This window comes from Kocuria coralli, assembly GCF_008831305.1.
Lineage (GTDB): Bacteria > Actinomycetota > Actinomycetes > Actinomycetales > Micrococcaceae > Kocuria > Kocuria coralli.
The window spans coordinates 57672-115342 of sequence record NZ_ML708620.1; the positions used below are offsets into that span (position 1 = coordinate 57672).

Below are 57671 nucleotides of genomic sequence, written 5' to 3' on the forward strand. Positions count from 1 at the left end.
GAGTATCAGTTACCCTTGGAAAAAGTGATAGCCGTCACTGAAATGAGATATCGGGGACGACCCGGCGACACCGCACCGGAACCTCGATCGACAGAGACCTCGATCATCCGCATCCGCAGCAGATCCTGAGCCAGCAGACCGTGAAGGAGAACTCCCGCCATGAGCAGCGAGTCCCACCCCGCCACCACCTCCCAGCCGACCGGGCCGCAGGAGCGCAGCCAGCGGGCCGCGTGGGTGGTCGCCGGCAACCGAACCCCGTTCGCCCGCTCCGGGGGCCAGTACGCCTCCGCCTCCGTGCAGGAGCTCTTCACCGCAGCCCTGGAGGGCCTGATCGCCCGGGCCGGCCTCGCCGGGGAGCGGCTCGGGGCCGTGGCGGGGGGCGCGGTGCTCAAACAGCCCAGGTCCTTCAACCTGGTGCGGGAATCCGTCCTGGGCAGCGCGCTGGACCCTCAGACGCCGGGGATCGATGTCCAGCAGGCCTGCGCGACGGGCATGGAGACCACCTCGCTGATCGCCAACAAGATCCGCTGCGGTCAGATCGAAGCCGGCATCGCCGGCGGGGTGGACTCGGCGTCGGACGCCCCGATCGTGGTGGGCGAGGGCCTGCGCAGGGTACTGCTGCAGCTCAACCGCGCCAGGTCCACCGCGGACAAGCTCAAGGCCCTGTCCAAGCTGCGCCCCGGTGACCTGGCGCCCGTCGCGCCCGGGGTCAACGAGCCCCGGACCGGGCTGTCCATGGGCGAGCACCAGGCCATCACCACCGCGGCCTGGGGCCTCACCCGTCAGGCGCAGGACGAGATCGCCGAGTTCAGTCACCACCGTCTGGCCGAGGCCTGGGAGTCGGGGTTCTTCGACGACCTGGTCACCCCCTTCCGCGGGGTCACCCGGGACACCAACCTGCGCCCGGACACCTCGATGGAGAAGCTCGGCGGCCTCTCGCCGGTCTTCGGCACGTCGCTCGACACCGAGCCGACCATGACCGCGGGCAACTCCACCCCGCTGACGGACGGAGCCTCCGCGGTGCTGATCGCCACCCAGGAGTGGGCCGCCGAGCGCGGACTGCCGCTGCTGGCCGAGGTGCTCGACTTCGAGACCGCCGCCGTGGACTTCGTCGACGGCCATGAGGGGCTGCTGATGGCCCCCGCCTATGCCGCACCCCGTCTTCTCGCCCGCAACGGACTGACGCTGCAGGACATCGACCTGGTCGAGATCCATGAGGCCTTCGCCGCCACGGTCCTGGCCATCCTGGCCGCCTGGGAGGATGCGGAGTTCTGCCGCGACCGGCTCGGCCTCGAGCAGCCCGTGGGGGCCGTGGACCGCCGTCGCCTCAACGTCCATGGCTCCTCGCTGGCCGCCGGGCATCCCTTCGCCGCGACCGGGACGCGCATCGTGGCCACGCTGGCGAAGGAGCTCAAGGCCCGCGCCGTGGCCGAGGACCGCCCCGTGACCGGGCTGATCTCGGTCTGCGCGGCCGGTGGCCAGGGTGCGGTGGCCCTCCTGCGCGCCTACCCCGGAAACTGATCCGCCCGTCCATGCCCGCCCCATCGCATCCCGGCCCTCGCGCCAACCATCCGTGAAAGGACACCCGTGAGCCGCTCACGCCCCGACCCCACAGCGACTGCCCGGCCCGGAGCCGGCCCCGACGACGCCTACCTCGGCCTGGTCTCACGCGGTCCCGGCCGCAAACTGGCCACGAGTCTCGGCCTCCCCGCCCCCGTCGACCTGCGCCGTCACGACCCGACCCGTCCGCTCGTCCCCGGCCCCGTGCTGGTCCTGAGCCGGCGATCGTCGCCGGGCGCCGGTCCCGCCCCCGGGGAGCAGGACGAGGATGCCGCGGCGCTGGCCCGGCATCTGGTGGACAGGGGACTCGAAGTCCACCGTCACGAGGACGAGGTGCCCAGCATCGGCGCGGTGGTGCTGTGCCTCACGGATCTCGAGACCCCGTCCGACCTGACCGGCCCCGCCCTGGAACTGGGCTCCGTCCTGCGCAAGCTGGCGCCGGGGGGCCGGGTCGTCGCCGTGACGCGGCCGGCCCGCGGGGTGGCGCTGGGAGCTGCGGCGAACCTGACGGATGACACCCTGTCCGATACCGCCCCCGAGGCCGCCGGCGCGGACACAGGGGAGACGGCAAAGGAAGGGGAGGGGACGCAGTCGTCGCGGACCGGTGCCTTCTCCGGCGTCGTCCGCAATGCGGCGCGCCAGGGGGCGATCGCGTTCCTGCGCTCGACCGCGCAGGAGATGCGGGGCGGGGTGACCGCCAACGGGATCGTGGTCGCCGACGGAGTGCCCGTCACGGCCCCTTCCGTGCTGGGCGGGCTGGACTTCCTGCTCTCGGGGCGCAGCGCCTTCGTGGACGGGCAGTTCCTAGTGGTCGGCTCCGCCGAGGGCGAAGCTCCGGCGGCCGGCGGCGAGGAGGCGGCTCCGCTGGACGGCAAGGTCGTCGTCGTGACGGGTGCTGCGCGCGGCATCGGCGAGCAGATCGCCCGGCTGCTGGCGGCCCAGGGCGCACGGGTGGTCCCGGTCGACGTGCCCGCGGCCGGGCAGGCGCTGTCGGCCCTGGCCAACGACCTGACCACCGCATCCCTGAGCCTCGATGTCACCGCCCCCGACGCCGGCACCCGGATCCTGGAGCACTGCAGGTCGCGCTACGGCCGGATCGACGGGATCGTGCACAACGCGGGCATCACCCGGGACAAGATGCTGGCGAACATGGACGAGGCCAGGTTCGCCTCCGTCCTGTCCGTCAACGTCGAGGCGCCGCTGCGGATCACGGAGCAGCTGCTCGCCGATCCCGCCGCGGACGGACTGAGGGTGGTGGGGCTGGCCTCGACCTCCGGCATCGCGGGCAACCGGGGCCAGACCAACTACGCGGCCTCCAAGGCCGGGATCATCGGCATGGTCGCCGCCATGGCGCCGCTCCTGGCCGCCCGAGGAGGCACCGCGAATGCGGTGGCGCCCGGCTTCATCGAGACCGAGATGACCGCCAGGATCCCACTGGCCCGCCGGCAGGTGGCCCGCCGGCTGAACTCGCTGCAGCAGGGCGGCCTCCCGCGGGACGTCGCGGAGGCCATCGCCTTCCTGCTCTCGGACGCCGCGGCGGGGATCAGCGGTCAGACCCTGCGCGTGTGCGGGCAGAACATGGTGGGTGCCTGAGATGACGGAGCATCACGACACGTCGCCGGAGACCGGAAGGCAGCGGATCGTCCTGGACACAGCACCCTCCCTGGGCGGCCTGTACGCCAAGGCTGCCGGGAGCACGCTCGTCCGGGGCGCCTCGACGGGCATCCGGCGGGCGCTCAAGGGGGCGCCCCTGCCGCGGCCGGGGAAACGCTCGCCAGGCGGCCCCGACCTCGGACTGCCTCCCGTGGAACTCGTCGCGTCCGGTCTCGCCGTCGATGCGGAAGGGCACGAGGCCTTCTGCCGCGTGGTCGGCGCTCGTCCGCGGTCCTCGCCCTCCGGGCGGACGGAGGCCTTCAGCGGATACCTCCATGCCATGGCGTTCCCCGTGGCGATGGCGCTGCTGACCCGGGACGACTTCCCCCTGCCGACGGTCGGCCTCGTGCATCTGGCCAACACGGTCGAACACGCCGCGCCGGTCTTCGTGGGGGAGACGCTGGAGGCGGTCGTCCGGGCGGAGGACCTGCGGCCGCACCGAGCCGGTGCGGCGTTCGACGTCGTCGTGGAACTGCGTCGCCCTCCGGCCGACGGCGATACCGCGCCGGGCGCCCCCGGCACGCCGTGGAACCGCCCGGTGTGGACCGGCCGTTCCGTCTACCTGGCCCGCGGGGTGGACGTGGGGACGGCGGCCGAGAGCGAGCGCCCCGCCTTCGTCCCGCCCGTGCCGACGGCACGCTGGCAGCTGGGGTCCGGGACCGGTCGCGAGTACGCGGCCGTCTCCGGGGACGTGAACCCGATCCACCTCAGCGCCGCCAGTGCCAGGGCGCTCGGCATGAAGGGCGCCATCGCGCACGGGATGTACACGGCGAGCCGCGCCCTGGCGATGCTGGACGCGCCGGCGCCTCTGCGCTGGGAGGTGGAGTTCGGTGCTCCGCTGCTCCTTCCGGCCTCACCGGCCGTGGCCGTGGAGCGCGACGGACGGGGGAGCGATCTGCACGACGGCACCGTCACGGTCTGGGACGCCAAGAGGAAGCGGCCGTACGCCGTCCTGCGGCTGCACAGGTGAGGCGCGGCGGCCTCCGGAGGGGCGGCCGGGTCCTGTCGTGCCTGAGCGCGGGTGTCTGACGGGTAAGCGACAATGGTGCGGTGAGCACCGAGATCGAAACTCCCCAGGCGGACCGTCCCACGGACGAGTTGCGCGAAGAGTACGCACAACTCGTGGAGACCGTGCGTGCGGCCCGGATGGCCTACTACGTCCAGGACGCCCCGACGCTCTCGGACGCGGAGTACGACCAGCAGTACCGCCGCCTCGAGGAGCTGGAGGCGCTCCACCCGGAGCTCGTGGCCAATGACTCGCCCACGCAGGAGGTCGGGGGCGAGGTCTCGGCGGCCTTCGCCCCGGTCGAGCACCTGGAGAAGATGTACTCCCTGGAGGACGTGTTCTCCATCGAGGAGTTCACGGCATGGGTCACCCGGGCGGAGGCCTCCATCGCCACCTTGCACCAGGCGCCTGAGGCCCGGTGGCTGACCGAACTCAAGATCGACGGGCTGGCCGTCAACCTGCTCTACCGCAACGGCAAGCTGGTCCGGGCCGCCACGCGCGGTGACGGAACCACCGGCGAGGACGTCACGCACAACGTCCAGACCATCAAGACCATCCCCCGTCAGCTGCACGGCGACGACGTTCCGGAGGAGATCGAGATCCGGGGCGAGATCTTCATCTCCACGCAGGACTTCAAGAAGGTGAACGAGGAACGGGTGGCCGAGGGCAAGTCCCCGTTCGCCAATCCGCGCAACTCCGCCGCGGGTTCCCTGCGCCAGAAGGACCCGGCCGAGACCGCCAAGCGCCCCCTCTCGATGTACGTCCACGGGATCGGGGCCGTCACGGGCCTGGAGCTGACCCGGCAGTCCGAGGTCTACGACCACATGACCTCCTGGGGCCTGCCGGTCAGCCCCTACTCCGAGGTGCTCGACTCCGTGGACGAGATCCTGGGATTCATCGAGCGGTACGGCGAGCAGCGCCATTCCCTTACCCACGGGATCGACGGCATCGTGGTCAAGGTCGACGATCGCGCGACCCAGCGACAGCTGGGCCATACCTCTCGCACCCCGCGCTGGGCCGTGGCGTACAAGTACCCGCCCGAGGAGGTCAACACCAAGCTGGTGAACATCGCCGTGGGGGTCGGGCGGACCGGGCGGGTCACGCCCTTCGGGATCATGGAGCCGGTGACCGTGGCGGGGTCGACCGTGTCCATGGCCACCCTGCACAACCAGGACGTGGTCAAGGCCAAGGGCGTGCTCATCGGGGACACCGTGGTGCTGCGCAAGGCCGGGGACGTGATCCCGGAGATCGTGGGGCCCGTGGTGGCCCTGCGGGACGGTTCCGAACGGGAGTTCGTGATGCCCGCCAACTGCCCGTCCTGCGGTACCGGCCTGGCCCCCGCGAAGGAGGGCGACGTCGATATCCGCTGCCCGAACGCCAAGTCGTGCCCGGAGCAGCTGCGCCAGCGCATCTTCTACGCGGCCGGCCGCGGTGCCTTCGACATCGAGGCGCTGGGCTGGGAGGCGGCCAAGGCCCTGACCGATCCGGAAGAGCCCGGTCGGCCGCCGCTGACCTCCGAGGCGCAGCTGTTCGACCTGACGGTGGAGGACCTGGCCGAGGTCAGGATCCGCCGCCCCCGGCGCGGCAAGGACGCCGCCGAGGGAGAGACCGAGCTGGTGCCCTACTTCTGGACCAAGGGCAGCGCCAAGAAGCCGTCCGTGCCCAGTGCCAACACCCTGCGCCTGTTCGACCAGCTCGAGCAGGCCAAGTCTCAGCCCTTGTGGCGTGTTCTCGTGGCGTTGTCCATCCGCCACGTCGGTCCGACCGCTGCGCGGTCGCTGGCCACTGCGTTCGGCACCATGGAGAGGATCCGCCAGGCCACGGAGGAGGAGCTGGCGGCCACGGACGGCGTGGGCCCCACGATCGCCCGAGCCGTGATCGAGTGGTTCTCAGAGCCGTGGCACCGGGAGATCGTGGACTCCTGGGCCGCCGCGGGCGTGCGCATGGAGGACGAGGTGGACGAGTCGGTCCCCAAGGTCCTCGAGGGGCTCACCGTGGTGGTGACCGGGACTCTCGACAACTTCTCCCGGGACTCCGCCAAGGAAGCCATCCTCCTGCGCGGGGGCAAGGCCTCCGGGTCGGTGTCCAAGAAGACCGACTACCTCGTGGCGGGTGCGTCGGCGGGGTCCAAGCTGGACAAGGCGGAATCCCTGGGTGTCCCGGTGCTGGACGAGGCGGGTTTCGAGCGCCTGCTGTCCGGTGGGCCGGAGGCCATGGAAACCTGACCGAGGTCGTCAAGACGCGGGCCGTCAAGAACTCGACCCCACATTAGGGGACATGTCCATAAAGGTGCGTGGGATCAGTCACAAAAACCGTGACCGTTCCGTGATCCAGCTGTTATGGTCTTGTTACCTGATTCCGCGGGGCACGAGCGCCCGGTGATGCGGAACTGGGGCCCATCTGTGGGAGCGGAAGAGTGCCGCTGTATCAATGCATACGAATGCGCAACCTTCCAGGATGACTCGAATCACACGCCATCGGGGTGACAGTATCGAAATCGTTACTGTAATGTGATCTTCGAACTTCCCACGGGGGACTCCCCGTCCAGGGGATTCACCCCAGCGGTCCGGTTACGGCCGGTCGCCACAAACGAATCCCGGGTGTTGCGAAACCGTCGCAGCTGTCTGCACGCAACACCTGAACCTCGATCCACATCATCGGGAAGACAGCGACGCGAAGACGCCGGGGACGGCACGAGCGTAGACGGAACCACACAGGAGCTAGTTGTGAACAAGACCTTCCAGAAGACCATCATCGCCGGCACCGCCACCGTCATGGGCGGCATCGCCCTGGCCGGTGCTTCCGCTCCCGCCAACGCCGTTGACTGGGACGCCGTCGCCGAGTGCGAGTCCTCCGGCAACTGGGGCATCAACACCGGCAACGGTTACTCCGGTGGCCTTCAGTTCACCCCGTCCACCTGGGCCGCCAACGGTGGCACCGGCAACGCCGCTGACGCCTCCCGCGAGCAGCAGATCGCCGTCGCCGAGAACGTCCTGGCCACCCAGGGCATCGGCGCATGGCCCACCTGCGGCCAGCTGGGCCTGGGCGGCACCACCTCCAACGTCTCCACCCAGTCGGTCGAGACCCCCGCCCCCGCCGCTGAGACCTACGAGGCCCCGGCTGCTCCGGTCGCCCAGGAGGCCCCGGTTGCCGAGGCCGCTCCGGTCGAGGCTGCTCCGGTTGCTGAGGCCCCCGTCGCCGAGTACACCGCTCCGGCCGCCCCGGTCGAGGCTCAGACCGTCGAGGTCTCCGGCACCTACACCGTCGAAGAGGGCGACACCCTGTCCATCATCGCCGACAAGCTCGGCATCGAGGGCGGCTGGGAGGCCCTGTACGCGGCTAACACCGACGTCGTGGCCGACGCCAACCTGATCTTCGTGGGCCAGACCCTGAACATCCCCGCCTGATCTCTTTCTGATCACGCGATGGGCTGACATCGTCGCCCAGCATGCTCCAGGACCCCGTTGCCGCGATCGCGGCAGCGGGGTCCTGTCATTCCCACTTCCCTCCCCCCTCCGCCGAGTGTCCGATTGCATACCGGATATCACCGGAAATCGGTATGTAATCGGACACTCGGCGGAAGGGGTAGGGGAGGAGGGGGTGCTGGAAGGGTTAGCGGAGGAGGCTCGGGTCGCGGCTTTCGACGACGGCGTCCTCCAGATGCGTCTTCTTCGCCCCGTCGACCCCGCGGAGGCGGTAGGCCTGGATCACGGTCAGGCTGACGCCGTCGATGTGCTCCACCTCGACGATCAGAGCCGAGGCGCCCGAACGGTCGGGCAGCGTGGCGGGGAAGCCCAGTGCCGCTCCCAGGAGCTGCGGCGCGGCTGAACGCGCCGTCTCGCGCAACCCGTCCAGCACCTCGGCGGTATCCAGCGTCTCCAGGTCCTCGGGCGCGGGGCTGCTCAACTCGAACTCCCCGTCGCGCCGGGCAAGGACCACGAACGGGGGGAACGCCTGATGCTGCTCCAGCTGTTCGAGGGCGACGTTCTGCACATGGGCCGTCATCTCGTCCACGGTGGCCGCCGTGGCGGTGGAGATGCCCTGGCGCCAGGCGTTGGCGGCGTCCTGGGACGGCGTGCGGCGGGTCGTGGCCTGCCCCGAGGCGCCACGTACTGCGGCCTTGGCGCGGCGGGCCGCCCCGCGGTCCTTCTTACCCTTGCCGGCCTTCTTGGATGCTGTGGCCATTGCTTCTCCTGATCATGTCGATGTCGCTCGATGCCGCTACCGCCTCACAGCGGTGCGTGGACTTTTCCTGCCACCAGCGTATGTGTCCGACGCCGCGACATGCCGCGGCTAGACTGGCCGGGTCGCACAGCCGCCGACCTCATCGCGCCGCGCTCGTGACCCTGAGCCGCGCGCAACGCCGACGCACCGGCGGCGAAGACCCTCGAACCCGAGTACAAGGAGCGTGCATGTCCGAGATCACCCGTGACACCGTCGCCCATCTGGCGGCGTTGGCGCATATCGAGATGTCGGAGGAGCAACTGCAGGCCACGGCCGGTGAACTGCAGCAGATCGTCCAGGCAGTGGCCGAGGTCAGCGAGGTCGCCGGGGACGACGTTCCCGCCACCAGCCACCCCCTGCCGTTGCGCAACGTGATGCGCGAGGACGTGGTGGGCGAACCGCTGACGGCCGAGGAAGCCCTGTCGGGGGCCCCGGACGCCGAGGACGGGCAGTTCAAGGTGCCCGCCATTCTCGAGGAAGACTGAGGGGAGTCCCGGATGACGCAGAACATCGTTGAACTGACCGCGGCCGAGCTGGCGCAGAAGCTGGCCGACCGGGAGATCACGTCGGTCGAGGCGGTCCAGGCCCACCTGGACCGGATCTCGGCGACCGACGGCGAGCCGCTGGACGCCGGCTCCCGCTCCGCCGGCCGCTCGGGCCTGAACGCCTTCCTGCACGTGAACACCGAGGAGGCCCTGACCGTCGCGGCCGAGGTGGACGCCGCCCGTGACCGGGGCGAGGAGCTCCACGAGCTGGCCGGCGTGCCGATCGCCGTCAAGGACCTGATCGTGACCAAGGGGCAGCCCACGACGGCGGCCTCCAAGATGCTCGAGGGCTGGATGAGCCCCTACGACGGCACCGTGACCCAGCGCCTGCGCGCCGCCAGGATGCCCATGCTGGGCAAGACCAACCTGGACGAGTTCGCGATGGGCTCGACCACCGAGCACTCGGCCTTCGGTGTCACCCGCAACCCGTGGGACCTCTCCCGCATCCCCGGCGGCTCGGGTGGCGGTTCGGCCGCCGCGGTGGCGTCGTTCCAGGCGCCGCTGGCCCTCGGCACGGACACCGGCGGCTCGATCCGCCAGCCCGCCGCCGTAACCGGGTCGGTAGGGGTCAAGCCCACGTACGGATCGGTCTCCCGCTACGGCGTGATCGCCATGGCCTCGTCGCTGGACCAGGTGGGCCCGTGCTCGCGGACGGTCCTGGACTCGGCACTGCTGCACGAGGTGGTGGGCGGCCACGATCCGCAGGACTCGACGTCGCTGACCGACCCCGCGACGGGATACGCCGCGGCGGCCCGTGCCGGTGCCGCCGAGGGCGGGCTGAAGGGCCTGCGCGTGGGCGTCCTCAAGGACCTGACCGGTGAGGGCTTCCAGGCCGGCGTCGAGCAGCGCTTCCGCGAGGCCGTCGAGCTGCTGCGCGAGGCGGGCGCCGAGGTGGTCGAGGTCGAGACCCCCAACTTCCGCTACGCCCTGGGCGCCTACTACCTGATCATGTCCTCCGAGGTCTCGTCGAACCTGGCCAAGTACGACGGCGTGCGCTTCGGCCGTCGTACCCTGCCCGACGACGGGCATCTGACCATCGAGAGGGTCATGGCGGCCACCCGCGCCGCGGGCTTCGGCCCCGAGGTCAAGCGCCGGACGATCCTGGGCACCTACGCCCTGTCGGCCGGCTACTACGACGCCTACTACGGCTCCGCCCAGAAGGTCCGCACCCTCGTGCAGCGCGACTTCAAGGCCGCCTTCGAGACCTGCGACGTGCTGGTCTCACCGACCTCCCCGACCACGGCGTTCCCCCTGGGATCGGTGGATGAGCACGCCGACCCGATGGAGATGTACCTCAACGACATCGCCACGATCCCGACCAACCTGGCCGGTGTCCCGGCGATCTCCCTGCCGGCCGGACTGGCTCCCGAGGACGGCCTGCCCGTCGGCGTGCAGTTCATGGCCCCGGCCCGTCAGGACGCCCGCCTGTACCACGTGGGCGGCGGCCTCGAGGCGCTGCTGACCCAGGCCAACGGCGGTCCGATCTGGAAGGACCTTCCCGACGTCGTCCGCGCGGTCCAGGACCTCTCCGATGCCAACGTGCCCGGCGCAACTGAAGGAGCCGCCCGATGAGCGATGCAACTCTGTCCTTCGAGGAGGCCATGGAGAACTTCGACCCCGTTCTGGGGTTCGAGGTCCACGTCGAGCTGAACACCAAGACCAAGATGTTCGACGCCGCCCCCAACGAGTTCGGCGACGTGCCCAACTCGAACACGACCCCCGTGTCCCTGGGCCTGCCCGGCGTGCTGCCGGTGGTCAACAAGAAGGCCGTGGAGTCGGCGGTCCGCCTGGGCCTGGCGCTGAACTGCTCCATCGCGCCGGTGTCCCACTTCGCGCGGAAGAACTACTTCTACCCGGACACGCCCAAGAACTTCCAGACCTCCCAGTACGACGAGCCCATCGCCTTCGACGGGGAGATCACCATCGAGCTCGAGGACGGAACCCCGTTCACCATCGAGATCGAGCGCGCCCACATGGAGGAGGACGCCGGCAAGCTGACCCACAAGGGCGGCGCCACCGGGCGGATCCAGGGCGCGGAGTTCTCCCTGGTCGACTACAACCGCGCTGGCGTGCCGCTGATCGAGATCGTGACCAAGCCGATCGTCGGCGCCGGGGACCGGGCTCCCGAACTGGCCCGCGCCTACGTGACGGCGATCCGCGAGCTCGTGAAGAGCCTGGGGATCTCCGACGCCCGCATGGAGCGCGGCAACGTGCGCTGCGACGCCAACGTGTCCCTCATGCCCAAGGGCGCCGAGGTCTTCGGTACCCGCTCGGAGACCAAGAACGTCAACTCGCTGCGGGCCGTGGAGCGCGCGGTGCGCTACGAGATCCAGCGGCACGCGGCGGTGCTGTCCTCCGGCGGGTCGATCGTGCAGGAGACGCGTCACTGGCACGAGGACACCCGCTCGACCACCTCGGGCCGGCCGAAGTCCGACGCGGACGACTACCGCTACTTCCCGGAGCCCGACCTGGTGCCGGTCATGCCGGATCCGGCCTGGATCGAGCAACTGCGTGCCGAGCTGCCCGAACCGCCCGCCGAGCGCCGGAAGAAGCTGAAGGCGGAGTGGGGCTACTCCGACGAGGAGTTCCGCGACGTGGTCAACGCCGGTGTGCTCGACGAGATCGAGTCGACCGTCGCCGCGGGCGCCGGCGCGGGCGCCGCCCGCAAGTGGTGGATGGGGGAGATCGCCCGGCTGGCCAACGTCAAGGGCGTGGAGATCGCCGAACTGGGCGTGACCCCGGCGCACGTGGTGGAGATCGAGTCCCTGATCGGCGCCAAGACCATCAACGACAAGATCGCCAAGCAGGTCATCGGCCACATCGCCGACGGCGAGGGCGGACCCGCGCAGATCGTGGAGGCGCGCTCCCTGGCCGTGGTCTCCGACGACGGCGTGCTGATCACCGCGATCGACGACGCGATGGCCCAGATGCCGGACGTCGTCGCCAAGGTCCAGGGCGGCAAGGTCCAGGCCGTGGGCGCGTTGATCGGCCCGGTCATGAAGGCCACCCGCGGCCAGGCCGACGCCGGGCGGGTCCGCGAGCTGATCCTGGAGAAGCTCGGCGTGAGCTGACCCCGATGCGATCCTGGGCGATCGTTTGAGGCGAGCCCGGTCCCGATGACGAAAGAGGCCCATGCGAGGAGTGCAGCGACTGGTGCGCGACCGTCCCCTGGCGGCGGTCCTGGCGACACTGATCGCTGCGCTCTTCGTCTCCATGCGCATGGAGATCCGGGGATGGCCGTGGGAAGCCGTCTTCTTCGCCCAGCCCGTGGTGGTCCTGCTGATCTGGTTCCTGATGGCCCGGCGGAACGTGCCGGACCTGGGCTTCCCGCCCCGTGGCAGGCCGGTTACGGATCTGCGCTCCGGGGCTCAGCGGCCCCGTGCGTTCGTGGCCGCGCTGCTGGTCTCCGGTGCCCTGACGGCTGCGGCGGGGGCGCTGTTCCTGGTCACGGGGGCCACGACTCCCATGGGGGTGTGGCTGCCGCGGGCCGCGTTCTTCGGTGCGCTCGGCGCTCTGGTGATCGGCTGCCTCGCCACGGCGCTGCCCGAGGAGGTGGTCTACCGCGGGGTCCTCGTGCGGCTGAGCGAGCACCGGTGGCGGCCGACGGCGGTCATGCTGGCCAGCGGCGGCCTGTTCGCCGCCGCGCACGCCCCGAACCTCGCAGATCACGGGGGATCGGCCCTCTGGGTGGGGTTGCGCTTCGCGGAGCTGTCGCTCTTCGGCGTCGCCCTGGCCTGGGCCGCCCTGCGCACCGGTGCGCTGTGGATCCCCCTGGGCTGGCACATGGGGTCCAACTTCGCAGGGGTCTTCCTGGAGCTGGTGTGGGTGCCGCAGACCGTGGCGCTGTGGCCGGTCGCCCTGACCACCATGGCCATCAACCTGGCCGTGATCCCGCTGGTGCTAATCCTGGAGCGCCTGCCCCGGGCTGGGGCCATCGCCCGGGGCGCGACGCCCTCCGGCTAGCCGACCAGTCCCAGGCGCTCGAGGGCCCAGGCGTCCTCCCATGCCGTGTCCCGCCACTGGCGGTACCTGCCCGAGGCGCCACCGTGCCCGCCGGCCATCTCGATGCGCATGAGCACCCGGTCGGCGAGCCCGGGGTTGGCGTGCCGCAGGGCAGCCACCCACTTGGTGGGCTCCACGTAGAGCACCCGGGTGTCGTGCAAGGAGGTCACGGCCAGGATCGGCGGATAGTGCTCCCCGCCCTCCCCGTCCGCGGCGATGTTCTCGTAGGGGGAGTAGGCCTTCATATAGCGGTAGACCTCCGCGTCCTCGATGGGGTTGCCCCACTCCTCCCATTCCAGCGCCGTCAGCGGCAGCTCGGGCATGAGGATCGAGGTCAGGGGGTCGACGAACGGCACGGAGGCCACCGCCCCGCAGTAGAGCTGCGGCGCCAGGTTCAGGACCGCCCCGACGAGCAGGCCGCCGGCTGAGCCGCCCATCAGCACGATGCGACCGGCGTCGATGTCCTGCCTGGCTCCCAGATGCTCGGTTGCCGCGACCACGTCCGTGAACGTATTGGCCTTGTGCAGCTTCTTGCCGTTCTCGTACCAGGCACGGCCGAGTTCCCCGCCGCCGCGGACATGGGCGATCGCCCAGACGGCGCCCCGGTCCAGGATCGAGACCCGCGAGTAGGAGAACGCGGGGTCCATGCTGATCTCGTAGGACCCGTAGGCGTAGACCACCGCGGGCGCGGCCCCCGTGACATCCCGGCGACGGATCAGCGTGATGGGAATCTCGGTGCCGTCGCCTGCCCGCGCGAAATCGCGCTCCACGGTGTAGTCATCCGGGTCGTAGCCGCCCAGGACCGCCTTCTCCTGTCGCAGCACGGGGTCCGGCAGGCGCAGAGCGTCGTCGGAGGCCAAGCCGTCCGCACCGGCGGGCAGCAGTACGTCGTAGATGCGGGCGGGGCGGATGAACGATTCCGCGCAGAACCGCACCACTGGGGAGTCGAAGTCGGCCATGACCAGTTCGACGCTCACGAGCTCCTCGTCCACCGGCAACGGCGCCGGCCCGGACTGAGCCTCCGTGCCCAATCCGGCCAGCGGCAGGACCAGAACGGTGGGCAGGGTGGCGGTACGCGCGGAGAGCAGGAGATGGCCACGGATCACGCCGAAGCCCATGATGCGCAGCCCCTCACGCGGGGCGATCACCTCCGTGGGCGAGAAGTCCGTGAGGGACCGGCCGAGCTGGTCGAACTCCAGCAGCGATACCCGCCCGTCGGGGGCGTCGTGGTCGTGAGAGACGACGACGGCGTCCCGGCCGTCCACCTCGACGGGCTCCGCCTGGTAGAGCACCCGGTCGCTGCGGGGGATCACCACCTGCGCAGCGGTGCCGGCGGTGGCGTCCAGGGGCAGCAGCGAGACCTCAGAGTAGTCGGAGCATCCGGCGTCGAAGATCAACCACTTCCGGTCGGCGGAGAGCCCCGCCGACAGCCAGAGGCCGGGGTTGTCCTCCTGGGCGATCACCGGATCCCGCTCCACCGCCGTGCCTATGGCGTGCCGCCGGACCCGCCAGGGCCGCCAGGCGTCGTCCACCTCGGTGTAGAAGACGGCCGAGCCGTCGGGGGAGAGGAACGCGCCGTACGAGGTCCCGGGGATCTGATCGGCCAGCACCTCCCCGGTCGCCAGGTCCTTGACGCGGACGGTGAACCGCTCGTCGCCGGTGGTGTCCGTGGCCCACAGCATCCACCGCCCGTCGGGGGTGACGTCGAAGCTGCCCAGGGCCCAGAAGTCGTGCCCCTCGGCATCGGCGTTGCCGTCGAGCAGGATCTGCTCCCCGGCGAGCGCGACACCCGGTTCCACGACGGGCGGTTCCCACGCGCCGTCGTCGGAGGCCTCAGGCGATGCGACGCCGGCGGCGGGGACCCGGCAGCGGATCCCGTGCTCGCCGCCTTCCACGGTCCGGCCGAAGTACCACCAGGCGCCCCGCCGGTAGGGCACGGAGAGATCCGTCTCCTGCACCCGCCCCTTGATCTCCTGGAAGATCTGCTCGCGGGTTCCGCTCAGGTGACCGGTCGCCGCCTCGGCATAGGCGGTCTCGGCCCTCAAGTGCTCCAGGACCTCGGGCGAGTCCTTGTCCCGGAGCCATTCGTAGGGATCCGCGAAGCGGTCCCCGTGGAACTCGCGGACGGTCTCCTTGCGCTCGGGTACGGGGGCGTGGGCGGGTGAGGCGGCATCGGTCATGAGCCCAAACCTATCGCGCTGACGCACAATAGAACCCATGACTCCAGCCCACCCGGACGACCCCCACCGCTCCGAGGCCGGTCTCCCCGGCGACCGCGAGGCCGATGCTCCGCGGGCGGGCGCCGCTGCGGAGGGCGACGGCGACGGCGTGGCTCACGACGGCGCTCGCCCTGCCCCCGGCTTCGGCAGCCGGCGGGCGGACCTGTGGGTGCAGATCGTCCTGGTGCTGGGCGTCTCCCTGGGAGCGAGCGCACTGTGGTCGATCCTGAACCTGGCCGAGGTCATGAGCACGTTGTCCATCGCCGAGTCCCAGGCGACCATGAACCAGTCCATGAGCGCGCTGCCGGTGTTCGATGTCCTCCGCCAGGTGCTCAGCATCGTCCTGGCGCTGGTGCCGGTGCTGCTGGCCCTGTACTTCCTGGCGGGCTCGGCGGGAAGCCTGCGCGCGGTCTGCCGGCAGATCGGCCTGGACCTCAAGGCACCCATACCCGATGTCGCCCTGGGGGCGCTGCTGTTCCTGGTCATGGGCCTGGGCACCCTGGCGCTGTACCAGGCGGGCCGGGCGCTGGGCCTGACCGCCGAGCTGACCACCAACGCCGGGGGCACCGAGTGGTGGAACGTCGTGCTGCTGATCGCCCAGGCACTGCGGCATTCGCTGGTCGAGGAGATCATCGTCGTCGCGTTCCTGGCGGACCGGCTCCTGCGGGTGCGGTGGAGCTGGCCGGCCATCATCGTCGGCACCGCGCTCCTGAGGGGCAGCTACCACCTCTACCAGGGCATCGGGCCGGCGCTGGGCAACGTGGTGATGGGCGTGGTGTTCCTCTGGATCTATCGCCGCACCGGACGCGTGATGCCGCTGATCGTGGCGCACTTCCTCCTGGACGCCACGGGATTCCTGGCGGGCGCCTACTTCTTCGGCTGAGAACGGGCGGGCCACGGTGATCCGCCGTCGGCGTCGGCTTGCGGCGGCCGGGCCGCACACCCGAGAATAAGAGTGGTCACGAGAGCCAGCGCCAAGCCCCAGCTTGCTGGCCGGCAACCCTCCTACCGCGGTGGGGTGCCCTGGGTGAGGACCGGGCCGGACGTGATCGCGTTCCGGCAAGCGCGGGTCGCGGACCCGGGGCCGGCGACGGGTACGCGCCGGGCTCCGGCTGGGACCCCTGATCACAGGAGCCACCGTTGAGCGAAACCCCCACCCCGTCGAACCCCGCCGGCTGGAATTTCGAGACCCGCCAGATCCACGCGGGCCAGGAACCCGACCCCGTCACCGGGGCGCGGGCACTGCCGATCCAGCAGACCACCTCCTTCGTCTTCCCCAGCGCCGCGACCGCCGCCGGGAGATTCGCGCTGCAGGAGCTCGGCCCCATCTACACCCGGCTGACGAACCCCACCACCGAGGCCGTGGAGAACCGGATCGCCTCCCTCGAGGGCGGCGTCGCGGCCGTCATGCTGGCGTCGGGCCAGGCGGCGAGCACCTACGCGATCCTCAATATCGCGGGCAGCGGCGACCACATCGTGGCCAGCGCCTCGCTGTACGGCGGCACGTTCAACCTGTTCAAGTACTCCCTGGCCAAGCTGGGGATCGAGGTCACCTTCGTGACCGACCCGGATGACCCGCAGGCATGGGACGTGGCCGTGCGCCCCAACACCAAGGCGTTCTACGCGGAGTCCATCCCGAACCCGCGCAACGACGTGCTGGACATCGAGACCGTCTCGGGGATCGCCCATCAGCACGAGGTCCCTTTGATCGTGGACAACACCGTGGCCACCCCGTACCTCGTACGCCCCTTCGAGTGGGGGGCCGACGTGGTGGTGCACTCGGCCACCAAATTCCTGGGCGGGCACGGCACCTCCATCGGCGGGTTCGTCGTGGACTCGGGCAACTTCGACTACACCCGCTACCCCGAGCGCTTCCCGGAGTTCGTGACCCCCGACCCCTCCTACAACGGCCTGGTGTTCGGCGAGGTCTTCGGCGCGGACGGCCCGTTCGGGGCGAACCTCTCCTACGCCCTGAAGATCCGCACGCAGCTGCTGCGCGACCTGGGCGCCTCGATCGCCCCGTTCAACGCGTTCCTGATCGAGCAGGGGATCGAGACGCTCTCCCTGCGCATGGAACGGCACGTGGCCAACGCCGCCAAGGTGGCGCAATGGCTGGAGGCCCACGACGGCGTCGAGTCGGTCTCCTACGCGGGCCTGACGTCCTCGCCATGGCACGACCGGGCCGCGAAGTACGCGCCGGGCGGCGCGGGGTCCGTGCTGGGGTTCGTGCTCGACGGCGGAGCGGCGGCCGGCCAGGCCTTCGCCGACGCTCTCGTGCTGCATTCCAACGTGGCGAACATCGGGGACGTGCGGTCCCTCGTGATCCATCCCGCTTCGACCACCCACGCCCAGCTCTCGGCCGAGGAGCAGCACGACGCCGGCGTGGAGCCCGGTTTCGTGCGCCTGTCCGTGGGGCTCGAGCACATCGACGACATCCTGGCGGATCTCGAGCTGGGCTTCGCCGCCGTCGCGGACCTGGCCGCTTCGCCCGGGAGGACGGAACACGGTGCCGCCTGAGATGACACTGGTGGGAGGCGGGCCGTCCGGCGCGCCGGACTTCGTGCGCGAGGACGGCGTGCTGGCCTTCGTCGACATAGCGCAGGTGAAGCTGGACTCGGGCGTGGTGCTGCCCCGAGTCCGGATGGCCTACGAGACGTGGGGCGAGCTGAACGCGGACGGGTCCAACGCGGTCCTGATCGAGCACGCCCTGACCGGCGACACCCACCTCACCCGCGGTCGCGCGAGGGAGCACGCCCCCGAGATCGAGAGGACCCGGGCTGAAGCCCCCGGCTGGTGCGAGAACCTGGTCGGCCCCGGCAAGGTCATCGACACCGAGAAGTACTTCGTGGTCGCCATCAACATGCTCGGAGGCTGCTACGGGTCGACAGGTCCGGCGACCCCGGCGCCGCCGTCGGTGGATCCGGCCGGCAAGCCGTGGGGGCCGCGTTTCCCGTTCGTCACCGTGCGCGATGGCGTGCGTGCCGAGGCCGCCGTGGCCGATGCGCTGGGGATCCGCCAGTGGCGCCTGGTCATGGGCGGGTCCATGGGCGGCGCGCGTGCCCTGGAATGGGCCGCGACCTTCCCCGACCGGGTCAGGGCCTGCGGCGTCATCGCCTCCTGCGCCGCGTCCAGCGCCGAGCAGATCGCCTGGGGACAGGCCCAGAGCCTCGCGCTGCGACAGGACCCCGCCTTCGCCTCCGGCTACTACTACGACGGCGAGTTCCCCATGGCCGGCCTGGGACTGGCCCGGCGGATCGCCCACATCACCTACCGCTCGGCAGCCGAACTGCAGACCCGATTCAGCCGGGACCCCCAGCCGGGGGAGTCCGTGCTGGGCACCGCCGTCGGCGACCGCGGCCGGTACAAGGTCGAGAGCTACCTGGACTACCAGGCCTCCAAGCTGGCCGACCGGTTCGACGCGAACTCCTACCTGACCCTCAACGAGGCGCTGATGAGCCATGACGTGGCCAGGGGGCGCGGGACCCTGCGGGAGGCGCTCGCCGGGACCACCTGCGACTGGCTCGTGGCCGCCGTGGACAGCGACCGGCTCTACTACCCGTACGAGTCCGACGCTCTCTGCGAGGCCCTGCCGGGAGACGTCGTCCGGCACACCATCCATTCCGACTCCGGCCACGACGGGTTCCTGATCGAGGACGGGCAGCTGGGGGAGCTGGTGCGCCAGACGGTCCTGCGCGACTGAGCGACCGGTCGTTTCGGGGCGAACCCTCGCGGATGTCCCGGATCAGACCCTGATGGGGGACAACCGCGAGGGTTCGGCGCTCTCTCCTATCGGTCCGAGTCCCGGCATGTTCCACCCCCAAGCGTGCCCGGCTCCACATGGAACTGGGCTGTCCCGGGCGCGGGGATCCGTCCATCCCGCGGCGGAGCGCCCGGCATGAGAAGGCCGATCTGGACTGGGATGGTCTCCATGCCCACTCCCATGCACCGACCGCCCGCCTCCTTGAGAGGCCGGTGGTTCACCACAGAACAAGCCCTTGCCGCGGGTGTCCATAGGAAACAGCTCTCCGGACCGCGGTACGTCTCGATCCTTCCCCGCGTATGGTGCTGTCCCGGCACCGTCCCCGAGGCCGGGACACCCGAGGGGATCGTGGCGCGGTTGCCTGCGCTGCACGCGGTGTACCCGAACAGCATCGGAAGCCATCTCACGGCGGCCATCGTCTTGGAGCTGCGTCTACCGCGACGCGCGAACCGGAACGTGCAGCTTCATCTCACCCGCGACGGGGCCGCGAACCCGCCGAGAGGCAGGGGGATCGTGGGGCATGAGGCCGTCCTTGAGCCCGCTGACGTGTGGAGTCGCCACGGCGTCCATGTCACCGGCCCCGCCCGGACCCTCCTGGACCTTGCCGCGATGCGGACCGCGACCGGGTACCCCCTGCTGTCGGATGATCAGCTCGTGGGGGTCATCGACGGCGTCGTCAACCAGCACAGCACGGGCTACCGCAAAGGTCGGCCGGCTTTGCGGGAGATGTCCGAGCTGGTCGAGGATCTGCGGCGATGCTCGGGCAGGCGAGGAATAGGACGTCTTCGGCCGGCGCTGGCCCGGGCCGTCGTCGGCGTGGACTCGGTGCTGGAGACCAGGGCCAGGCTCCTGCTATGGCGGTACGGCCTGGGCGGCTGGGTCACCGATCTGGAACTGTCCGTACCCGGGCACCGCCTGGTCTGGCCGGATCTTGCGGATCCGGTCCACCGGATCTCGCTGCAGCTCGAGGGACCCCATCACGACGAACGCCGGCAGCGGATCCGGGACATCGAGCGTCAGCGTGCCACCGAAGCCGCTGGCTGGACCGAGATCCGGGTCGTCGCCGCCGACCTGGAGACCGGGCCGATGGATCGACCAGGCAGCGTGCCCCGACTTGTGGGCCTGGTGAGGGCGGCGCGTGCACGGACAGCACCTCGGTGAACCCTCGCGGATGTCCCGGATCAGACCCTGACGGGGGACAACCGCGAGGGTTCGGCGGAACGGGCGACCGGTCCGGCCATGGAAGGATGGACGCATGTCTGAAACGCCCGTCGTCGAATGGAACCGCGACCCCGCCGCATCGCCCGAGGCGCCCCTGCTGGTGCTCTTCCACGGGTTCGGCGCCGACGAGAAGGACCTGATGGGACTGGTGCCGGGCCTGCCCTCCGAGTTCCTGGTCGCCTCGGTCCGCGCGCCGCAGAGGGAGGGCTACGGATATCGGTGGTACCCGCTCCACGGCGACGACGCCTTCGACCCCGTCCAGGTGACCGCGGCCCTGGAGCCGCTGATCGAGTGGCTGCGCGAGCTGGCCGCCGGACGGGAGTCGGTGTCCCTGCTGGGCTTCTCCCAGGGCATGTCCGTGGCCACCTCACTGGTGCGTGCCATGCCCGGGGCGATCGACGCGGTGATCGGGCTCTCGGGGTTCACGCTGCCCGAGCCCCTGCCGTTCTTCCGGGACGAGGAGCTGGAGAAGGAGCCGTTCAAGCTGTTCTGGGGCCGCGACCCGCAGGATCCGGTCGTGAACGACCTGATCGTGAACCTCTCGGCGGAATGGCTGCTCACCCACGCGGACACCACCAAGGTGCAGTACCAGGGGATGGGCCACGGCGTGTCCCCGCAGGAACTGCGCCATGTGAACGAGTACCTGACCCACTACGTGCTGAAGGCCGAGAAGTCCTCCCCGCGCGGGTGACCCGCCGGGTCCTCGTTCCCCAGCGCGAGACGCCGGGCGCCTACCGGGCCGGAGAGCCCGGGGCGGTCCACAGCCCCTCGGCCTCGAGCAGCGGCAGGACGCCTTCGCCGAACCAGTAGGACTCCTCCAGGCACGGATAGCCGGAGAGCACGAACTCCTCGAACCCGACGGCGGCGTACTGCTTGATCAGCTCGGCCACCTCCCGATGGGACCCCACCAGGGCGGTTCCGGCCCCGCCGCGCACCAGACCGACGCCGGCCCACAGGTTGGGGTGGATCTCCAGGCCGGTCCGGTCCCCGGAGTTGAGGTCCAGCATGCGGCGCTGGCCCTCGGACTCGGACTCGCGCAGCTTGGCCTGCTGCTGGGCCACCAGCTCCTCGGGGATCGCCTCGAGCAGCCGGGCGGCCTCTGTCCAGGCCTCCTCGGAGGTGTCGCGGGAGATGGTGTGCAGCCGGATCCCGAACCGCACCTCACGGCCCTCGGCGGCCGCGAGCCGCTTGATCCACTCGATCTTCTCGGCCGCCTGCGCCGGAGGCTCGCCCCAGGTGAGGTAGACGTCCGAATGCCTGGCCGCGACGGTTCCCGCCGCCGGTGAAGAACCCCCGAAGTAGATCTCCGGCAACGGGTCGGGCAGCTGCTGCAGTTGCGCGTCCTCCACCCGCAGGTAGTCGCCGTCGAGGTTCACCTTCTCCCCGCCCCACAGACGGCGCACGATCTCCAGGAACTCGCCGGCCCGCCCGTAGCGGGCGTCCTTGTCCAGGAAGTCCCCGTAACCGCGCTGTTCCGGGGACTCACCGCCGATGACGACATTGAGCAGCAGCCGCCCCTGCGCGTGCTCCTGGAAGGTCGCCGCCATCTGGGCCAAGAGGGTCGGCGAGATCAGGCCGGGGCGGAAGGCAACCAGGAACCGCAGCCGCTCGGTCACGGGGATGAGGGCCGCGGTGGTGAGCCAGGCATCGCGGCACCAGGTCCCGGTGGGGGTCAGCACGGCGTCGAAACGGTTGTACTCGGCGGCCTGGGCCACCTGTTTCAGGTAGTCCAGGCTCGGCTCGCGCAGGGCCCCCGTACTGCGCACCGAGGCACCATGGCCGCCGGAGACGATATTGCGCGAATCCCCGGCGGTGGGCAGGAACCAATGGAACTTCAACTCGGTCATGGGGCACCTTCCGGGGCTGTGGGCGGGCCGGGCGAGAACTGCGGTCCGTGGAGCTATAGACGAACGCTAGGTCATCGCCGAACCCCGCGGCCAGGAGACGAAAGACGGGGTCATACTCGTCGTTCGTCCATCACGGACGGCGGTAGCATCCGTGCGCCGCAGACCAGCGCCGGGCGGGCCTTGGGCCTACAGGGGCAGCAGCACGAACAGCCAGGCCAGCGCGGGCCCCACCGCCACGATCACCCCGGAGTAGATCAGCATCTGCTTGAAGTACCGGTCCCGCTCCGAAGCGTCCACGTTGGCCAGAACCATGGCGCCGTTGGTGGAGAACGGGCTGACGTCGACGACCGTCGAGGCGATCGCGATGGCCGCTGCGAAGCCGATCGCGGGCAGCTCCCCGGTCTGCAGCAACGGTGCCGCGATCGACAGCCCGACGCCGATGGTCGCGATGGACGAAGCCAGGGCCGAGACGATCCCCGCCATGTAGCACAACAGCAGGGCACCCACCAGCACCGAGCCCATGGAGACCAGCCCCCCGGAGACGAAGTCCACGGTCCCGGCGGTCTGCAGGACGCTGATGTAGGTCACGACGCCGCCCACCAGGACGATGGTCCCCCAGGAGACGTTCGTCAGGGACTTCTTGGCCTCGGACGGGTTGGCTACGGCCAGGACGGTGCCGATGACGATTGAGAGCACGCCGATGTCCACGCCGAAGCCGCCCGCGCCGACCACGAGCACGGCGAGCCCCGCTAGCGTCAGCTGCTGGTAGGGGGTGACACGCACCGCGGTGCGCACCGACGTGGTAACCGATGACGACTCGCCGTGCGCGCCCGGCACCGCGCCACCGGGTGCAGGGGTTCCCGCCGGGCCGCTCTCCTCACCCACCCGCTTGCCGATCAGCGATCGGCCCCCCATCACCAGGTAGACCACTGCCCCGATCGCGGTATTGAAGACCAAGGCGCACAGGAACAGCGACCACGGGCTCCCACCGAGCCCCTGCCCCAGCAGGAAGTTGTTGACGTAGATGCCGTATACGCTCAGCGGCGACAGCATGCCGGCCATCCCGCCGTGGACCACCATCATGCCCATCATCAGCTGATTGATCCGATACCTCCGTGCGAAGGGCACGGCCAGGGGCGCGACGACGCCGATGGCGAAGATCGCCCCGATGCCCATCAGCACTCCGGTCAGGGCGAAGAAGATCCACGGCGCCAGGGCGACGGTGCCCCGCACGGCGCGCAGACTCCACGAGAGCACGAGGTCGATAGTGCCGTTCTGCTGGGCGAAGCCGAACAGGAACGTCAGCCCCATCAGGGCGAACATGAGATCCAGGGGGAACCCGGCGAGGATCCCGTCCAGGTCCATCCCCACCGCGAAGAGACCCACGAGAAAAGCCGCGACCAGACCGAGCAGGCCCATGTTGACGTTGCGGATCGTCCCGACGAGAAACATCGCCGCCAGGACGACGATCGTCATGACTTCAAGACTCATAGATCCCCTCAGATCATCGAAAACGGTCCGGAGTGACGCTCATCAGACCGGAAGTCATCACTTCACGGTCGAAGCGAATACCTAGACCGTCAAGATACGTCCTCACGGTCGGTCGTACCGCCTGACGGATATCGCGCCCATGGCCTCCACTGGACCGGGCCGACGCCGAATATTTCGGTGCCCTGAACTCCTACCCGCATATATGTCGCGCCGTGACGGAAGCGCGCACTGTGATCCGCCTCGCCCTAGAGTGGCAGCCCAAAGAGGGCCGGATGGCGACGGCCCGCTTTCAGGCAGGAACCGATACCCATGACCGGGGGAGTGGAAATGGCCGAGAACGTGGCGGAAAGAGCACAGCCCGCGCCCCCAGCCGGCCCCGGCGGGACCTCTGGTTCCGATGCGTCCCGCGACGTGGCGGCCGGGGCGCGAAGCGCCCTCCGCCGCACCCGCCGGTTCCGGTTCGGCCTCCAGGCCGGGGTGCTGGTCGCGGTCCTGCTGCTGTGGTGGCTGATCACCGCAGTGCACCTGGTGCCCGCGTTGTACCTGCCCTCGCCCGGGGCCGTGCTCAACGCCTTCATCCAGGCCAACTCGTGCCGTCCCGTCGCGGAGGGACTGACCCGCACCGTCTGCGGCGAGCAGAACTACTACCTGTGGGAGCACCTGGTGGCCTCCCTGCAGCGGATCGGCGTCGGCGTCGGCGCCGCCGTCGTCGTGGGGCTCGCCGCGGGATTCCTGATGGGCTCCTCCAAGTGGCTGCAGATCGCTTTCGAGCCGTACCTGAACTTCCTGCGCGCCCTGCCCCCGCTGGGCTACATCGGCCTGCTGATCGTGTGGCTGGGCATCGGGGACACCTCCAAGTTCGTGCTGCTCTTCCTCGCCGCGTTCCCTCCGATCGTCATCGCCACCATCCAAGGGGTCGCCGGAGTCTCCGGTGACCGGATCAACGCCGCCCTGGCCCTGGGAGCGTCCCGCGCCCAGACCATCCGCTATGTGGTCCTGCCGTCCTCGCTGCCCAGCATCTTCTCGGGCATCCGCATCGCGGCGGGATTCGCCTGGACCACCGTGGTGGCAGCCGAGCTGAACAATGGCATCCCTGGCATCGGGGCGCTCGCATACCTCTCGGGCACCCAGCTGAACACTCCGCTCACCATCGCCTGCATCATCACGATCGGACTCGTGGCGGTGGCCCTCGACGCACTCATCGTGCGGGCCGGTCATCTGCTGGTCCCCTGGCAAGGAAAGGCCTGACCCATGCCTCTGCCCTGGAAACGCGCTCTCGCCGCCGTGGCGGTCATCGGTGTCACGGCCATGGCCACCGGATGCGTCGAGTCGGGCCGGACGGTCCATCCCGACGCCGTCCAGGCCGTCCCGGAGTGCCCGGTCGAGCCCGACCCCTCGATCGACACCACGGCCCGCATCGCGTGGCAGGCCATCCCTAACGGCGACCTGGTGGTCAAGGACCTCCAGATGCTCGAGACGTGCATGCCCAATGCCGAGATCTCCTGGTCCAAGTTCGACTCCGGCGGGGACGTGGTCCAGGCGTTCGGAGCCGGCTCGGTGGACATCGGACTGGTCGGCTCCAGCCCGGCGGTGCGGGCCGTCTCGCCTCCCCTCGATATCGACCTGCGCATCGTGTGGCTCCAGGACGTCATCGGAGCCGCGGAGTCCCTGATCGTGCGCGATGACTCGATCACCTCGATCGACGGGCTCGAAGGGAAGAAGGTCGCCGTGCCCTTCGGCTCGACCGCGCACTACTCGCTGCTGAGCGCGTTACGCGAGGCGGGGATCGACGACACCGTGGAGCTCATCAACCTCTCCCCGGACAAGATGCTCGCCGCATGGCAGCGCGGTGAGATCGACGCGGCCTGGGTCTGGGATCCCACCCTCTCCGAGCTGCAATCCACCGGTTCGGTGATCCTCACCAGCGCCGACACCGCGCAGAACGGCTACCCGACCTTCGACATGTCCGCGGCCACCACCGGTTTCGTCGACCAGAATCCCGAGTTCATGGCCATGTGGACCACCGTCCAGGACGCCGCGGCCCGCCGGCTCGCCGACGGCGAGGACGCCGCCATCGAGTCCGTATCCGTGCAGCTCGGGCTGGCCCCCGACGTCGTGCGCAAGCAGACCGAAGGGCTGGAGTACCTGGACGCCCGGGAGCAAGCCGCCCCCGACTACTTCGGTGGCGCTCTGGGCGAGGTCCTCGAGGACACCTCGGGTTTCCTCGTGGACGCGGGGGAGACCGACGGCGCCGCGCCCCCGGAGACCTACCTGCAGATGCCCTACCCGGACGCGATCGAGGAGGTGGCGGCACGATGAGCCGTCCCGCAGAACACATCGACGACGCGACGACGGCGCAGCGAGGGCCGGGGAGCACCGCCTCCACGCAGGAGCTGCTCCTCGACGGGGTCAGCCACCACTACGTGGCGGGCTCCGGGAACATCGTGCACGCCGTGGCCGAGGCCACCCTCCGCATCCCCGCCGGGCAGTTCGTGTGCGTGGTGGGCCCTTCCGGCTGCGGGAAGACGACCCTGCTCAAGGTGCTCGCCGGTTTCCTCTCCCCGTCCAGCGGCGAGGCGCGATACGGCGACGACGTCATCAGCGGCCCCTCGTACCAGCGCGGAGTCGTGTTCCAGCAGGCCAACCTCTATCCGTGGCTGAGCATCCGCGGCAATGTCGAGCTGGGCCCCAGATTCCGCGGGGTGCCCCGCAAGGAGCGGGCCGAGAGGGCGGAACGCCTGCTCGAGATGGTCGGTCTGCCCCAGTTCGCGGATGCCAAGCCGTACGAGCTCTCCGGCGGCATGCAGCAGCGGGCGCAGATCGCCAGGGTCCTCGCCAACCAGCCCGAGGTGGTGCTGATGGACGAGCCCTTCGGCGCCCTGGACGCCCTGACCCGGGAACGTCTGCAGGCGGATCTGCTGCGGATCCAGAGGCAGCGGCGCCAGACGGTCTTCTTCATCACCCACAGCGTCGAGGAGGCCGTCTTCCTGGGGGACCGCGTCCTCGTGATGAGCCCGCGCCCCGGACGGATCGTGCTCGACGAACCGGTGGACCTCGCCGCCACGTACGGACCGGAGGTCGGGGTCGAGATGAAGTCCACCCCGGAGTTCATCGAGATCAGAGACCGGGTGGCGGGGGCCATCCAGATCGTCTGAGCACCGTGCGGCCGCCGGGGATCCCCCGGTGAGCCCGCTGCCGGAGCGCCCGGACCAGAACGGTCAGGACTCCGGGCGGATCACGATCGAGATCCCGTTCAGGGTGACCACGTCGCCGTCGTGCAGCTGCCGGCCGCGGCGCTCCTCGATATCGCCGTTGACCTTGACCAGGCCGTCTTCGATCACGGTCCGGGCCTGCGCGCCGTCCTCGACCAGGTTGCCGAGCTTGAGCGCTTGCCCCAGGCGGATCATGTCGTCGCGGATGGGCAGTTCTTCGGCAGCGGTTGAGTCAGCCATGCCCCCATTGTGACCCCGAGCCGGGGCCCCGGCGCCGCCCGGGTCTCCGCGGGTCTAGCCTGGAGTGATGCCCGCCTCACACCACGATCGCCTGCAACCGTCTCCCGCGCAGGCCGGACGAGGGAACGGCCGGCCGACGGTCCTCCGCCGGGCGCCGCTTCCCGCGGCCCGCTTCACCGAGATCGCCGCGCAGGTCACGGCCGTGCTCAGCGGGACGTGCATGGCGGTGCAGTCCCGCATCAACGGCGAGCTCGGCGCCCGGACGGGCGACCCGGCGGCCGCAGCCCTGGTCAGCTTTTCCGTGGGGCTGGTCATCGTTGCGGTCCTCGCACTCGTCCTGCCGGCCGGCCGCCGCGGGACCCGGCGCCTGGTCGCGGGGCTGCGGCAGCGCTCCCTGTCCGCCGTGTTCCTGGCCTCGGGCGTCCTGGGGGCATTCCTGGTCCTGGTCCAGACCTTCACCACCCCGCTGGTGGGGGTGTCCGTGTTCATCCTCGGCGTCGTGCTCGGTCAGGCCGTGGGCGGCCTCGGGGTGGACCGCATCGGCTTCGGCCCGGGCGGGGTCAAACCGCTGACCTCATGGCGGATCGCCGGGACGGCGGTCATCGTGGGCGCGGTGGTGCTGGCCGAATCCCCGCGGTTCGTCCACGAGACGGGGCGTGCGGCGACGGCGGGTGTGGGAGTGTTCGTCGTGATGCTCGCCTTCCAGGTGCTGGCCGGGGCCGGTACGGCGGCGCAGACCGCCATGAACGGCCGGATGGCCCAGCAGGCGCAGACCCCGATCACCTCGACCCTGGTGAACTTCGCCGGGGGCACCGTGGCCCTCGCGGTCACGACCGTCGTCTTCCGGAGCCTCGCCGACGTTCCCGTCTGGCGCCTGCCCGGCGAGTGGTGGCTCTACCTGGGAGGCGTGGCGGGGCTTCTCTTCGTGGCCGCCGGGGCGGTCCTGGTGCGGATCATCGGCGTGCTGCGCACGAGTCTCTCCCTGACCGCGGGCATGCTCACGGGAGCCCTGGTCCTCGATCTGGTCGTGCCGACCGACGGCACGGTGGTCGCACCGCTCACGGTGGCGGGGACCGCGCTGACCTTCGCGGGGCTCGTGATCGTCACCCTGCCCTGGCGCTGGAGCACGACGACGGCCGGCTGACCTCGCGCTCCCGGAGGCCCGCCGAGCCGGGCGGTCGCAGCCATAAACCGCAACGTGATCATTTTCCGGTGCATATAAGTCACCATGAGGCCATGGAACTGCGCTACGGCCTGAACGACCTCAAGCGGAACAAGGCCGTCAACATCGCCCTGGCCACGGTGCTGCTGCTGAGCGCGTTCCTCATGGCCACCGGGGCGATGGTCATCGAACGCGCCGTGAGCTCCGTGGACCAGCTCCTGTCGCAGGCCAGGCCGCCGCACTTCCTGCAGATGCACGCGGGCGACTACGACGTGGCAGCGCTGGAGCGGTTCGCGGCCGCCCAGCCGGACGTCGAGGCCTGGCAGGTGCACGAGATGGTGGGCTTCGCCGGTGCGGAGATCTCGTGGCAGCGCCCGGGCACGGATCAGGGCGGGGACCTCTCCGCCAGCCTGATCGACAACCTGTTCGTCACCCAGAACCGCGACTTCGACCTCCTGCTCGCGGAGGACGGCACCGCAGCGTCACCGGAGACCGGCGAGGTGGACGTCCCCGTGGCCTATCAGCGGCAGTTCGGTCTGGAGGAGGGCGACCAGCTCACCGTCCGCACGGACGACGGCGCACGTACCCTGACCGTCCGCGGGTTCGTACGGGACTCCCAGATGGCCTCGTCCATGTCCTCGGCCACCCGCTTCGTGGTCTCCGACCAGGACTTCGCCCGGCTGACCGCCGGCGGGGGCGGCGATCCCGAGGTCATCGTCGAGTACCGGCTCACCGACGAGTCCATGGCGGCCGGCTTCCAGCGCGCCTATGAAGCGGAGGAGGCCCTGCCCAAGAACGGCCAGGCGGTCACCTACACCATGATCCGCGTCATCAACACCTTCAGCCACGGCCTGGTCGCGGTGGCGCTGGCCATGGTCAGCGGGGTGCTGATCCTGATCGCCCTCCTGAACCTGCGGTTCGTGATCCGCGGGGCCATCGAGGACGACGTCCGCCAGATCGGCGCGATGAAGGCGATGGGCATCGCGAGCAAGGACATCGCCGGGCTCTATCTCGGCAAGTACAGGGTGATGGCACTGGCCGCATGCCTGGCCGGTGGTGCCGTCGCGGTCGGCGCCACGGCCGTCCTGACCCGCGGACTGGCGGCGGACTTCGCCCGCGCGGAGATCACCCCGCTCACCGTGATCGCGCCCGTGGCCGCCCTGGCGGCCGTCTACCTCGTGGTGATGACGACCATCCGGGGCATCCTGCGCAGGATCAACCGCATCGACGTGGTCACCGCGCTGGTCCACGGCAGTACCCTGACTGCCCGACAGGCCGCTCGCCGGGCCCGCCGCCAGCGCCGGGCAGCGCACCGGACCGACCTCGCGAACTTCCGCCGCGGGAGCCTCAACACCAGACTCACCTGGCTGGGTCTCAGGGCCGAGGGCAGACAGTGGAGCCTGATCCCCCTGGTGTTCTTCCTGAGCACCATCGTGATCACGGTGCCCACGAACATGCTCAGCACCTTCGAGAGCCCACGGTTCGTGACCTACATGGGAGCCCCGGAAGCCGATCTGCGGGCTGACCTGCAATTCGGCGACGACCTCGACCAGTCCCGCACGGAGCTCCTCTCCGCCATGCGGGAGGATCCTCGCCTGACCGATGTGCGGAGCTACGCCAACGTCGTCTACGAGACCCCCGGGGAAGACGCCCGTGGCGACGCCGGCTGGGACTCGCTGCGCGTGGAGGTCGGGGACTACTCGGGCGGCACCGTCGAGTTCTCCAAGGGCGGTGCGCCGGAAGAGGGCCAGATCGCGCTGTCTGCCCTGAACGCCGGCGCACTCGGCGTCGGACCGGGGGACTCCATCCGGGTCCGGCAGGGGACAGAGGACGCGGCGGCCACGGAGGTCGAGGTCAGCGGGATCTACCAGGACGTCACGAGCGGCGGGTACACGGCCAAGATGCAGGGAAACATCGAATCGGGGGCGAACAGCTACGTCGTCTACGGCAGCACCGGCGCCGATGCTGGCGACGCCGCCGCCGTGGCGGCCGAGTACAACGCCCGGTACGACGGCGTGGAGATGAAACCCATGCGGGACTACGTGCAGCAGACTCTGGCCTACGTGACGGACGCCTTCCGCACGGCCGCGATCGTGGCCCTGGTCTTCGGCGTGGGGCTGGCCGCCTTGATCACCGTGCTGTTCCTGCAGCTGCGGTTGTCCCGGGACCGGCAGAAGATGGGAATCCTGTTCGCCCTGGGGTTCTCCCTCCGCGAGGTCGGGACGCAGGTGCTGCTCAAGACGGTCCTGGCCGTGGGCCTGGGCACGCTGGCGGGCGTCGCCGTCGCCAACGCGGCCGGAGAGGCCGGCGTGGGAGCGGTCCTGTCCCTGAGCGGCATGGGGCTCACCGAGCTGACCTTCCTGACCAACCCCGCGGTCGTCTACGTGCTCTATCCCCTCGGGATGGTGGCCGCAGGCTGTGCGGGCGCCGCCGTGCTGCTCGCCGGACTGCGGCGCCAAGACAAGAGCACCTGGCTGAAAGAAGCGTGAAACCAGTGACAACGCCAACCTCCCGAGCCGTCCTGAGCGCTCGCGGAATCCGCAAGACCTTCCATGCCACGGAACCCCCGGCGCAGGTCCTCGACGGCATCGACCTGACGATCGGGCACGGCGAGTTCGTGGCGGTCATGGGCGCATCGGGGTCGGGGAAGTCGACGCTGCTCTACACGATCAGCGGGATGGACCGCCCCACCGCAGGACAGGTCTCGGTCGACGGCCATGAGCTGGCCGGGCTCGACGACACCCGCATGAGCGCACTGCGGCTGACCACCATGGGCTTCGTGTTCCAGCATCCCTACTTCCTGGCGAACCTGGACATCCACGACAACGTGCTGCTGCCCGCCCTGAAGGCGGCGAAGACCCGGGAGCAGAAGGAGGAGGCCAAGGCCCGCGCCGCCCGGTTGCTGGAGCGGTTCGAGATCGGGCACATCGGCTCCCACGGCATCACCGAGGTCTCCGGGGGCCAGCTCCAGCGCGCCTCCCTGTGCCGGGCGCTGACCACCGAGCCGGTCATCCTCTTCGCCGACGAGCCCACGGGCGCCCTGAACTCCTCGATGACGGCCGAGGTGATGGACGCCCTGACCCAGGCCCACCGCGGCGGCACGACCCTGGTGATGGTGACCCACGACCCCGCCTGCGCCGCCCGGGCGGATCGGGTGCTCTACCTGAAGGACGGCAGCATCGTGGATGAGTGGAAGGCCGGGCCGTGGGAGGCGGACACGACAGGGGATCGCGAGGCGGAACTCCTCTCATGGCTGCGTGACCTGGGCTTCTAGCGAATCTGTCCCCAATTCGGGTGACATGTTTGTTAGGCTCCCGCCTGTGATTGCATCCCAGCAGGACAAGACCCCTGCACCGCTGGTCAGCCTGATCGTCCCGCGTTCCGAGGTCGGTGAACGGCTGGAGCAGACCGTCGACGAGCTGGGGGCGCAGACCTATCCCGCCACGGAGATCGTCATGGTCGACGACGACGCGCGCCAGCCCCTGCCGGCCCAGGTCCTCGACCGGTACGCGGCCTCGGGGATCGCGGTGATCCACGAGGAGGGGCGAGGGCTGGCCGCCGCGCTCAACGCGGGGATCCGGCGTTGCACGGGGGAGCTCTTCATGCCGATCGCCGGCGACGTGCTCGAGCCGCCCTACGTGGCCCGGGCGGTCATCCGGATGCTCGCGGATCCGCAGGCGGGTGTCGTCTACGGCGGGTCCGACACGGAGGGCTCGCCCGCCGAACCGGGCTTCTCCCTCAAACAGCAGTTGCTGCAGAACTCCGTGTGCCTCTCGGCGCTCTTCCGTACGGACCACTGGCGGAGGGTGGGCGGGTTCGACGAGAGGATGCGCGACGAGGCGGCCGGCCACGACTACATCATGCGGCTGCTCGACATCGGACGCTCGGTGTACCGGCTCGAGGGCTCCTATCTGCACCACCGCACCGGCCGCCCGGCGGTCGAGGGCCGGGCGGGAATCGCCGACCGGATCCCGGGGACCCGAGAGCAACGGCGGGACTGGGTCTCCGACCACGCGCGGATCATGCGCAACAACGCGGACTTCTACGTCGATCACGCGGACCTCCTCTGGGAGCAGATCTTCGACCTGATGGACGAACGGGACGAGCTGCGCCATCGCGTGGCAGCACTCGGGCGGAGTCGCTGACCGTCGTCGTCGTTGGTTACCCTTGAGCGGATGCCGGTTCGGCACCCTGAATTGTCAGATTTCACATCGCCGGCGGCGCCCTCCAGGGCGCGCCGGAGTCCGCAACCCACGCCAGGCCGCAGCCAGCGGTCGCGGCAGAAATCGGAGCGAGCAACCCATGGCCCCTAAGTCCACGCTGGATAACGTCATCTCGCTGTGCAAGCGACGCGGCTTCGTATTCCAGGCGGGTGAGATCTACGGCGGTTCGCGGTCGGCGTGGGACTACGGGCCCCTGGGGGCGGAGCTCAAGGAGAACATCAAGCGCGAGTGGTGGCAGTCGTTCGTGCGCGGACGCGAGGACATGGTCGGACTCGACTCCTCGATCATCCTGCCCACGGCCGTCTGGGAGGCCTCGGGGCACGTCGCGACCTTCACCGACCCCCTGGTCGAGTCCCTGCATACGCACAAGCGGTACCGCGCAGATCACCTGCTAGAGGCCTATGAGGCCAAGCACGGGCACCCGCCGGTCAACGGCCTCGCGGACGTCCGCGATCCGGAGACGGGGCAGCCCGGCGACTGGACCGAACCCCAGCAGTTCTCGGGGCTGATGAAGACCTTCCTGGGCCCGGTCGACGACGAGAAGGGCAAGCACTACCTGCGCCCCGAGACCGCCCAGGGCATCTTCGTGAACTTCCTGAACGTGCTCACCGCGGCACGCAAGAAGCCGCCGTTCGGCATCGGCCAGGTCGGCAAGGCGTTCCGCAACGAGATCACCCCGGGCAACTTCATCTTCCGCACCCGTGAGTTCGAGCAGATGGAGATCGAGTACTTCGTCCATCCCGGTGATGCGCAGCGCTGGTTCGACGACTGGGTCGAGGCCTGCTGGGCCTGGTTCGTGGACCTCGGTATCGACCCCGACAACATGCGCCGTTTCGACGTCCCCGACGGCGAGCGCGCCCACTACTCGGACGCCACGATCGACATCGAGTACAAGTTCGGCTTCCAGGGCTCCGAGTGGGGCGAGCTGATGGGCATCGCCAACCGCACGGACTTCGACCTGAGCAACCACACCGAGAACTCGGGCACCAAGATGCAGTACTTCGACCAGGGCACCGAGGAGCGCTACACGCCGTACGTGATCGAGCCCTCCTTCGGCCTGACCCGCTCGATGATGGCCTTCCTGGTGGACGCCTACGTCGAGGACGAGGCGCCCAACACCAAGGGCGGTGTGGACACCCGCACCGTGCTCAAGCTCGATCCGCGCCTGGCGCCGGTCAAGGCCGCGGTGCTGCCGCTGTCGAAGAAGGACGACCTCAAGCCCGTCGCCCAGGACCTGGCCGCGCAGCTGCGGCGCCGCTGGAACATCGACTACGACGACGCCGGAGCCATCGGCCGTCGCTACCGCCGCCAGGACGAGATCGGCACCCCGTTCTGCGTGACCGTGGACTTCGACTCGCTCGAGGACCAGGCGGTGACCATCCGCTCCCGCGACGAGATGACCCAGGAGCGCGTCTCCCTGGACAAGGTCACGGGCTACCTGGCCGAGAAGCTGGGCTGCTGATCCGCCATGGCTGTTGACTACCGTTCGTGGAACGAGGGCGACGACCTCCGCCTCCTGGAGGTCCTGCCCGCTCCCGAGGCCGACCCGGTGATCGCGCTGCGCGCCCTCATGGGGCCGGACACCGAGGAGCCCGCGTGGTCGCGGACCGTGGTGGCCGCCGATGCCGGCGCTGCGGGTTCCGCCTCCGCCTCCGACGACGGCGTGGTGGTCGGTGCCGGCGCGGTGCAGCTCAACCCGCTGCACCCGACCCGGTTGTGGGCCTTCGCCGAGGTGGCGACGGCCAACCGGGGCGAAGGTGTGGCCCGCGAGCTGGCCGCCCGGCTGCGGTCGGTCGCCGCCCAGGCCCACCCCGGGATGCCGTTGCGCACCAAGGTCGGGCCGGGCAGCACGGGGGAGAAGTTCGCCGAGGCCCAGGGAATGCTGCCGGTGATGACCCACCGGCATGTCATCGTGGCTCCCGGCGCACTGCCTCCGCAGCCCATCGGCGAGGGCGACTCGGCCACGGAGGCCATCGAGGACCTCGCCACCGGGTCGGTGGAGCTGACCCGCGCGGTGGGGGAGTTCTACCGGGCGGTCAACGCCTGGGACCCGCCCGCGGAGCTCACGATCGGGCAGGTCAACAAGCAGTTCCTGTCGGAGACCTCGCAGGCCTACGGTGCGATCGTGCTGCGCCGCGGCGTGGACCGCGGGGCCGGGGTGCGCGGCACCATCGGCGCCTTCGCGATCAGCTACCGCTCCCTGGAGCTGGACGCCGAGCGCGCCGAGGCGGACGCGGATCACCTGGCCGAGCTGGACGACCTGCCCACCGACGTGCTGATCGGCTGGGACCCGTCGCTCCCCGACGAGGAGGCAGCGATCGCCGTCGCCAAGCTCATGGGGCTGCTGGTGGCCCGGTATCCGATCCGGGTGGAGGTCACCGATGCCATGCGCCCGCTCGCCGTCGTCTGCGCCCAGCTGGTCTCCGAGGGCGTGGCCAAGGTGGTCGACGAGGCGATCACCTACGCCGACCCGTCCTGAGCCGCCTTTCCGGCGGGTTATCCCGCCGAGATGCGAGTTGAGCCGCCCATCGGCCTTGATGGGCGGCTCAACTCGCTTCTCAGCGAAGAGATGTCCGGAGGAACCGGGTCGCAGCTCAGAAGGACCAGGCGTCGATTCCCTGCTCGGCAGCGATCTGCTGCCGGATCCGGTCGTTCTTGGACTCGATCCGCCGGGTCATGGTGACGCCGTCGTAGATCCACCATGCCGCCAGGATGAGGAAGCACAGGAGCAGCAAGCCCATGCCGATCAGGATGCCGGCCGGCATCCCCATCGCGTTGTCGGTGCCGGCCGTGGACATGGCTCCCACGATGAAGCTGATGACCATGCCGACGAACCCCAGGACGATCAGTCCGAGCTTGGCCAGGCCGCGGCCGATGTCACCGAAGTAGAAGTCGTGCACGGGCAGGCCGATCAGGAACGGCCCGCCGATCCACAGCAGCCAGGCCGTGGTGTCGTTCTTGCGGCGGGCGGAGTATCTCCAGGCGGCCTGAAGCGCCGCCGGGTTCTGCGGCGCGACGCCGTACGGCTGGGGGCCCGCGGGATTCTGCGGGTAGGGGCCGGACCCCTGGGGAGCGTAGGACACTGTGGCCTCCGTGGATCTGTGAGCGCGACCAGCGCTGTGTGCACTTGCGAATATTCTATGTCATCGCACAAGGAGAGGGCGCACCGGTGACAGGCCGTACCGGCTCCCGGCGATTGGGTGGGGGACAAGAGGGAAGCGGTAAAGCTCACGTCCCGCGGGGACGCGGATATGGGAAAATGATCTGATGACCACCATGCACTTGCCGGTGACCTCTCCGGAGGCAGCCGTATCGCCTTCCGGAGAACGCCCGACCCCGACGACGACGCCGCTCGGAGCGGGAACGGTCGAGACCGTGGCGGCGGACGAGGCCGTGGTGCTGGATCTGCCTCCCCTCCGGCTGGGCAACCTCACGATCGATGTCCCGGTGGTCCTCGCGCCCATGGCGGGGGTGACCAACAAGGCCTTCCGCAGGCTGTGCCGGGAGCACGGCGGAGGGCTCTACGTGACGGAGATGGTCACGGCCCGCGCGCTGGTCGAGCGCCGGGAGAAGTCCCTGCAGATCGTGCACCACGATGCCGATGAGACCCCGCGCTCCGTCCAGATCTACGGCGTGGATGCGGTCAACGTGGGCAAGGCCGTGCGGATGGTGGTCGAGGAGGCCATCGCCGATCACATCGACCTGAACTTCGGCTGCCCCGTTCCCAAGGTGACCAAACGCGGCGGCGGATCGGCCCTGCCCTGGAAGACCGACCTGTTCCAGGCGATCGTCTCCACCGCCGTGCGGGAGGCCGACCGGGGCGACGTGCCGGTGACGATCAAGACCCGCATGGGCATCGACGACGATCACCTGACCTATCTGGAGGCCGGCCGCATCGCCCGGGACGCCGGCGTCGCCGCGATGACCCTGCACGGCAGGACGCTGGAGCAGCACTACTCGGGCACCGCCGACTGGTCCGCGATCGCCCGGCTGCGCGAGGAGCTGCCGGACATGGCGATCCTGGGCAACGGGGACATCTGGTCCGCGGAGGACGCCGTGCGCATGGTCGAGCAGACCGGGGTGGACGGCGTGGTGATCGGCCGCGGATGCCAGGGGCGGCCGTGGCTGTTCGGCGATCTGCAAGCGGCCTTCGACGGCCGCCGGGACCGGGCCCGACCCGGCCTGCGGGCCGTGGCGGCCACCATCTACCGGCATGCCCAGCTGCTGGCCGAGCAGAACAACGACGAGGCTCAGGGACTGCGCGAGATCCGCAAGCACGTGGCCTGGTACTTCAAGGGCTACCCCGTGGGCGGGGAGATGCGCGCCAGCCTGGCCGCCGTCGAGACCCTGGACCAGCTGGAGGAACTGCTCAGCCGGCTCGACCTGGATCAGCCGTACCCCGGTGCCGCGGTCGAAGGGCCGCGCGGTCGCGCCGGCAACCCCAAGAAGGCCGCCCTTCCCGACCGCTGGCTCGAGGACCGTCTCATCCACGACGATCAGCGCCTCGGCCTGGTCGACGCCGAACTCGACGTCTCCGGCGGCTGAGATCCTTCCGGTCGGGCGGTCTTCCGGCTGAGGTCCGTGCGGTCCGGCCGGTGCGGGCTCACCGCCGCCCGACGTCCGGCCGGGCACAATGGAGGGGTGTCCGATCCCGTCATGCCCATCACCGAACCCACCCCGGAACTGCCGATCGAGGGCATCGCCGACATGCTCGCGGAGGTCGACCGCACCCGGACTCCCGCTGAGGGATACGCCGCGCGGGACATCGAGCGGTGGGTGACGGAGAACCACCACAACAAGTACCGATCGCACTTCGAACGGGACCGTGCGCGAATCCTGCATTCCTCCGCCCTGCGCAGGCTGGCGGCCAAGACGCAGGTGGTGGCGCCGTCGTCGGACGATTTCGTGCGCAACCGCCTGACCCATTCGCTGGAGGTGGCCCAGATCGGCCGCGAGGTGGGGCGGCTGCTGGGTTGCGATCCGGACGTCGTCGATGCCGCGTGCCTGTCGCACGACCTGGGGCACCCGCCGTTCGGGCACAACGGCGAGCAGGAGCTCAACGAGCAGGCCGCGGAGATCGGCGGGTTCGAGGGCAATGCCCAGACGCTGCGGCTGCTGGTGCGGCTGGAGCCGAAGGTCATCGCCGGAGACGGCGAGGCGGAGGAATCGGCGGGGCTGAACCTGACCCGGGCCACCTTGGACGCGACCTGCAAGTATCCCTGGCAGGTCCACGAGGCCCCCATCCGCCCCGACGGGAGCCGTTCGCATAAGTTCGGGGTCTACCAGGACGACCTGCCGGTCTTCGAGTGGATGCGCGAGGGAGCTCCGGAGCGCACCAAGTGCCTGGAAGCCCAGGTCATGGACCTGGCCGATGACATCTCCTACTCGGTGCACGACGTCGAGGACGCCGTGGCCGCCGGCATGCTGCGGCTCAACCGGCTCTCCGACCCCAGGCAGCGCGAGCGCGTCTTCGAGAACACCCGTGACTGGTACCTGCCCGGGGTGGAGGACTCCGTGCTCGACGCCGCCCTCTCCCGGCTGGAGTCCGCCCCCGAGTGGGTGCGGGAGATGAGCGGCTCCCGGCGGGATCTGGCCCGGCTCAAGGACATGACCTCCCAACTGATCGGCCGGTTCGCGATGTCCGCGGTGGCGGCCACCCGGACGGTCACGGGTCAGGGGGCGCTCACCCGGTACGCAGCCTCGATGGTGGTCCCGGGCGAGACCGTGGACGAGATCGCCGTGCTGAAGGGCATCGCCGTGACCTACATGATGAACGTGCGCGATGCCATGCCCATCCACGAGAACCAGCGGGAGATCCTGCGGCTGCTGACGGAGTCCCTGATGGACTCGGACGGCCGTTTCCTGGCCCCTGCCTTCGCCACGGACTGGCACCACGTCGGGGACGGGCCGGGCGCCGAGGGACGGCGGCTGCGGATCGTGATCGATCAGATCGCCTCGCTCACCGACACCTCCGCCTTGCGGCTGCACGATCGCATCATGGGCGCCACGTGGAGGGTGGGGGACAAGCCGCTCTGGTGAGGCCGGGGAGCTGACTGAGGGGATCCACCTGGGAACACCCGGCTGAGACGCGGGACACACCGGGAGGAAACCCGCCCGATCCGCGGATGCCGTCGCCCGGGGGGCATACGGTGTGCAACGTACCTCGTGGATCCCCGGATCCTGCGTGAGGCCGCGCCACCGATCCCGACTGCTTCAAGGGTGCCCATGTCTTCCCCTGCCTCCGACTCCTCCGCATCCCAGCGCACAGGCAGCCTGATCCTGCGCCACCGCGCATGGGTCGCGCCCCTGTGCTGGGTCGCCGTCCTCCTGGACGGGTTCGACGCCGTCGTCCTGGGCGCGGTGATGCCCTCCATGATCGACGATCCCGACTTCGGGCTCACGGCGGCCTCCGGCACCGTGGTGGCCACGGTCGGGCTGGTCGGCATGATGATCGGCGCCCTGGCCATGGGCTGGGCCACCGACCGTTTCGGGCGGCGCAAGCTGCTCATGGGCGCCGTGCTGCTGTTCTCCGCCTTCACCCTGGGCATGGCGTTCGTGGACTCGATCTTCCTGTTCGGCCTCCTGCGGTTCCTGGCCGGCCTGGGCCTGGGCGGCTGCCTGCCCACCGGCATCTCGATGGTCACCGAGTTCGCGGGGAAGAACCGCACCGGAAAGTCCACGACGCTCATGATGACCGGCTATCACGTGGGTGCGGTGGCGACGGCGGCGCTGGCGATCGTGGTGGTGCAGAACATCAACTGGCACGCCATGTTCATCATCGGCGCGCTGCCGGCCGTGGTGCTGGTGCCGCTCATGTACGTCTTCCTGCCCGAGTCGCCCGACTATTTGCTCTCCAAGGGCAGGGTGAGCGAGGCACGGGCCGTCGCCGAGCATTACGGCCTGGACTTCTCCGATCAGGAGCACCGGGAGAAGGCCCTGGCCGACGCCGCTCCCGACGGCGAGCAGGCCGCCCGCAAGGGGGCCGGCCTGGTGCTGCAAGGGCAGTTCCGGCGCAACACGATCTTCGTGTGGATCGCCTCCTTCATGGGCCTGTTGCTGGTCTACGGGCTGAACACCTGGCTGCCGCAGATCATGCGGGCCGCGGACTACGATCTCGGCAACGCCCTGGGCTTCCTGCTCATCCTCAACATCGGCGCCGTGGTGGGCCTGCTGATCGCCGGGCGGACCGCCGACCGGATCACCCCGCGCAATGCGGGCATCATCTGGTTCATCGGCGCCGGCGTGCTCCTGGCGGCCCTGGCCGTCCAGCTGCCGCTGGTGGGGATCTACGCGATGATCTTCGTCACGGGCTGCTTCGTGTTCTCCGCCCAGGTGCTGGTCTACGCCTTCTGCGCGGCCAACTACCTCGCCAACGTCCGTGCCACCGCGCTGGGTATGTCCGCCGGCGTAGGACGGCTGGGCGCGATCTCCGGGCCCAGCCTGGGTGGTGCCATGCTCGCTGCGGGGATCGCCTACCCCTGGGGCTTCTTCGGCTTCGCCGCCGCTGCGCTGCTGGGCGGCGCGGCCCTGGCCGGCACCAAGACGCTGCGTGACGGGGAGACCGGCTGACCATCCGATGTGCTTCCTACCCGGCCCGCCCGTCGATCACGATGGGCGGGCCGGTCCCGTCGTGAGCGCCGTCGGAGAAGCGCACTAGACTGTTCGCCGTGGCTGGGCTGATTCGACGTGAGGATATCGACGAGGTGCGATCGCGCACCGATATCCGCGAGATCGTCGAGGGCTACGTGACCCTCAAACCCGCCGGAATCGGCTCCTACAAGGGGCTATGCCCCTTCCACGACGAACGGACCCCGTCCTTCCACGTCCGCCCCCAGTACGGGACCTACCACTGCTTCGGCTGCGACGAGTCCGGCGACGTCATCGCCTTCATCATGTCCCTGGAGCACACCACGTTCACCGAGACCGTGGAGCGCCTGGCGGCCCGGATCGGCTACGAGCTGCACTACGAGCAGGGCTCGGGCCCCGACCGGGAGCAGGTGGGCCGCCGTCAGCGGCTGCTGGACGCTCACAAGGTGGCCGCCGAGTTCTTCCAGGCGCAGCTGCGGACCAAGGGCGCCGCCACGGCCCAGCAGTATCTGGGCGAACGCGGCTTCACCCCTCAGGACGCCCAGGAGTACGGCGTCGGCTACGCGCCGCAGGGATGGGACCACCTGCTCAAGCACTTGCGCTCGCGCGGCTACAACGACGACGAGCTCGAGGCCACCGGCATGTTCTCCGCCGGCAACCGCGGGATGTACGACCGCTTCCGGGGTCGTCTCATCTTCCCGATTCGTGGTATCGGCGGAGAGGTCATCGGATTCGGGGCCCGCAAGCTCTACGACGAGGACCAGGGGCCCAAGTACCTCAATACCCCGGAGACGCAGCTCTACAAGAAGTCGCAGGTGCTCTACGGGATCGACAAGGCCAAGCGCCAGATCGCCAAACGCCGCCAGGTGGTGGTGGTCGAGGGCTACACGGACGTGATGTCGATGCACCTGGCGGGTGTGCCGACCGCCGTCGCCACCTGCGGCACGGCGTTCGGGGCGGAGCACATCAAGATCGTGCGCCGGTTCCTCTCCGACGACGGCAGCGGCGGAGAGGTGGTCTTCACCTTCGACGGCGACGCCGCGGGGCAGAAGGCAGCGCTGCGGGCCTTCGACGAGGACCAGAAGTTCATGGCGCAGACTTTCGTGGCCGTGGAGCCCAACGGCATGGATCCCTGCGAGCTGCGCCTGGCCCGGGGCGACGCCGCGGTGCGTTCGCTGCTGGAGGCCAAGCGGCCGCTGTTCGAGTTCGCCATCAGGGCGACCATGAAGAACTACGATCTGGCGACCCTGGAGGGCAGGGTGCGGGCGATGCGGGCCACCGCCCCGATCGTCGCCCAGATCAGGGACACCACCCTGCGCCCGGCTTACGCGCGTCAACTGGCGGGCTGGCTGGGGCTGGAGGTGCCGGACGTCGTCAATGCGGTGGAGATCGCCGCCCGCGCCCCCAGGAACGAACGGCAACGGATCACCTATGAGCCCGCGGCGCAGGAGCCGGAGGACAGGACGCCGCGGGTATCGCTGCCGGACCCGCGCGATCCGATGCTGCGCACCGAGCGCGAGGCCCTGGAGGTCGTGGTGCAGGTGCCGCACCTGCTGGGGGAGGCCGAGTGGGAGCGGTTCACCGCGGTGGAGTGCGCCCATCCGGTGCATACGGCGGTGCACGACGCCGTCGTGGCCGTGTATTCCGGGGCCGGCGGCGAGGCCATCCACCAGGGGCGCGCCTGGGTGGAGGCGCTCAGCGCTGCGGTGCCCGAGCAATTGCGGGGGTACGTGGCCGGATTGTCCATGCGGGCTCTGCCGGCCTCCAACGACAACCAGCTGCAGCGCTACGCATCGGGCGTCATCGCCCACCTGTTCGACCGGCAGATCCACCGCCGCCAGGCCGACCTCCGCGCCGAACTCGAGCGCACCCACTCCCGCGAGCAGCCGGAGCAGTACCAGGCGCTGAGCCGTCAGCTCCTGGAGCTGGAGATGCAGCGGCGGAAGCTGCAGGCCCAGTAGGCCCCTACGAATTGTGCGCTGGGCATGCGGCGGGTATGATCTTCTCTCGTTGCATGCATGGCGTGCGCATTCCCCCGTAGCTCAATTGGCAGAGCATTCGACTGTTAATCGAAGGGTTACTGGTTCGAGTCCAGTCGGGGGAGCAGACAGAAGAAGGCCCACACGGCAGACCGCCGGGTGGGCCCTTTTTCGTAGTGTGCGTCGCCCCGATCGGACCGCTACCCATTACCGTGGGTACCCCAGTGGCCGACGGGCCGAAGTCGTGAGCCGCGGTGAAGGCGGGTGCCTGCTCGTCGTCGGGTTGCCGATATGCGCGTCGAATCCAGGAGGATCCCCGTGTCTGAGACGATCGTCCGCTCTTTCGAACCCTCGGACCGGCAGCGGCTGAACGACCTGTTCGCCCGGGCGGGCGCCGGTTCTCCCAGTGGTGAGCTGTGGGGGCATGCCGAGTCGGAGCGGGCGATCTACTTGGACCCCTACGTCGAGCTCGAGCCGGAGTCGCTGTTCCTCGCGGAGAGGAAGGGAGAGCTGGTCGGCTACCTCACCGGCTGCCTCGACAGCTCGAGGCTGCCCAGCGAAGACGAACGTTTCACCCGCGCCGTGACCGAGCATCGGCTGATGCTCAAGCCCCGGGTGATGGGCTTCTTTCTGCGCTCGCTGACGGACATGCTCGCAGCGAGGCTTCGCCGGGAGCAGACGGCCGCCGGCGATTTCTCCGATGAACGCTGGCCGGCGCACCTGCACATCAACGTCATCCCGGAGGCGCGGGGGACGGGGGCTGCAGACGCCCTGATGCACCGCTGGCTCGATCGTCTCGCCGAGGCCGGGTCCCCGGGCTGCCACCTTCAGACGCTGGTGGAGAACACCCGTGCCACCCGGTTCTTCGAACGTATGGGTTTTACGGCCCACGGTCCCACGCCGTTGGTTCCGGGGATCAGGTATGAGGGCCGGCGCCTACACCAGCTCACGATGGTGCGTCCTGCATCGGCTGACTAAGCTGCCGGTCCGCCTTTGACGAGCCTCGTGGTGGGAGTTGCGGGGCAGTAACAATCCTCGCTGACAGGTGCCTAACCACGGCATTCACTGGACTCGGAATACCAGCTTGGTATCGTCCGATATGTCCGAAGATTTCCCGATGACGAGATCGAAACCCCCGGACACCGCCTCGATGGAGACGACGGAGACGGGGCAACGCCTTCCAGGGGAAGGCTTGAGGAGAGGGACATGACCACCCTCGTAGCACTGGCCGTCATGCGTATTCTTGCGGGAATACTCCTTGCATTGCACGCCTATCGGACGCAGCGAAAGCCGTATGAATCCCAAGTCCGTGACATCAGGAATCTCGCGTTCGCCGGACCGCGGACATCCGAAACGGTGGCGGTGCTTCTCCCGCCCGTCGAGCTGTTCCTGGCAGGGTGCCTGATTCTGGGAGTCGGGCTTCCTGCGGCGAACTCGGCAGCTGCGGTTCTGTTCATCGGGTTCGCGGTGGTCGTGTATTCAGCCATGCGTCGACAAGCCCGTACCGATTCCGGGCGGCTCGGAGGTCTGCCGGTACTGATCGGCGGACTCGTGATGGCCGTCGTCCTTGCCCTCGGTGCCGTAGCCGGCCCTCAGCAACTCGTCATGGTCCAGTTCCAGGCCGAAGTGCTCATCGTCCTCGGCGTGGTGACGTTGCTCAATATCGCCTGGCAGATCTCCTCCCGCCAATCGGCCACCCGAAACGCGATGTCCTAGAGCGACTGATTCTTCCGCCGTTGCAGTGCGCGGCCCCCTCGGTCCTCCGCCTTCACGAGTTCCTCGACAGCCTGGGAGACGGCCCTGAAAAGTCGACCCGGGCATGTTGTCGCTCATACTAATACGTACTAGTCTCACTTGAGACAGTTTTGTCAGGACAAAAGTCGTCACCGTTCTCGATGGACGGTCCGCGGCTTCACAGTAAGGAGACCCCCTTGTCCGACTCCCGCACCTTGAACGTCGGCCTGATCGGCGCCGGCAGGATCGGTTCCAGCCATGCGGATCTGATCGTCCGCGCCATCCCCAATGCCAGGCTCGCCGCCATAGCCGACCCCGTACCGGGCGCGGCCGAACGACTGGCCGGGACGCTCGGAGTGGAGCAGACATACACCGATATCGGGCAGATGCTGGCCGACCCGCAGATCGACGCGGTGGTGATCACCGCCCCGGCCCGCTTCCACACGGCCCTGGTGGAGCAGGCGGCCGAGGCGGGCAAGGCGATCTTCTGCGAGAAGCCCGCCGGGATGTCCCTTGCGGAGATCGAGCGGGTGGGCCGTGCCGTTCAGGCGCATGAGGTGCTGTTCCGGATCGGTTTCAACCGCCGTTTCGCCGACGGGTTCCCGCAGATGCGGGCGGCCATCGACGCCGGGCGGATCGGCACCCCGCAGCTGCTGCGCTCGCTCACCCGTGACCCCGGGCTGGCCGATCCGTCGGCGGTGGCGCCCTGGACGATCTTCTTCGAGACCTTGATCCACGACTTCGACACCCTCAACTTCCTCAACCCCGGGGCGCGGGCGACCCAGGTCTACGCCGTGGCAGACGCACTGGTGGCTCCGGACTACAAGGACGCCGGACTGCTGGACACCGCCGTGGTCACGATCCGCTACGACAACGGGGCGATCGCCACCGCCGAGGCGAACTTCTCGGCCGCCTACGGTTACGACACCCGCGGCGAGGTCTTCGGATCGGCGGGTATGGCCACCGCCGGGGACCTGGCCGCCTCCAGCATGCGCTACTACGGGGCCGACGGCATCGCCACCGAGACGGTGCGCGCCGACACTCAGTCGATGCGCTCCGCCTATACCGGGGAGCTGCAGGCGTTCGTCGACACCGCCCTGGGCACGCCCGTGGCCGGGCCGGGCGCCGACGCCGCCCGCGATGCCCTGAGGATCGCCGTGGCCTGCGTCGAGTCCCACCGCACGGGCCTTCCGGTCGCCCTGGATGCCGAGGAGACGAACGGATGAGCGGCTTCACCCTGGCGGCCAACGCGGAGATGCTCTTCGGTGAACTGCCGTTCGAGCAGCGGGTGCGGCACCTGCACGAGTCGGGTTTCGAGGTCGAGATCTGGGGCTGGACCACCAAGGATCTTCCGGCACTGGCCGCCACGGGCGCGCGCATCGGTTCGATGACGGGGTATGTCTCCGGCAGCCTCGTGGACCCGGACGGCGCCGATCAGCTGCTGCGGACCGCGGAGGAGTCGCTGGCGGCGGCCGAGGTCATCGACTGCCCCAGGCTCAACGTCCACGGCACGGGGCTGGATCCCCAAGGCCTGCCGGTCGTACCGCACACGGTGGTCACCGGAAGCGACTGGCTGGCCGCCGCGCGAACTCTCGAGCGGCTCGCAAACCTGGGGGAGCGCCACGGGAGGATCTTCACGCTGGAGAACCTCAACACGGCGGTCGACCACCCCGGCGTGCCGTTCGCCCGCGCCGAGGACACCCTGGCCCTGGTGGCCGCGGTGGACAGTCCCCACCTCCGGCTGAACCTCGACCTGTACCACGCGCAGATCGGCGAGGGGAACCTGGTGGAGCTGTGCGGCCGCGCGCTTCCTTATATAGGGGAGATCCAGGTGGCCGATGTACCGGGACGCTGCGAACCGGGCACGGGGGAGATCCACTACCCGCGCGTCGCCGCGGCCCTCACCGAGCTCGGGTTCGACGGGGTGGTCGCCATGGAGGCCTTCGCGGCGGGTGACCCCGAGGATGCGCTGACGCGCTTCCGCGAGGCCTTCACCGTGGCAGCCCCGTGACCGGCCCGGGCTCGTGACCTCCCGTTCCGCCCCCTCCGGTGATCCTGACCGGACCGTGCGGCGTCGTGTCACCATGCGCGACGTCGCCCGGGCGGCAGGCGTGTCCCAGCCCCTGGTCTCGATCGTCTTCCGCAATGCCCCGGGCGCCAGCGAGGAGACCCGGGCGCATGTCCTGGCCGTTGCCGAGCAGCTCGGGTATCGCCGCGATGAACGGGCACGGCTGCTACGGCAGCAGCGCTCCCGCCTCCTGGGCATCACGTTCGAGCCCATGCAGCCCTTCCACGGGGAGATCATCGAGGGGATCCAGCTCGCCGCCGGCGAGCACGGCTACAACGTGACCCTCTCGGCCGTGACCGCCCAGCGCTCCGAGGAGGCGGCCCTCGATGCGCTGCTGCGTGATCGTTGCGAGGCCGTGCTCCTCCTGGGCTCCTCCCTCCCGGAGGAGCGGCTGGAGTCCGTGGGCAAGAACCTGCCGGTCGTCTCCGTCACCCGGGCGTCAGCGGCGGGGGCCTTCGACAGCGTGGCCATCGACGACTACCGGGGAGTGGCGCTGGCCGTGGAGCACCTCACGGGGCTCGGCCACCGGCGGATCGCCTACGTCCACGTCGATCGCGAGGCCGGGGGAGCCCGGCGCCTGACCGGCTTCCGGGAGTCGATGGCGGCGGCCGGTCTCGCCGATCAGATGCTGGTGGTCAAGGGAGGAGCGTCGGAGGCCGGGGGTGCCACGGCGGTCGAGAGCATCCTCGCGCGCTCGCCGGCTCCCACGGCTGTCATCGCCTTCAACGATCGCTGCGCCATCGGCGTCATCGGCCAGGCCAGGAGCCTGGGGCACCCGGTGCCGGAGAAGCTGTCCGTGGTGGGCTTCGACGACTCCGAGCAGGCGTCCCTTCCCTACATCGACCTGACGAGCCTGGCCCAGGATCCTCGGCAGCTGGCCCGCGCCGCCGTCGGGCTGGCGCTGCGCCGCTTGAACGCGGGTCAGGCGGAGATCTCTAGGGCGGGGGAACACGTCGTGCTTCCCACCCACCTGGTCGCCCGCTCCAGCACGGCGCCCCTTCCGGCGCCGTGAAGGGCCGCGGTCCGCACATGCAGCGCATGCGCGGACCGCGGTGCCGCCGCGACGGGTCATCGCCGCGGCGCCGTCGGCAGGGCCTTCAGGAAACGGCCGTCACTACAGGTAGGTGTAGTAGCCGTCCACGGGCATCGCGTCCACGGCGTGGACCATCGTGCCCTGCTCCGGGTTGAGAGCCGAGATCATGAGGCCGTCACCCAGGTAGATCCCCACATGGGAGCCGTTGTTCTGCGAGACCAGATCACCGGGCTGCGGGGTGGAGGTGGCCTGTGCCGCTGCGAACTGGTCCCAGGTGACGCGGGGGATCTGCATGCCGTGCTGGGCGTAGACCCACTGCGTGAAGCCGGAGCAGTCCCAGCTCTTGAACTCGGTGCCGCCCCAGACGTAGTCGCCGCCCAGGCCCTTCATGGCGGTGGCCACGATGGCGTCGCCCGAGGCCGTCGAGCCGCCGTCCACCACGGACTGCACCTCGACGGCGGTCCCGCCGCCCGGTGCCTGCTGCGCCTGGGCCTGAGCCTCGGGCGAGGTCTGGATGACACCGCCCGCTTCGGGGGCCGGAGCGGGAGCATCCGCGGCCGGGGCGGTCTCCGTCTCGCCCACCGTGGTGACGTCGGAGGCGACGGCGCCGTTGTTGTGCAGGATGCCGGCGCCGACCGCCGATCGCAGGACCGAGGTCGACTCGGCGCGCGTGATGCCGTCGCCGACGCCCAGGTTGCCGTCGAAGTCGGGCAGCACCTGCACGGCGTTGAGCCAGTCCAGGTGGGGATACCCGGGCAGCCCGGCGGAGACGTCGGTGTAGCGGGACTGCGCGGGCGCCTCATGGGCCGGGGAGCCCGCTGCGCGATGGAGCACGGTACCCAGGGCAGTGGCGTCGGCCGCCTCGTTGGGCCGGAACGTGCCGTCGGGCCAGCCCTCGACCAGGCCTTGCTGGGTGGCCCAGGCGATGGCATCGACCTGCGGGTGATCCACGGTCACATCCGAATAGGTGCTCGTGGCGACCGAGGGATCGACGGCGGGCTCGCCGGCCATCCGGTAGAGCATCAGCATGAACCAGGCGCGGTCGAGGCTCTCGTCCGGACGGAACGAACCGTCGTGATGGCCGATGATCACGCCGTTGGAGGAGGCCCAGTCGATGTCCGGCTTGGCGTAGTGGCCCTCGCTGACGTCCGGGAACTCGAGGGCCCCGCTGGAGATGTCCACACCGAGAGTGGTGAGACCGGGGTAGGCGGGGGACGGTCCCGAGGACTGCGCCGGGGCGGTCTGCTCCTGCGGCTCCGCCCCAGGGGCGGGCTCCGTCGACTGCGTCCTGACGGAACTCTGCGAGGCGCCCGCACCCATGGGGTCGGCAACGGGCTGCGCGGCGCCGTCGAGTCCCAGGGCGGCGGAGCATGCGGGCCATGCGCCCCAGCCCTGACCGGCCAGGACGTTCTCGGCGACGGCGATCTGCTGCTCGCGGGTGGCGTCCTGCGGCATACCCGTGCCGCCGAACGCCTCCCACGTGGAGAGGGTGAACTGCAGGCCGCCGTAGAAACCGTTGCCGGTATCGATGGACCAGTCGCCGCTGGACTCGCACTGCGCGAGCGCGTCCCAGTCGGTCTGCGGGGCGGCATGAGCGGGGGTCGATCCGAGGGCGGCCAGAGTGCTGCCGCCCAGTGCCACGGTGACGGCAGCACTGAGAAAACGGGGGTTCTTCATCCGTGATTGCTTCCTGATTGGGGGGTCAACGTCAGGATCAACGTGGTCCGCGTGCACTGCACGTGGGCCGGGGAGAGGCCTGTATCCGGGCAGCGCGAATCAGCGGAAATTGATCGGGGGGAAGCGTGGGAACCAGAACGGGGGAGGGACTATCACAGTTCCATAACGGTGCCACCGTAAACGAGGTGTCACGGAAGAATCAAGACGGTCCCTGCCCAAGCATGCAAATATCGCTGCAACCGCTCCCACATGCGGTGATGGTCTGCCCCACGTCATCCAAGCAGCCGGATGCACCACTTGCCCGGTGTGGCGCGGTATTTTGATCAGCCCGGTGATACTTTGGGTCCGGGCAACACGCAACACTCAGGTTGCTGATGATGAAAAACATTACGGAGGCACGAATGTCCACGTCCGTTGATTCGCACGCGGATCAAGCATCAACCGCTGGTCCAAACCGCGCGGACCGTACGTCACAGGCCGGCGCGGCATCGTTGCCGGACGTAGTCAAGGTCTTCGCCAAGCTCCTCCCGCGCCAGCTGCAGGACGAGCTGGCCCTCGCCAAGCTGGAACTCAAGGAAAAGGGCATCAAGGTCGGCAAGGGCGTCGCGCTCGTCGTCGTCGGGCTCGTGTTCCTGGCGCTGGCGACGATCGCCCTCGTGGTGGCCGCGATCGCGGGCCTGGCCCAGGTCATGCCGTTCTGGCTGTCGGCGCTCATCGTCGCCGCTTTCTTCCTGATCGTGCTGGCCGTGCTGGCGGGCATCGGGGCTGTGACGATCAAGAGCGCCATGCCCTTGAACCCGGTGCGTGCCGTGCGGGGTCTTAAGTACGACCTCGGCGTTGTCAAGGAGGGCTCCGCGTACACGGAGGCTCGTGTGCGCCGCGAGGAGGCCGAGGCCAAGGAACGCAAGGCGCAGGAGAAGAAGGAGCAGAAGACCCAGGCTGCTCACCAGCCCCCGGCTCCCACGGAGGCCCAGCTGCGCCAGCGTCTGAGCGTCCGCCGCGACAAGCTCAAGGAACTGCGGGACGACGCGGAGAACCGCAAGGACCACGTCCAGACCTCCGCCATGGGCTTCGCGAACCGCACCAAGTCGACCTTCTCCAATGCCAACCTGAAGGCATCGTCGATGGCCGAGGAAGTGGGGGAGCGGGTCGGCCCGATCGCCGTGGCTGCCGCCGCCGGCACCGCATTCCTGATCTTCCTGGTCAAGCTCCTCCGCCGTTCGCGCTGATGCGAGGCGCATGCTGAATCCCGGTCCTCGTGCAGGCCGCCGGCGGTAGGCCCGCCGCCGGTCCGCACACAGGGTCGCCATAGGGAACGCCCCGAGGCTATACAGCCTCGGGGCGTTCCCTATGTGCAGGGAATCATCGCCCCGTCCCCTAGCATGGCCAGGTGGCCCGACCGGGTCACGCGAGCGCAGGGCGTTCGCTGCCGAGATCACTGGGAGTCTGCCGAATGCTCTGGATTGCCGTATCGCTCGCGGTATGTTCAGCCATCGGCCTGGCCTGCGGTACCCACTTCCAATCCCTGGCGGTCGTCAGCCGCAGCGACGGGAAACTCTCCCTCAAGCAGTTCGGGAGGGTGCTCCGGTCGCCTCGCTGGACCCTCGGTCTGGTCCTCCTGGGCATAGGGACGGTCGGTAACGTCCTGGCCTTGAGCATGGCCCCGGTGACCGTCGTGCAGCCCATCGGGGTGCTGGGTCTGGTGATCACCACGATCCTCCACGCGCGACACGTCAAGATCCGGATCACGGCCACGACGTGGCGGGCCATCGCGCTGTGCATCGGCGGTGCCACGTTCTTCGTCCTGACGGCGGTCCGCTACACGGACCCGGCCATATCGATCACCGACCACGCCTCCGACGTGGTGACGTATCTGCTGGCCGGACTGGTCGTCTTCGTGTGCCTGGGCATGCTGCTGGTCAAAGACCGCCACCGCGGCCTGTTCTACCTCTTCGCCGCCGGATCCCTCTACGGGTTCGTGGCCGTGGAGGTGAAAGTCATCACAGTCCAGATGCAGACGGGCGGCGGGGCCTGGTGGCAGAACATCGAGTACGGCAATGTCGCCGGCCTGCTCCTGGCCGCCGTCCTGGGCGGCTGGCTCGTGCAGAGCGCCTATGCATCCGGGCCGCCGGAGCTCGTCATGGCGGGGTTGACCGTCGTCGATCCCATGATCGGGGTGTTCGTCGGCCTGTCGGTCCTGGGGGAGGCAGGACCGGATTTCGGACCGCTGGCCGGGACCATCCTGGCCGTGTGCGGTGCCGTGTCCATCACGGGCGTCCGGTTATTGTCGAAGTATCACCCGGAGGTGCTGGCCAAGCTCGCCGCAGCCCGGACGCCCGGGACCGGCCAATTCGGCATCGTGCCCGGCCCGCAGCGCGCCGCGCCTCGAGACCCCTCGGAGGACTGAATCTCTGTGACCCAGAACGACCACCGCAACGGCCACAGCTCGTTTCCCGGATCCAATCCACGCGGTGAGATTCACGACGACTACCGCCTGCCCGCCCGCGACACCGACGATCGCCCGGAGCCCGACGGCGGAGCGCTGACGGTTCTGATCGTGGCGGAGACCTACCCGCCCGATATCAATGGCTCATCCCACTTCTCCCGGCGCCTGGCCCAGGCCATGTCCCGGCGCGGGCACGACGTGCATGTCGCAGCACCGCGGCCCGGCCGAGGCCCGTCCATCCGGCGTATGGACGGCCACGTCACCGAGCACAGGTTCCGCTCCCATACGGCGTTCACCTACACCACGTTCAACTTCTGCTTCCCGTGGGAGATCCGCGGGGAGGTCAATCGCCTGCTCGACGACGTCAAGCCGGATGTCGTGCATATCGAATGCCACTACATCCTGGGGCGGTACATGGCCAAGGAGGCCGCCCGCCGGGGGATCCGCCTGATCGGCACCAACCACTTCATCCCGGAGAACATCGAGCAGTACCTGCCGCTCCCGCCGGTGATCCGCCGGATCTACCGGGGCATCTCGTGGCGCGACATGGCCGGCGTCTTCCGGCACTGCGACGTCGTCACCGCGCCGACGCCCCTGGCCGTGGAGGCCATGAAGAACCACGGTTTCGACTACCCCGTCTACGCGCTGTCCAACGGGATCAGGGCGGAGGACTACGAACTGCACTCCGGCGAGCAGCTTCCTCCGGCCGAGCGCCCGACCATTCTGTTCGTGGGCCGTCTGGACCCGGAGAAGCACGTCGACGTGATCATCAAGGCCCTCGCCCGGATAGCCGGGGCGACGGACGCCGCTCTGGTGGTCGTGGGCCAAGGGGGCGAATACGAGCGACTGTCCCGGCTCGCGGAGGAGACGGGCGTGGGCAACCGGGTCCATTTCCGCGGGTTCGTCCCCGATGACGAGCTGCGGCGCGCCTATCTGGGGGCCGACGTCTTCTGCCAGCCGGGAACCGCCGAGCTGCAGTCCCTGGTGACGCTGGAGGCGATGGCGGCCTCCCGCCCGGTCCTGCTGGCCAACGCCAGGGCGTTGCCGCATCTGGTGGACCCGGGCGTCAACGGGTGGCTGTTCACCCCCGGCGACGACGAGGAACTGGCCAGGAAGCTGACCGAGTTCTTCGGCCTGCCGGCCGATCAGCGCCGGGCCATGGGGCTGGCGAGCCGACGGCTGGTCGAGAAGCACAGTTTCGGTGCGACCGTCGAGGCCTTCGAGCGGATGTACCGCGGGGCCGACCCCGAGGTGCTGCTGGCCAACTGGCCTGTTCTGGACCCGCCTGAGTCTCCGCTAGGCTTGTGAGCCGCTGCGGGCGTCCGCTCATCCGACGGGCGCCCGTTCCAGGGGCGGTAGCTCAGCTGGTCAGAGCAGAGGACTCATAATCCTTTGGTCGTGGGTTCAAGCCCCACTCGCCCTACCCCTGCCCCCGTCGAGACCAAGTCTTGGCGGGGGCTTTGCCGTGCCTGCAGAATGTGCGGCCCCAGGAGCTCGCCGAGCGAGATGTCGAACTCACCTGCGATCGTCGCCAACTCATCAATGCTGAACGAGGTCTTGCCGCGAAGACGATCAGACATGGGCCCTTGTGAGACGCCCAGGGCTACCGCCAGGTCCTTCTGGCGGATACCGAGCCGAGCCATCCAAGCGCGGACTTCCGCTCCCGCTTGTACTGATGTCGTCATCATGCCTCCCTAGGTCTGTGCACCATCTGCACTATTGCAACCGGCTAAGCCGGCTGCACTATTGCCAATAGTGCCAATAGTGCCACATGTATGGGTTTGGTCGAGAAAAATTTGGACACGCCAAACTTTTCGGCTTGAACCGATTGGGCTCAGCCCATACGGTATGGGCATGAACACACCTAGATTGGTATCAGCCAATGTCCGAGCTGAGATGGGCCGTCGCAGCGTTAGCCAGAAGGACCTGGCGGCCGCGCTGGGCTTGTCCCCTGCAGCCATGTCCGACCGCTTGCGCGATCGCGTTGAGTTTCGACTGTCCGAGCTAGACCTTCTCTCGAAGCGTTTGGGCGTGAGCGTTGTCGCGCTGCTGACGGTAGTGGAGGTGGCGGCATGAGCAACGTTGAGGACCGAGTCCTCACGCAGAGTGAGGCTCGTGAGCTCACGGACCAGATCGCAGAAGGACTGATCGACGTGCACACGCTGATCGTCCAGGCCTGGGAGGGTCAAGCGTGGCGAGCATTGGGACATGCGTCCTGGGATGAGTGGATTGACGCGAACTTTCGTGGCCTCCAGTTGAGACCGCCGCGCGAGCAGCGGGCTGAGGTCATCCAGTCCATGCGGGCCGCCGGCATGAGTGTGCGCGCGATCGCTCAGGCCACGGACCTCGGTTATGGAACGGTCCAACGGGCGTCAGGTGATCCAAATGGATCACCTGGACATCCCCTGGAAGACGAGTCAAGTGTTCAAAATCGAACACCTGAACGTTCCCTGGGTGTGGATGGGAAGTCCTACACCCGGCCTGCGGCGCCGTCGGCGGCGGATGTTGCAGCCTTCGATGATGTGGCCCTGGACGACCTGGGTATCGGCGTGATTGACATCGAGCCTGCCCCCGACCTACGGCCTCCGCGTCCGGTATCGCCTTTCGAGCGCCCTGTGCGGGTTGTGGACGTCGCCGGTGAAGCGGTTGTGCCGGCCGGTGCCGAGGTGACTGTTGCGTGGTGGGAGGGGCCGCGTGCTGCGTTGCTGGAGGCGGAGTCTCGGTGCGTGCGGTTGCTGGAGGAGCGCAAGGCTGAGCCGCGTTTGGTGGAGGACCCGGCGGATCCCGGTGCGGCTGAGTTGTCGATGGCTGCTGCCCGGACGGTGCTGGCTGCCGGCGGCGTGATCGTGGATCTGCACCCGGAGGAGCTGGATGCTCAGAGCCGCGCGGACCTGCAGAAGGTTCTGGGGCGTGTGATTGAGGCCCTGGATGGGGTTCTGGGGGATTTGGAGGCCGGCGATGCTGCGTGAGTCTGAGGGCAAAGCAATGCGCGCCCGGGGTGGCACCGGACGCGCATCTCATCAACAGCAGCTAGGAACGGCTTCGTTGGTGTCTGAAACGGTACCAAGGGATCGTTCCTTCCGCCAGGGTTCTGGGTGGTCTCAGAGGTCGCGGAGGATCAACCCTGACACGTTGCCGGTGCAGTGGGTCGTGGTGGCGTTGGTCGTGATGCTGGGCATCACCTCTTTCATCGTCTCGTTCCGCGCGCTCTACGACGTTGCGGAGTGGGCCGGGATCGGGTCGCAGATTCAGTGGGCCGTCCCGGTGTTCATTGACGGCGCGATCTTGACCTACGCGTTGGCCGTTTTGGTTCATCGCTCCCGGGGTGAGTCCACGATTCCTTCGTGGGTGAGCCTGGGTGCTTTCACGGCCATGTCCGTGACCGCTAACGCCGCGCACGCGCTGTCCATCCCGCGCGAGCAGGCATGGCAGGCCTGGATTGGTGCTGCCATCGCCGCGTTGGCTCCCATCGGTGTCTTTGCTGCCACGGAGCAGTTGGCGCGTCTGGTGGTGGAGCGTCCGGGTGAGAGGCCTGCGTCATCCGTGGCTGAGCCAGTTGGTGACGGGTCAAAGGTGTCGCCGGCCCGTCTCGGGATCTCCGCACTGGGGGGCAGCGAGACCCGCTTCCGTTTCCCCCCGCGTGCTGATTACGGCAGGCACACGGAAGCAGCAGCCCCGGTGGAACCGGAAACGGAAGCGGCAACGGATGCCCTTCCGGAAGCGGTTGCCGAATCGTCTTTGGCTCCGGAAACCCTGCCGGAAAGCCCGACTACTGACCCGGAAGACGGGACGTCGGCAGGACCCGCCGGTGACGCTGTTTCTGCTGATGAAACCCGGGTTTCCGGGCTTCCGGAAGCTGTTGCCGATCCGGGTCCCGCGCACGTGTCCGGGGCGGAAACTCCGTCCGGGATGGCAAGTCAGCGACTTGTGGCGGCTCGCGAGGGTAAGGCCGATTCCGGTTCACCGGAAGCCTCGCTGCCGGGTGCCGTTGCCGCTCCGGAAGGGCTTGCGGAGCGGGTTGCCGGGGATGCGGATGGGTTTGCCGCGTGGGTGGCTGAACGGGTCGCCGGTGGCCGGCCGATCACGGGGACTGCTGCAGGGGAGTTTCTGGGTGTCTCGGACAGGACCGGACGGAATCGCATCAAGGAGCTCAAGAACGAGCGTCCCGAGATCTTTGAAGGAGTGAGCTGACCCCATGTCAGTGCGAATGACCAGCTTGGTCTGGCAGCTGCCGCTGTCAGGGAATCAACTGGTGATCATGCTCGCGATCGCCGATGAGGCCGACTCGGACGGGGTGTGCTTCACCGGTCAGCAGAAGCTGGCAGGCAAGGCCCGGGTGTCTGAGCGCACGGTGCGGCGGACCCTGCTGGAGATGCGTGACGCCGGGTTGCTGCACACGGAACGCCGGCCTGCAGAGTGGGCGCGGGGGCGGCGAACGGATGCCATCATCTTGGACCCGGGCGCGATGCTGCGCCATGGTCAAGAGGTGGTGGAGCCGATCGAAGAGCGCCGGCAACGCCAGATCAACCGGCTCTCGTACGAGGTCGATCCGGGGCCCGTGGAATTGGAGGGCAACGCCGGCGACCAGCTGCCGGCGCCCCCCGCGGTGGAGGCCGTCGAGCCTGTGGATAACCCCGTCGGCGATCAACCGGACATAATGACCGGTAAATACGTTTCCCCTAGTCAGGATCAACCGGACATTTTGGCCGGTAGATCGTTCAACCGGACAAATCGGGTCGTTCAACCGGACAAATCGGACACCGATTTCGAGGGTGCCTTAATAGGCTCGCGCGCGCGTCTTTACCCATCCAATCCCATCCAATCCTCGGAACCGGTCGCTGTGGAGAACTCGGGCGCTGCTGGATCGGATCCGATCGGATCGGGGGATGAGCCAACGCAGGGTTCACCGGGTGGTCAGCCCCCTGGTGGGGGTCAGCGGCTGTCGGTGGCGGGTGTGCCGCTGCGGTTGCTGCGGGGCAAGCTCGGCGGCGACACCGGTGTGCTGGCCGGGCTTGATGACGTGGTGGTGGCTGAGGTCATCCGGGTGGTGATGGCCCGGGCCGCGGGCCCGGTGCTCTCCCCGATGGGGCTGATGATCGCTGCGTTGCGTGACCGGGCCTCGGCCTTGGACACGATCGAGGAAGCCATGGCCCGGGTGGAATCCCGCCAGCCACAGGGCGAGGATCACCGGCCGGTGGCCTCCAGCCCAGCACGCCGGCAGGTGACCTGCCGGGTGCATCACAGCTCGCATCTGCAGGGCCAGGAGTGCCCGGGGTGCCGGGCAGATCGAATCGTCGCAAGGGTCCAGGAGGCATGAGCCATGGCCACGACACAACAAACCCGCCAAGACCAGTCAGCCCGGGTGCGGCTGGAATCGGGGTCAACGGCTGCCTGGGAGGCCGTGCGAGCGGTCATGGGCGATGTGGTGCCCGTGATCCGGGGCAAGCTCACAGCCGGTGGAGCTGCCAGTGACGTCGAGGACGTCGCCCAAGAAACCCTGATGTCGGCGGTGCGATCGGTCTCGAAGTGGGACCCGGAACGGGGCACCCTGACGGGGTGGGTGACCACGATCGGCAAGCGGAGGGCAGTGGACCACCTGCGCTCCAGGCACCACCAGGTCACCGCGGTGGGGATATCCCCGGTGGGTGGAGCGACCTCGGAGGACGTGTGGGAAGTCGATGTGGCACAAGAGGGCCACGAGGACGCGGTCGTGGACCGGTTGGCGTTGGCCGCCCAGATCCACGAGGTCCTGGCCGAAGTCCGGGCCGTGCTGCGCTGTGACCGCACGGTCCACCGGGCGCTGACCCTGTTGATCGATTGCGAGGGAGACACCGAGCTTGCTGCCAAACGGTTGGGCACCACGACGGCGGTCGTGCGTGAAGCCCGGCGCGAGACGGTCCGCGCGGCGTGTGTGGTCCAGCGGGCCCAGGGGCTGCACCGGTCAGCACAGCGGGTCACAGCTGGTGCTTTGTTGGATTGCCTGCCGGCGGAGATTGGGGCATGGACGCGCACGATCACGGTCGAAGCGGTCCGCGCCGGTGGGTTCGAGCGGGTGCGGGTTGAGGCGGTGGCTGCTGCGACGGGGTGGTCGATCTCCACAGCACGGCAGCGGCTGGGGGACACGAAGTGGCTGCTGAGCATCGCGCGCACCATCGCTGAGACCGGCACGATCCAAGCCGCTGCGTGAAGCCCTGACACACACCGGGGGCCGCTGGGGTGGATGGGTGGAACAGGAGGCCATGATGACGCAGCACGACCACACACCACACCACGACCAGGGTCAGGACCCAGAAGGTCTTGAGCTCCAGGACGAGTCGGGGGCACAGGCCGGTCATGCCGATGAGGATTTGCATCCGCGAGCACGTCGGGCCAGGGCCCGGAAGGGTCCGCTGCGTCGTGGTTTGGGTGTGGTGATGGATCAGGGGTGGGCGTTCTTCCACCCACCGGACGCGTCCTGGAAAGCACCGGGGGAAGACCGGATCCAAGACCGATTCCAGGCTATCGCGGCTTGGATTGACGCACACCGCGGTGGCCGCGCACTGGCAGCCCTGGTCGTGGTGATCCTGGCGCTTGCTGCAGCGTTTGTGTTCCTCCTGGCCGCTGGGGCGATCCTCAACGGTGGCGAGTCCGGGGCCGCGGCGGAGACCACCCAGGTGGATTCCTCCACAGGCGTGGCGGAGGCCGGGGACTTGCCCTCCGTCGGCACAGCGTCACCGGGTGACAGCACCGGACAGGGCGCCTCTGGCGAGACCGGGGAGCCGAAGGACGCTCAGGCTCTGGTG

General features: G+C 69.3%; 49 protein-coding genes, 2 tRNA genes and 1 riboswitch (1 of these 52 only partly in view). Of the genes, 43 read left to right on the top strand and 8 right to left on the bottom strand.

The window, feature by feature from the left end:
- The first annotated feature begins 159 nt into the window (after positions 1–159).
- The 5 genes from FCK90_RS10200 (at position 160) to FCK90_RS10220 (ending at position 7626) form a co-directional block, all read left to right on the top strand.
- Positions 160–1521 (top strand): acetyl-CoA C-acetyltransferase, encoded by a 1362-nt coding sequence (locus FCK90_RS10200; RefSeq protein ID WP_158034205.1) that lies wholly within the window; start codon positions 160–162, stop codon positions 1519–1521.
- Between the two features lie 165 nt (positions 1522–1686).
- Positions 1687–3153 (top strand): 3-oxoacyl-ACP reductase, encoded by a 1467-nt coding sequence (locus tag FCK90_RS10205; RefSeq protein WP_158034265.1) that lies wholly within the window; start codon positions 1687–1689, stop codon positions 3151–3153.
- A 1-nt stretch (position 3154) separates the two neighbouring features.
- The gene (locus FCK90_RS10210) at positions 3155–4183 is read left to right on the top strand and encodes a MaoC/PaaZ C-terminal domain-containing protein (RefSeq protein WP_158034206.1); all 1029 of its coding nucleotides are present in this window, start codon (positions 3155–3157) and stop codon (positions 4181–4183) included.
- 80 nt (positions 4184–4263) lie between these two features.
- Positions 4264–6444, top strand: coding sequence for an NAD-dependent DNA ligase LigA (ligA, locus tag FCK90_RS10215; RefSeq protein ID WP_158034207.1), 2181 nt, complete (start codon positions 4264–4266; stop codon positions 6442–6444).
- Between the two features lie 549 nt (positions 6445–6993).
- A complete protein-coding gene (locus FCK90_RS10220) occupies positions 6994–7626 on the top strand; it encodes a transglycosylase family protein (protein WP_158034266.1) in 633 nt (210 codons plus the stop codon).
- A gap of 205 nt (positions 7627–7831) precedes the next feature.
- Here FCK90_RS10220 and FCK90_RS10225 read toward each other — a convergent pair whose 3' ends face one another.
- Entirely contained in the window at positions 7832–8404 is a 573-nt protein-coding gene (locus FCK90_RS10225) for a hypothetical protein (RefSeq protein WP_158034208.1), read from the bottom strand.
- A 227-nt stretch (positions 8405–8631) separates the two neighbouring features.
- On the opposite strand from FCK90_RS10225, the gene gatC reads away from it, so the two are divergent.
- The 4 genes from gatC (at position 8632) to FCK90_RS10245 (ending at position 12951) form a co-directional block, all read left to right on the top strand.
- Positions 8632–8928, top strand: a complete 297-nt coding sequence (gatC, locus tag FCK90_RS10230; protein WP_158034209.1) for an Asp-tRNA(Asn)/Glu-tRNA(Gln) amidotransferase subunit GatC — start codon at positions 8632–8634, stop codon at positions 8926–8928.
- 12 nt (positions 8929–8940) lie between these two features.
- A complete protein-coding gene (gene gatA / locus FCK90_RS10235) occupies positions 8941–10560 on the top strand; it encodes an Asp-tRNA(Asn)/Glu-tRNA(Gln) amidotransferase subunit GatA (protein WP_158034210.1) in 1620 nt (539 codons plus the stop codon).
- Entirely contained in the window at positions 10557–12059 is a 1503-nt protein-coding gene (gene gatB, locus FCK90_RS10240; RefSeq protein ID WP_158034211.1) for an Asp-tRNA(Asn)/Glu-tRNA(Gln) amidotransferase subunit GatB, read from the top strand. The genes gatA and gatB overlap by 4 nt, the downstream gene beginning before the upstream one ends.
- An 82-nt stretch (positions 12060–12141) precedes the next feature.
- Positions 12142–12951, top strand: coding sequence for a CPBP family intramembrane glutamic endopeptidase (locus FCK90_RS10245; protein WP_181954280.1), 810 nt, complete (start codon positions 12142–12144; stop codon positions 12949–12951).
- Here FCK90_RS10245 and FCK90_RS10250 read toward each other — a convergent pair.
- On the bottom strand, positions 12948–15170 hold the full coding sequence (locus FCK90_RS10250; RefSeq protein ID WP_158034213.1) for a S9 family peptidase: 2223 nt from the start codon (positions 15168–15170) through the stop codon (positions 12948–12950). The genes FCK90_RS10245 and FCK90_RS10250 overlap by 4 nt on opposite strands.
- A gap of 37 nt (positions 15171–15207) precedes the next feature.
- Between FCK90_RS10250 and FCK90_RS10255 the strand changes: the two genes are divergently transcribed.
- The 5 genes from FCK90_RS10255 to FCK90_RS10275 all read left to right on the top strand — a co-directional run bounded on the left by FCK90_RS10255 (position 15208) and on the right by FCK90_RS10275 (position 20881).
- The gene (locus FCK90_RS10255; protein WP_158034214.1) at positions 15208–16092 is read left to right on the top strand and encodes a CPBP family intramembrane glutamic endopeptidase; all 885 of its coding nucleotides are present in this window, start codon (positions 15208–15210) and stop codon (positions 16090–16092) included.
- Positions 16093–16166: 74 nt separating this feature from the next.
- Positions 16167–16281: riboswitch (SAM riboswitch) on the top strand.
- 68 nt (positions 16282–16349) lie between these two features.
- Positions 16350–17726: a bifunctional o-acetylhomoserine/o-acetylserine sulfhydrylase gene (locus tag FCK90_RS10260; RefSeq protein ID WP_158034215.1), complete on the top strand. Its 1377-nt coding sequence runs from the start codon at positions 16350–16352 to the stop codon at positions 17724–17726.
- Position 17727: 1 nt separating this feature from the next.
- Positions 17728–18909, top strand: a complete 1182-nt coding sequence (gene metX, locus FCK90_RS10265; protein ID WP_158034216.1) for a homoserine O-acetyltransferase MetX — start codon at positions 17728–17730, stop codon at positions 18907–18909.
- Positions 18910–19317: 408 nt separating this feature from the next.
- Complete coding sequence (locus FCK90_RS10270) at positions 19318–20130, top strand: hypothetical protein (RefSeq protein WP_158034217.1); 813 nt, start codon at positions 19318–19320, stop codon at positions 20128–20130.
- Positions 20131–20224: 94 nt separating this feature from the next.
- The gene (locus FCK90_RS10275; RefSeq protein ID WP_158034218.1) at positions 20225–20881 is read left to right on the top strand and encodes an alpha/beta hydrolase; all 657 of its coding nucleotides are present in this window, start codon (positions 20225–20227) and stop codon (positions 20879–20881) included.
- Positions 20882–20921: 40 nt separating this feature from the next.
- On the opposite strand, the gene FCK90_RS10280 is transcribed toward FCK90_RS10275, so the two are convergent.
- Positions 20922–22037 (bottom strand): LLM class flavin-dependent oxidoreductase, encoded by a 1116-nt coding sequence (locus FCK90_RS10280; RefSeq protein ID WP_158034219.1) that lies wholly within the window; start codon positions 22035–22037, stop codon positions 20922–20924.
- A gap of 186 nt (positions 22038–22223) precedes the next feature.
- A complete protein-coding gene (locus tag FCK90_RS10285; RefSeq protein ID WP_158034220.1) occupies positions 22224–23528 on the bottom strand; it encodes an SLC13 family permease in 1305 nt (434 codons plus the stop codon).
- Positions 23529–23855: 327 nt separating this feature from the next.
- Between FCK90_RS10285 and FCK90_RS10290 the strand changes: the two genes are divergently transcribed.
- The 3 genes from FCK90_RS10290 to FCK90_RS10300 are packed head-to-tail and all read left to right on the top strand — an operon-like array spanning position 23856 to position 26683.
- The gene (locus tag FCK90_RS10290) at positions 23856–24776 is read left to right on the top strand and encodes an ABC transporter permease (protein WP_158034267.1); all 921 of its coding nucleotides are present in this window, start codon (positions 23856–23858) and stop codon (positions 24774–24776) included.
- 3 nt (positions 24777–24779) lie between these two features.
- A complete protein-coding gene (locus FCK90_RS10295; protein ID WP_220433316.1) occupies positions 24780–25847 on the top strand; it encodes a taurine ABC transporter substrate-binding protein in 1068 nt (355 codons plus the stop codon).
- A complete protein-coding gene (locus FCK90_RS10300) occupies positions 25844–26683 on the top strand; it encodes an ABC transporter ATP-binding protein (protein WP_158034221.1) in 840 nt (279 codons plus the stop codon). The genes FCK90_RS10295 and FCK90_RS10300 overlap by 4 nt, the downstream gene beginning before the upstream one ends.
- Positions 26684–26746: 63 nt before the next feature.
- On the opposite strand, the gene FCK90_RS10305 is transcribed toward FCK90_RS10300, so the two are convergent.
- Positions 26747–26980 carry an RNA-binding S4 domain-containing protein gene (locus FCK90_RS10305; RefSeq protein WP_158034222.1) on the bottom strand — a complete coding sequence of 78 codons (234 nt, stop codon included), beginning with the start codon at positions 26978–26980 and terminating at the stop codon, positions 26747–26749.
- Between the two features lie 67 nt (positions 26981–27047).
- Between FCK90_RS10305 and FCK90_RS10310 the strand changes: the two genes are divergently transcribed.
- The 6 genes from FCK90_RS10310 (at position 27048) to FCK90_RS10335 (ending at position 34844) form a co-directional block, all read left to right on the top strand.
- Positions 27048–28124, top strand: a complete 1077-nt coding sequence (locus FCK90_RS10310) for a DMT family transporter (protein WP_158034223.1) — start codon at positions 27048–27050, stop codon at positions 28122–28124.
- Between the two features lie 92 nt (positions 28125–28216).
- Positions 28217–30631 (top strand): FtsX-like permease family protein, encoded by a 2415-nt coding sequence (locus FCK90_RS10315; protein ID WP_158034224.1) that lies wholly within the window; start codon positions 28217–28219, stop codon positions 30629–30631.
- A 5-nt stretch (positions 30632–30636) separates the two neighbouring features.
- Positions 30637–31416 (top strand): ABC transporter ATP-binding protein, encoded by a 780-nt coding sequence (locus FCK90_RS10320; protein ID WP_158034225.1) that lies wholly within the window; start codon positions 30637–30639, stop codon positions 31414–31416.
- Between the two features lie 46 nt (positions 31417–31462).
- Positions 31463–32287 (top strand): glycosyltransferase, encoded by an 825-nt coding sequence (locus FCK90_RS10325; RefSeq protein ID WP_181954281.1) that lies wholly within the window; start codon positions 31463–31465, stop codon positions 32285–32287.
- Positions 32288–32444: 157 nt separating this feature from the next.
- Positions 32445–33827 (top strand): glycine--tRNA ligase, encoded by a 1383-nt coding sequence (locus tag FCK90_RS10330; protein ID WP_158034227.1) that lies wholly within the window; start codon positions 32445–32447, stop codon positions 33825–33827.
- Positions 33828–33833: 6 nt separating this feature from the next.
- Entirely contained in the window at positions 33834–34844 is a 1011-nt protein-coding gene (locus tag FCK90_RS10335; protein ID WP_158034228.1) for an N-acetyltransferase, read from the top strand.
- Positions 34845–34959: 115 nt separating this feature from the next.
- On the opposite strand, the gene FCK90_RS10340 is transcribed toward FCK90_RS10335, so the two are convergent.
- On the bottom strand, positions 34960–35448 hold the full coding sequence (locus tag FCK90_RS10340; RefSeq protein WP_181954282.1) for a TM2 domain-containing protein: 489 nt from the start codon (positions 35446–35448) through the stop codon (positions 34960–34962).
- A 193-nt stretch (positions 35449–35641) separates the two neighbouring features.
- On the opposite strand from FCK90_RS10340, the gene dusB reads away from it, so the two are divergent.
- The 10 genes from dusB to FCK90_RS10390 all read left to right on the top strand — a co-directional run bounded on the left by dusB (position 35642) and on the right by FCK90_RS10390 (position 46745).
- Positions 35642–36910: a tRNA dihydrouridine synthase DusB gene (gene dusB, locus FCK90_RS10345; protein WP_158034269.1), complete on the top strand. Its 1269-nt coding sequence runs from the start codon at positions 35642–35644 to the stop codon at positions 36908–36910.
- A gap of 162 nt (positions 36911–37072) precedes the next feature.
- The gene (locus FCK90_RS10350; RefSeq protein WP_158034270.1) at positions 37073–38404 is read left to right on the top strand and encodes a deoxyguanosinetriphosphate triphosphohydrolase; all 1332 of its coding nucleotides are present in this window, start codon (positions 37073–37075) and stop codon (positions 38402–38404) included.
- A 186-nt stretch (positions 38405–38590) separates the two neighbouring features.
- On the top strand, positions 38591–39934 hold the full coding sequence (locus FCK90_RS10355; RefSeq protein WP_158034230.1) for an MFS transporter: 1344 nt from the start codon (positions 38591–38593) through the stop codon (positions 39932–39934).
- Between the two features lie 98 nt (positions 39935–40032).
- Complete coding sequence (gene dnaG / locus FCK90_RS10360; protein WP_158034231.1) at positions 40033–41913, top strand: DNA primase; 1881 nt, start codon at positions 40033–40035, stop codon at positions 41911–41913.
- Positions 41914–41983: 70 nt separating this feature from the next.
- Positions 41984–42056, top strand: a tRNA-Asn gene (locus FCK90_RS10365).
- Positions 42057–42249: 193 nt separating this feature from the next.
- Positions 42250–42909, top strand: a complete 660-nt coding sequence (locus FCK90_RS10370) for a GNAT family N-acetyltransferase (protein WP_220433318.1) — start codon at positions 42250–42252, stop codon at positions 42907–42909.
- Between the two features lie 228 nt (positions 42910–43137).
- Positions 43138–43647, top strand: a complete 510-nt coding sequence (locus FCK90_RS10375) for a MauE/DoxX family redox-associated membrane protein (protein WP_158034233.1) — start codon at positions 43138–43140, stop codon at positions 43645–43647.
- A gap of 215 nt (positions 43648–43862) precedes the next feature.
- Positions 43863–44891: a Gfo/Idh/MocA family oxidoreductase gene (locus FCK90_RS10380; RefSeq protein ID WP_158034234.1), complete on the top strand. Its 1029-nt coding sequence runs from the start codon at positions 43863–43865 to the stop codon at positions 44889–44891.
- Positions 44888–45676 (top strand): TIM barrel protein, encoded by a 789-nt coding sequence (locus FCK90_RS10385; RefSeq protein ID WP_158034235.1) that lies wholly within the window; start codon positions 44888–44890, stop codon positions 45674–45676. Before FCK90_RS10380 ends, FCK90_RS10385 begins: the two co-directional genes overlap by 4 nt.
- A gap of 73 nt (positions 45677–45749) precedes the next feature.
- Positions 45750–46745: a LacI family DNA-binding transcriptional regulator gene (locus tag FCK90_RS10390; RefSeq protein WP_158034271.1), complete on the top strand. Its 996-nt coding sequence runs from the start codon at positions 45750–45752 to the stop codon at positions 46743–46745.
- Positions 46746–46847: 102 nt separating this feature from the next.
- Here FCK90_RS10390 and FCK90_RS15955 read toward each other — a convergent pair whose 3' ends face one another.
- The gene (locus FCK90_RS15955) at positions 46848–48443 is read right to left on the bottom strand and encodes a transglycosylase family protein (protein WP_425481698.1); all 1596 of its coding nucleotides are present in this window, start codon (positions 48441–48443) and stop codon (positions 46848–46850) included.
- A gap of 491 nt (positions 48444–48934) precedes the next feature.
- On the opposite strand from FCK90_RS15955, the gene FCK90_RS10415 reads away from it, so the two are divergent.
- The 4 genes from FCK90_RS10415 to FCK90_RS10430 all read left to right on the top strand — a co-directional run bounded on the left by FCK90_RS10415 (position 48935) and on the right by FCK90_RS10430 (position 52312).
- Positions 48935–49672: a phage holin family protein gene (locus FCK90_RS10415; RefSeq protein ID WP_246180158.1), complete on the top strand. Its 738-nt coding sequence runs from the start codon at positions 48935–48937 to the stop codon at positions 49670–49672.
- A gap of 224 nt (positions 49673–49896) precedes the next feature.
- Positions 49897–50850, top strand: coding sequence for a DMT family transporter (locus tag FCK90_RS10420; protein WP_158034237.1), 954 nt, complete (start codon positions 49897–49899; stop codon positions 50848–50850).
- Positions 50851–50937: 87 nt separating this feature from the next.
- On the top strand, positions 50938–52197 hold the full coding sequence (locus tag FCK90_RS10425) for a glycosyltransferase (RefSeq protein WP_425481699.1): 1260 nt from the start codon (positions 50938–50940) through the stop codon (positions 52195–52197).
- Between the two features lie 41 nt (positions 52198–52238).
- Positions 52239–52312, top strand: a tRNA-Ile gene (locus tag FCK90_RS10430).
- On the opposite strand, the gene FCK90_RS16030 is transcribed toward FCK90_RS10430, so the two are convergent.
- Positions 52272–52577, bottom strand: a complete 306-nt coding sequence (locus tag FCK90_RS16030; protein WP_158034274.1) for a helix-turn-helix domain-containing protein — start codon at positions 52575–52577, stop codon at positions 52272–52274. The genes FCK90_RS10430 and FCK90_RS16030 overlap by 41 nt on opposite strands.
- A gap of 166 nt (positions 52578–52743) precedes the next feature.
- Between FCK90_RS16030 and FCK90_RS10440 the strand changes: the two genes are divergently transcribed.
- The 6 genes from FCK90_RS10440 to FCK90_RS10465 form a co-directional block, all read left to right on the top strand.
- Positions 52744–52965: a helix-turn-helix domain-containing protein gene (locus tag FCK90_RS10440; protein ID WP_181954283.1), complete on the top strand. Its 222-nt coding sequence runs from the start codon at positions 52744–52746 to the stop codon at positions 52963–52965.
- Complete coding sequence (locus tag FCK90_RS10445) at positions 52962–53858, top strand: hypothetical protein (protein ID WP_158034238.1); 897 nt, start codon at positions 52962–52964, stop codon at positions 53856–53858. Before FCK90_RS10440 ends, FCK90_RS10445 begins: the two co-directional genes overlap by 4 nt.
- Before the next feature lie 169 nt (positions 53859–54027).
- Positions 54028–55080 carry a DUF2637 domain-containing protein gene (locus tag FCK90_RS10450; protein WP_246180170.1) on the top strand — a complete coding sequence of 351 codons (1053 nt, stop codon included), beginning with the start codon at positions 54028–54030 and terminating at the stop codon, positions 55078–55080.
- 4 nt (positions 55081–55084) lie between these two features.
- A complete protein-coding gene (locus FCK90_RS10455) occupies positions 55085–56206 on the top strand; it encodes a helix-turn-helix domain-containing protein (RefSeq protein WP_158034240.1) in 1122 nt (373 codons plus the stop codon).
- 3 nt (positions 56207–56209) lie between these two features.
- Positions 56210–57076: an RNA polymerase sigma factor gene (locus FCK90_RS10460; protein WP_158034241.1), complete on the top strand. Its 867-nt coding sequence runs from the start codon at positions 56210–56212 to the stop codon at positions 57074–57076.
- 226 nt (positions 57077–57302) lie between these two features.
- On the top strand, positions 57303–57671 hold the beginning of the coding sequence (locus FCK90_RS10465) for a hypothetical protein (protein WP_158034242.1). 540 nt of this gene lie beyond the right edge of the window; 369 of the gene's 909 nt are visible here — the first part of the coding sequence; the start codon lies at positions 57303–57305; its stop codon lies beyond the right edge, outside the window.

Bases quoted from the DNA above. Each gene is read 5' to 3' on its own strand.
- FCK90_RS10200 (WP_158034205.1), top strand. From the start codon at position 160: ATGAGCAGCGAGTCCCACCCCGCCACCACCTCCCAGCCGACCGGGCCG.
- FCK90_RS10210 (WP_158034206.1), top strand. From the start codon at position 3,155: ATGACGGAGCATCACGACACGTCGCCGGAGACCGGAAGGCAGCGGATC.
- FCK90_RS10220 (WP_158034266.1), top strand. From the start codon at position 6,994: ATGGGCGGCATCGCCCTGGCCGGTGCTTCCGCTCCCGCCAACGCCGTT.
- FCK90_RS10225 (WP_158034208.1), bottom strand. From the start codon at position 8,404: ATGGCCACAGCATCCAAGAAGGCCGGCAAGGGTAAGAAGGACCGCGGG.
- gatC (WP_158034209.1), top strand. From the start codon at position 8,632: ATGTCCGAGATCACCCGTGACACCGTCGCCCATCTGGCGGCGTTGGCG.
- gatA (WP_158034210.1), top strand. From the start codon at position 8,941: ATGACGCAGAACATCGTTGAACTGACCGCGGCCGAGCTGGCGCAGAAG.
- gatB (WP_158034211.1), top strand. From the start codon at position 10,557: ATGAGCGATGCAACTCTGTCCTTCGAGGAGGCCATGGAGAACTTCGAC.
- FCK90_RS10250 (WP_158034213.1), bottom strand. From the start codon at position 15,170: ATGACCGATGCCGCCTCACCCGCCCACGCCCCCGTACCCGAGCGCAAG.
- FCK90_RS10255 (WP_158034214.1), top strand. From the start codon at position 15,208: ATGACTCCAGCCCACCCGGACGACCCCCACCGCTCCGAGGCCGGTCTC.
- metX (WP_158034216.1), top strand. From the start codon at position 17,728: ATGACACTGGTGGGAGGCGGGCCGTCCGGCGCGCCGGACTTCGTGCGC.
- FCK90_RS10275 (WP_158034218.1), top strand. From the start codon at position 20,225: ATGTCTGAAACGCCCGTCGTCGAATGGAACCGCGACCCCGCCGCATCG.
- FCK90_RS10280 (WP_158034219.1), bottom strand. From the start codon at position 22,037: ATGACCGAGTTGAAGTTCCATTGGTTCCTGCCCACCGCCGGGGATTCG.
- FCK90_RS10285 (WP_158034220.1), bottom strand. From the start codon at position 23,528: ATGAGTCTTGAAGTCATGACGATCGTCGTCCTGGCGGCGATGTTTCTC.
- FCK90_RS10290 (WP_158034267.1), top strand. From the start codon at position 23,856: ATGGCCGAGAACGTGGCGGAAAGAGCACAGCCCGCGCCCCCAGCCGGC.
- FCK90_RS10295 (WP_220433316.1), top strand. From the start codon at position 24,780: ATGCCTCTGCCCTGGAAACGCGCTCTCGCCGCCGTGGCGGTCATCGGT.
- FCK90_RS10300 (WP_158034221.1), top strand. From the start codon at position 25,844: ATGAGCCGTCCCGCAGAACACATCGACGACGCGACGACGGCGCAGCGA.
- FCK90_RS10305 (WP_158034222.1), bottom strand. From the start codon at position 26,980: ATGGCTGACTCAACCGCTGCCGAAGAACTGCCCATCCGCGACGACATG.
- FCK90_RS10310 (WP_158034223.1), top strand. From the start codon at position 27,048: ATGCCCGCCTCACACCACGATCGCCTGCAACCGTCTCCCGCGCAGGCC.
- FCK90_RS10315 (WP_158034224.1), top strand. From the start codon at position 28,217: ATGGAACTGCGCTACGGCCTGAACGACCTCAAGCGGAACAAGGCCGTC.
- FCK90_RS10330 (WP_158034227.1), top strand. From the start codon at position 32,445: ATGGCCCCTAAGTCCACGCTGGATAACGTCATCTCGCTGTGCAAGCGA.
- FCK90_RS10335 (WP_158034228.1), top strand. From the start codon at position 33,834: ATGGCTGTTGACTACCGTTCGTGGAACGAGGGCGACGACCTCCGCCTC.
- dusB (WP_158034269.1), top strand. From the start codon at position 35,642: ATGCACTTGCCGGTGACCTCTCCGGAGGCAGCCGTATCGCCTTCCGGA.
- FCK90_RS10350 (WP_158034270.1), top strand. From the start codon at position 37,073: ATGCTCGCGGAGGTCGACCGCACCCGGACTCCCGCTGAGGGATACGCC.
- FCK90_RS10355 (WP_158034230.1), top strand. From the start codon at position 38,591: ATGTCTTCCCCTGCCTCCGACTCCTCCGCATCCCAGCGCACAGGCAGC.
- FCK90_RS10375 (WP_158034233.1), top strand. From the start codon at position 43,138: ATGACCACCCTCGTAGCACTGGCCGTCATGCGTATTCTTGCGGGAATA.
- FCK90_RS10385 (WP_158034235.1), top strand. From the start codon at position 44,888: ATGAGCGGCTTCACCCTGGCGGCCAACGCGGAGATGCTCTTCGGTGAA.
- FCK90_RS10390 (WP_158034271.1), top strand. From the start codon at position 45,750: ATGCGCGACGTCGCCCGGGCGGCAGGCGTGTCCCAGCCCCTGGTCTCG.
- FCK90_RS15955 (WP_425481698.1), bottom strand. From the start codon at position 48,443: ATGAAGAACCCCCGTTTTCTCAGTGCTGCCGTCACCGTGGCACTGGGC.
- FCK90_RS10420 (WP_158034237.1), top strand. From the start codon at position 49,897: ATGCTCTGGATTGCCGTATCGCTCGCGGTATGTTCAGCCATCGGCCTG.
- FCK90_RS16030 (WP_158034274.1), bottom strand. From the start codon at position 52,577: ATGATGACGACATCAGTACAAGCGGGAGCGGAAGTCCGCGCTTGGATG.
- FCK90_RS10440 (WP_181954283.1), top strand. From the start codon at position 52,744: ATGAACACACCTAGATTGGTATCAGCCAATGTCCGAGCTGAGATGGGC.
- FCK90_RS10445 (WP_158034238.1), top strand. From the start codon at position 52,962: ATGAGCAACGTTGAGGACCGAGTCCTCACGCAGAGTGAGGCTCGTGAG.
- FCK90_RS10455 (WP_158034240.1), top strand. From the start codon at position 55,085: ATGTCAGTGCGAATGACCAGCTTGGTCTGGCAGCTGCCGCTGTCAGGG.
- FCK90_RS10460 (WP_158034241.1), top strand. From the start codon at position 56,210: ATGGCCACGACACAACAAACCCGCCAAGACCAGTCAGCCCGGGTGCGG.